Source organism: Aliivibrio finisterrensis (genome assembly GCF_008933155.1).
Classification (GTDB): Bacteria; Pseudomonadota; Gammaproteobacteria; order Enterobacterales; family Vibrionaceae; genus Aliivibrio; species Aliivibrio finisterrensis.
In genome coordinates this window covers 57672-114198 of sequence record NZ_WBVP01000008.1, presented here as the reverse complement: position 1 = coordinate 114198, position 56527 = coordinate 57672, and the positions used below count along the sequence as shown (strand labels likewise).

The window sequence follows — 56527 nt, the reverse complement described above, 5'->3', positions numbered from 1 at the left end:
TTATAATATAAATAGAGAAAAAGAATCCGGTTTTATTGGTTATCGAATTGGAGAGGAATTTGTTTCTCAAGGACTCGCTACTTATGCAACTAAATTGTTGATTGATGTCGCCAGAGAGACATTAGCACTGAACCAATTAATTGCGACTACAGCGACAGATAATTTAGCCTCACAAAGAGTACTAAGTAAAAATGGCTTTAAGCAGGTGGGATTTAAACCTGAATTTACCATTGTAGATGGTGAGATAATTGATTGTTATGAATATCGTTATTTAATTAAGCAGTTCTTAGGCGTTATGTAGTTTGAGCGTAGCCGTAGGGAGGGGCTTGATATATACTTTCTTGTTTCAAAGGAATTTCGATAATGGAAATGATAATTGTCTCTTCTGAGCGACAAAAACGAATGATCATGATTTTTTCTCGCATGAAAGCAAAAATGTCAGATAAGGCACTGTTGACTAGTTTAGATTCACGCGCAGTGAACTCAACAGCTTATCCTGCCTTTAAAAAAGCACCAGATCTACGTGTTGAGCGCATTCAACTTCCATTCGGTGATGATAAAACAGGCTCACTAGATGGTGGTGATTTTTTATATCGTTACTTATCAAAAGGCTATATTTGTTTAGGTGATTTTGAAGGTCAACCAAAGCCTGATTTAGCGCCATGGGGCGTTCGATCTGTTCGGCGTCAACCTAAAATTGGTTTCGGGCTGTAATCAATTAAAACTATCATTACATGATAGCAATAACTGTATCGTACTATTTACGATCTAAGCAGAATAAAATTGGAATGGGAGTATTCTATAAAATTCATATAATGAGTTTTGTCGAGGACTTCCATGAATAAATCTAGATTTACACTCCTTGTGTTACCTCTGTTGTTTTCTTCAACCTTACCCGCAAAAGAATTTGATTTTTCAAGTTATTTTTCAATACAAGATAATAAAACAGTTTTTGATATCGGTTCGGTCAGCAAGCACATGACTGCATACCTTACCAAAGAAATTGTTATTGATAATGAAAATGAATGGGGTTTTCCTTCTTTACTCAGTGAGCTAGATATACGAATCAAATAACTACGTAATATTTTAAATATACGTAGAAAATCGTCTTTTTTGACGGTTTTTTTGCGTCAAAAAAATGTGATATTGGTTCAAAAATGACGTTAAGGCAACTGCTTATAAAATATTTTATAAACATCTTTCATTAACTATTCCCAAAAGTAAAACAAGGTGTAGAATACGCCTCCTTATCGGCTAACACACTATGTGTGAACTATTCCAGTGTATTGAAAATAAAGACGAATACACTTTTTAGGATATAAATGAAAAACGCATTACTTGCCCTTGTTATTTCTTTAGTCACGACTTCTTGTACTCCAATTTTTGATGGTAATTACAATCAATCAAATTCAGAATCATGCGATTGTAGTGGTGGTGTATCAAAACCAAATACATGGCAGCCCGCCTCATCAAAACCAACCCAGTCGGTCGAAGAGCAATTAGAAAATCTTGCTAATCAAGTTCATAATAAATGGGGTGACAAAGAGTTTCTTGAAGCTGGTAAGCACCGTTACGTAAAGTATCTTGATGGTTATCGTACTCGCGCACATATTGATTTTGATAAAGGTAAGATCTATGTATCGACTATTTCTCAATATCAACCTAAAGAGGTACTCAAAAAAGCCATTATAGGTACAGTTTTAATGCCTGCAGATCCATCGCATGTGGATTTATTCAGTGATAAATCGATTCCGTTGCGTGGCCGCCCATTTTTACTGGGCCAAATTAAAGATCAAGAAAATAAAGACATTGAATGGCCTTGGCGAGCAGGGCAATACGCAGATTATTTAATTGAAAATAAACTTAAAACGAAAACCATCAAAAATGGTAAAGCGTATTACGTTGAGATCTCAATGGTAGACGGCCATTTGGAACAGCGTGAATTTCAATATGCAGATTTGATCAAAAAAGCATCGAAAGACTACGGAATATCAATCGATTTAATTTACGCCATTATCCAGACCGAAAGTAGTTTTAACCCTTATGCTGTAAGCCATGCTGGGGCCTATGGTTTAATGCAGGTTATCCCAAAAACGGCAGGGGCAGATGTGTTTAAACTAGTTAAAAATAAATCAGGTATCCCAACAAAAGAGTACTTGTTCAATCCTGCGAATAACATTGATACAGGCACAGCGTATTTTTATATCCTGAAAAATAGATACTTACGAGATATCAAACACGCAACCAATAAGCATTACAGTATGATATCTGCTTATAATGGAGGTTCTGGTGGGGTATTTTCTACGTTTGATACAAGCAAAACTAAAGCTATTGGTGAAATCAACAGTTTAAAACCAGAACAGCTATATTGGGCATTAACCAATAAACACCCTAAGGCAGAAGCGCGTCGTTATCTTGAAAAAGTATTAAAGTTTCAAAAAGAATTTAATGACAAAGCGTAGAGAGAATATGTTGATTGGGAAGATGAACAAATTGAATTATACATTATCAGTACAATTTGTTAACATGTCTCCTTGTTTAAATACAATTAAAATAGTTGGTGGTAACGCTAGATTGAAGCAGATTTTCTTGTGTTTTTTGTGTTTATATTCCTCACTTTCATGGTCGCTTGAACTAACCAAAGACGAAAGTGAATGGCTTAAAAATAATAAAAACTTTACATTTTATAATGATAATTATGATTCAAGACTTTTCTTTATTGAAAATGGCGTTCAAAAAGGGTTATACAGCTATTTAGTAGCGGATATTAATAAAAAATTAAATACAAAATTTACCGTGCAAGTGGAAGATATCGATGTATTACATGACAAGTTTAGTAATTTAGATTCTGGTGTGTATTTTGATTTTGCGAATACAAAAGAGAGACGTGAAAGCTACTTTTTTGTCCCTACACTATATCGAGTTAGTACAAAAGTATTCTTTAGAGATACCTCAATTATTGAAGATCTAGTTAGTTTGAATAATAAGAAAGTAGGTCTTATTGATGATTGGTACTCTACCACTAACTTTGTAAATCAATACGCTGACGAAATAGATTATATTCCGGTTAAATTTAATACGCTAAGTGAATTAGTTGCAGCACTCAATGCAGGAGAGATTGATGCCTTTGTTGCTGATACACAGGTGATCACAGACAAAGCGTATCCGACTCTTAATTTACCTCGGTTAGAGAACTTATATACGTCATTTGCAATCTCAAAGGATTACATTGAACTCAACAGCATCTTAATCAAATATTTTACTGAACTAGAGTCAAAAGAAGTAAAAGAGATGGTTATAAAATCTCGCGAAGATTACTTCATCTATTTATTTAAAAAGAGCGAAGAGCTTAAAGGCTTAACGGTTAGTGTTGGGTATGGTGTTAATGAGTTTCCTGCCAGTTACTATGTTAATAATGAATATCATGGAATAGCCCCAACACTTTTCGACAGTATTAAATTAATATTTAAAGATGTTGTGACGTTTATTGAACCAGTAATCGGAGAGTGCAACGAGTATGATGTTTTATTGTCGGTGTATAATAATAAGTGCATAACAGACAACTACTTCTTAACTAAGCCATATTATACCTTTGAGCTATCAGTTTTTAATAAGTTAGAAGGAAACTTCATTTCAGAGATTGGGGATGTTAACTACTCAACCGTTGGGATGTTAAAAGACGCCTATTACTATGATTATGTAAAAAATAATACGTTAAATATAAAAATGGTATTTTTTGATACTTTTGATGAAATTATCAAAGCCGTAGATGATGGGATCGTCGATTACGCCTTTGGGGATCAACGATTATTGCTTAATCACACAATTAATTATGATATGTTCGATCTAAAAATAGCAGGTACATTAACAGAAAAAGCTTCTGTCTATATCGCTGTAAAAAAAGAGCATAAGGCATTGTTTAACGCGATTAATCTTATATCGATAAGTTCAGATAATGAACGGTTAATTAAAAATATCTATATTAATAAAAATGAAAAATACCAAAGAAATGATTTATGGGCATTAATCAGTATTTTGAGTGTTTGCATACTCATTATCGCTCTTTTACTTATTCGAGATTTTCTTGCGAAAAAAACACAGCACCGACTGTTAACTATGAACGAGTCCTTGATTGGTTCATTAGAGATGGCGTCTTTGTACAGTGATGAAGAGACCAGTGAGCACAATAAACGGATAAATATTTATTCTGAGCACTTATCAAACCTTTTGAAGATGCCAAAAGCATTTGTTGAGGATATCCGTATGATTGCTTCGCTGCATGATATCGGCAAAATTGGTATCCCTCATTACATATTAAAGAAACCAGGTAAACTTGATCCTGATGAATTCGATGTGATGAAGCAACACGTTAACATTGGCTATGAGATCATAAAGAATACAGAATTAAGTTCTATAACCAAAAATATCGTGCTTTACCATCATGAAAAATGGAACGGAAAAGGGTATTTAAACTTAGCTGGTGAAGATATTCCAATTGAAGCAAGAATCGTGACTATTGTTGATGTGTATGATGCACTAAGACAAAAACGGGTTTATAAAGAAGGGTTCACTCATGAGGTTGCAATAGAGATTATTGCCGAGGAAAGAGGTGTCTCTTTTGATCCTATGATTGTAGATCTGTTTTTACATAATCATGAAGAGTTTAGAACTATTTTTGAGAATAATCAGTAGGTAGAAGCAGGGGCTAGAACCTAGCCCCTAAATATTAGTCCCCAAGCGCAGCTTCGCCTTTCACGTCAAAATTGATTTTTTCATGGCCAGCAAATACTTGGAAGCGTTTACCTTTAGCGCGAGCAATAATCGTAATGCCAAATTTCTGCGCCAAATCTAAGCCCATTTGCGTTACGCCTGAGCGAGAAAGTAAAACGGGAATGCCCATTTGAGCAACTTTAATGACCATTTCTGAGGTTAAACGGCCCGTAGTGTAAAACAGTTTGTCATCACCATTTTCTTGTTTGAGCCATAACTCACCCGCTAAGGTATCTACCGCATTATGGCGACCGACATCTTCCACAAATGAAAGCACTTTATTGTCTTTGCACACCGCACAACCATGAACCGCGCCAGCCGCTTTATAGGTGTCATTGTGATAAGTCAGCGCTTCTAACGATTGATAAAGATCAGATTGGTTAATCGTCACTTGTGGTACTTGATAGTTTTCAAGCTGCTTCATTACGTTGCCATACATGGTGCCTTGACCGCAACCAGAAGTAACCGTCTTCTTCTTTAGGTTTTCTTTTACATGTTCAGTGGTTTCTTTGGTATTTACCGCCGCTGTTTTAGTTTCCCAATCAATAATGACGGATTCTAAAAGAGAAGCATCGGTAACAAAATGCTGGTTTTTTAAGTAGCCTAAAACTAACTCCGCAGGGCGAGCACCAAGCGTCATTAACGTTACCACTTCTTGCCAATTCAACATAACGGTTAAAGGTTGTTCGCAAGCGATCTCTTTTGTCAGTTTTTCGCCATATTCGTCATACACATCCACAGAGATGGTTTGGCTTGGTACAGCACCTGTTGTAATTATTGTTGGTGATGGTTGATTCACAGCAACGCTCCAAAAAATTAATAAAGACTTGATAAAATAGGCAAATACTATACCACTCTTAATAAAATGAAAGGAGTTGGTATAAGGTTTGCTTTAATTTAGGTAATTATAATCGACATAACGTAGGTGACTTGTGGGTAAAAAGACAGAAAACCAATGGCCACTTCAGTTTGAAGTGATTGAAGAAATCAAACAAGTAGGGCGTTGGAGCGCACCATCATGGCGCATTGGTGACGTTCATCTTTATGAGTCAAAAACACAAGCAGCACAAAGCAATGGCATCTTGTTTGAGCGTGAGCTAGAAATATTCTTAGATGAACGAACTGATTACCGTTTTAACTTAAGCTCTCAAGATCCAAAACTATTTTTTGCCTTTGAAAATGATAATGACGTACTCATCCCAGTGATGATTACTGCTTCACAAAGCTTGATAGGGCAATACATGGATGGTGATTACGTTGTGTTATCCATTGGAATGCCACTACCAGTACAAGCATGGTTAGAAGCTTTTATCGGCAAAAACGGTGAACTGATAGAAGTTCGTAGAAAGAAACGTAAAGGTGCGGGGCGCGCAAGTGAGCAACTTCCTAAGTAGATGGGCACTGAGAAAACAGAAGGTAAAACAAGGTGAAGAGGTCAGTGATGAGCCTATTCAAGCATCGTCAACACCTGTTATTGAAGCCTCTGTCGAGGATGTTGAAACAACATCAATCCTAGAAGAATCAGAAGTAACGCCTGAGATCGATCTGCCTACCGAGGCCGATCTGGGTGAAATTACAGGAACCAGCAATGTCAGCCAATTTATGGCAACAGGGGTAGATAAAAACCTGAAAAAAGCCGCATTGCGTAAGATGTTTTTTAATCCTGAATTTGCAATGGAAGATGAGCCAAACTACTCAACACCACCAAAGCTGGATAGTGAAACCGCAGCCAAATTAAGAGATTGGATGGTAGAGCCAGTTGAAGAAGAAGGCGAGATCGAGCAAGAGTCAGTGGCAGAGGAATTATCAGAATCATTATCAAAAGAAGCATCAGAACAACAAGAATTAACCGTTAAAAATGAAGCAATAAATAGTAATGATAATGAATATCAATACGTTACTGGCGACGAAAAAGCCTCAAGTGAGACAAAAAAGACCATTTAAACAATCGGGACATTTTGAACCAAGGTGAGACAAAATGTCCCGACAAAAAACACCGCCTGCCAAATAGTCTAAAAATACCGCATTTTACCCAATTAATATTTCTAATTATTACCCATTAAGTTGGTACGGTTATTGCGATATAGCACCTAGAAACCAGTCTTAGAACTGAATAGGCCCAAATGGGGTCAAGAATAGGTGAAGCAATGTTAACCCAATTTTTAGCACAATCTGAAACAACGAATGCCAAAGCGCGTCAGTTCGCTATTGCGCAAACCGTTGAGTTAAACAACTTAATCCCACCAACGGTGAGCTACGAAAGCCGTGGTAACTTGATCATCATTGGACCTACTAGCATTATTGTTGATGTTGCCGAGCAGTTCTCAGAGCTGAACAGCATCACACTGGTATCAACCGAATCTGATGCACACGATAAGAAGACTGAAAAAACGGTTTACCACGCTAAAGATCTAAGCATCAAAGGCTTTTTAGGCGCATTTGATGTTGAGTGTACGCTAAATGGTGAACGCGTTAATCTTGCAAAAGCAACCATTGGCGCCGCTGCATTCGATCTTGTGTTAGACATGAAACTAGACAGCGTAATGTCAGAGCAAGTGCCAGTACCGGGTTACTATCCTGTAGGTCGTGGTTACCCAACGCTTGCACAAGTGCTTGATGAATTACCAGCGCTTGTTGGTACGTTTGATAAACCAAAATACTTTCGCTTAAATCCAGAGTTATGTGCACACAGTTCACGTGGCGTAAAAGGGTGTGAGCGTTGTGTTGATGCTTGTCCTGCTGGCGCACTAACCAGTGAAGGCTCTGAGCAAACAGGCCACCACATTCAAATTAACCCATATCTGTGTCAAGGGGTTGGTACCTGTGCAACGGCTTGCCCGACTGAAGCCATCAGCTATGCATTGCCAGAAGCGGAGAAAACACAAAACTTCGCAGCCCGTCTATTAGCAAACTACAAGAAAGAGGGTGGTGAAACACCAATTATCGCTTTCTGTAGTGATCGTCATGAAAACTTTAATGTGATGGCACTAAAAACCATGCCAGATCATGTTATCCCAGTAGTTCTTGATGAGCTTCTTTCTGTCGGTATTGATACCTGGTTCTCTGCACTTGTTAATGGTGCAGCGCAAGTTCTGTTTATCGCAAGCCGTAGAATGCCAGAAACCATTCAGCGTGTATTAACTCAAGAAGTTGAAATCGCAAAGGATTTCTTATCTCAACTAGAGTTAGATCCTCAACGCATCCAAGTGGTTTACATGGAAGCGTTACACGAGATGACGCTTATCGATACGCCATTAGCAGTAATTGACCAACCATTAACGGGTAATAAACGTGCACGTTTAATGGGCGCGTTAGATCACCTTGCTGCTGATGCGACATCAAACAATATCGAAATTACTGAAATTCAATCTCTTCCTTCTCATGCGCCTTATGGCAGTGTGAGCTGTGAAACGAAAGACTGTACTTTATGTATGAGTTGTGTGGCGGTTTGTCCAACTCGTGCACTTCATAGTGATCCCGATTCACCAACATTAAAATTCATTGAGCAAGATTGTGTTCAATGTGGCCTTTGTGTCAGCGCGTGTCCAGAAAAAGTATTGAGCATGAAAGTGCAAATGAACTGGAGCCAAACACAGCGTCAAGAAACACAAATCATGCATAAAGAAGATGCCGCGTGTTGTATTACTTGTGGAACGCCTTTCGCTCCAGCATCAATGATTGAAATGCTAAGAATTAAGTTACAGGGTAACCCGCACTTTAGTGATGAAGCCTCTATTAGCCGTCTATACATGTGTGAAGATTGTCGAGTAAAAGACATCTTTACTGATCTGTCTGCAAACCCAGAAAAACAATTAAAGGTGTAATGACCATGAATGAACAACAGCAAGTAAGACAAGAAATCTATGGTTTATTAGCGCATTTGTTTCGTATTGCACCAGATCAAATGGTGATTGATTGGTTAAGTACGCTTGAAGTAGAAAGTAACGATGATCATGCAATGAGTAAAGCATGGTCTGTTATTTCAAAAGCGGCTCAAGAATCAAATCAAGAAGCCCTAACAGACGAATACCAAAATTTATTCATTGGCGTTGGCCGTGGTGAAGTGATGCCGTTTGGCTCATGGCACATAGCGGGCGCTTTAATGGAAAAACCGTTAGTTGCCCTTCGCCAAGATCTTATGCAATTAGGTTTTGAGCGAGCAGATGACGTAAAAGAGCCTGAAGATCATATATCAGCATTATGTGAAGTTATGGCGATGCTTATTGAAGCGAGTGATGCAGAAGTTCTGCAACAACGATTCTTTAATCGCCATATTCAACCTTGGTATGTCGCACTGTGTGAGCAAATCAATAACGCTGAAAATGCGGATTTCTACAAATCAGTGACACAACTAGTAGAGGCGTTTTTCATTGTAGAACAAACGCGCTTTGCAAAAAATCCAAACGCAATTGAAGTCACAGAAGTATAAAAGTTGTTGTGACTTAAAAGAATTAAAACCATAAAAACAAACGCCCATTCCAAGTACATTGGAAGCAAAGGAGCATTGAATGAGCAATAAAAATACGGACCTAAACCGCCGCACACTACTGAAGGGCCTTGCAACTGCAGCTGCCGCAGGAACAGTAGCTGCTGCCGTTTCAGGAACAGCAAGTGCAAGCACAGTAACGGATAAAAAAGACGTTGAGAAGAAAGGCGATGGATATCGCGAAACTCAACACATTCGTGACTATTACGATAGCCTATAACGGAGCTTAATAATGAAATTAACTAAACGTTCCGATTCGGTACAAAAGCAAGAGAACCAGCTGGGCATTACACGTCGTATGTTCATGCGTACTTCAACGATTGCTGCGGGTGCAGTAGCAAGTGCAAGCATGTTTGTTCCAAGCATGATGAAAAAAGCACAAGCGAAAGAAGTGCCAGTTGATGCACCAACAGAAGTGAAACGTACAATTTGTTCTCACTGTTCTGTTGGTTGTGGTATCTACGCTGAAGTACAAAATGGCGTATGGACTGGTCAAGAGCCAGCATTCGATCACCCATTTAACGCAGGCGGTCACTGTGCAAAAGGCGCAGCACTGCGTGAGCATGGTCATGGCGAGCGTCGTCTAAAATACCCAATGAAGCTAGAAAATGGCAAATGGGTAAAACTGTCTTGGGATCAAGCTATCGAAGAGATCGGCAACAAAGCACTTGAGATCCGTAAAGAATCAGGTCCAGACTCAGTGTACTGGTTAGGTTCTGCGAAGCACAACAACGAACAAGCGTATTTGTACCGTAAAATGGCGTCACTATGGGGTACAAACAACGTCGATCACCAAGCGCGTATTTGTCACTCAACCACAGTAGCCGGTGTTGCAAACACTTGGGGCTATGGTGCAATGACGAACTCATTCAATGACATGCATAACTGTAAATCCATGCTATTCATTGGTTCAAACCCTGCAGAAGCACACCCAGTAGCAATGCAACATATTCTGATCGCAAAAGAGAAGAATGGTTGTAAGATCGTTGTTGCCGACCCACGTCGTACACGTACAGCAGCAAAAGCGGATCACTATGTTTCATTGCGTCCGGGTTCAGACGTTGCCTTCATTTGGGGCGTTTTGTACCACGTTTTTGCAAACAAATGGGAAGATCAAGAATTCATTAACCAACGTGTGTTTGGTATGGATGAGATCCGCACAGAAGTAGCAAAATGGAATCCAGCAGAAGTTGAGCGCGTAACAGGCATTACAGAAGCTGAAGTGTACGAAACGGCAAAACTGCTGTCAGAAAACCGTCCAGGTTGTGTTGTTTGGTGTATGGGTGGTACTCAACATACAACAGGTAACAACAACACGCGTGCTTACTGTGTACTAGAACTTGCACTTGGTAACATGGGTAAATCAGGCGGCGGCGCAAACATCTTCCGTGGTCACGATAACGTACAAGGCGCAACGGACTTAGGTGTTCTTTCAGATACGCTTCCTGGCTACTACGGTGTTGGTGAAGGCGCATGGAAACACTGGACTAAAGTATGGGATCTAGATTACGAGTGGGTTAAAAACCGATTCGACCAAGGTAAATACAACGGCAAAACGCCAATGAATAACTTTGGTATTCCTGTATCTCGTTGGGTTGATGGTGTTTTAGAAGACAAAGCAAACATCGAACAAAACGACAATATCCGTGCAATGTTCTACTGGGGTCACGCAGTAAACTCACAAACACGTGGTACTGAGATCAGAAAAGCAATGAAACAACTGGATATGATGGTTATCGTTGATCCATACCCAACCGTTGCAGCAGTAATGAACGATCGTACCGATGGCGTATACCTTCTTCCTGCAACGACGCAGTTTGAAACGCACGGTTCAGTAACGGCATCAAACCGTTCATTCCAATGGCGTGAACAAGTCATTCAGCCGTTGTTTGAATCAAAACCTGACCACGAGATCATGTACCTACTAACTAAAAAATTAGGTTACTCAGATCAATTGTTCAAAAACATCAAAATTGATGAGAACAACCAACCTGTAATTGAAGACATTACCCGTGAATTCAACAAAGGTATGTGGACAATTGGTTACACAGGCCAAAGCCCAGAGCGTATTAAAGCGCACACAATGAACTGGCATACGTTCCACAAAACAACGCTAGAAGCAGAAGGTGGACCTGTAAACGGTGAAACCTACGGTCTTCCTTGGCCTTGTTGGGGCACGCCAGAAATGAAGCACCCAGGTACGCACATTCTTTATGATACGTCTAAACCTGTAGCGCAAGGCGGCGGTAACTTCCGTACTCGTTTTGGTGTGGAATATGAAGGTCAAAGCCTACTTGCTGAAGACAGCTACCCAGTAGGGTGTGAGATTGAAGATGGTCACCCAGAATTCACTGACAAACTGCTTAAGCAACTTGGTTGGTGGGACGATCTGACTCCAGCTGAAAAAGCAGCAGCAGAAGGTAAAAACTGGAAAACCGATCTATCTGGCGGTATTCAACGTGTTGCGATTAAACACGGTTGTATGCCTTTTGGTAATGCAAAAGCACGTGCGATTGTATGGACGTTCCCTGACCGTGTTCCACAACACCGTGAGCCGTTATACACACCACGTCGTGATTTAGTTGCTGATTACCCAACATGGGATGACCGCGCGGCTAACTTCCGTATCCCAACATTGTACAAAACAATTCAAGACCAAGATAAGTCAAAAGAATACCCGATTATTCTGACTTCAGGTCGTCTGGTTGAGTACGAAGGTGGTGGTGAAGAAACTCGTTCAAACCCATGGCTTGCAGAGCTTCAACAAGAAATGTTTGTCGAAGTTAACCCGAAAGACGCAAACGACATCGGCTTTAAAGACGGTGACATGGTTTGGGTTGAAGGTGCAGAGAAAGGTCGAATTCACGTTAAAGCAATGGTGACACGTCGTGTTAAACCTGGTTTAGCGTTCGTACCATTCCACTTTGGCGGTAAATTCCAAGGTGAAGACTTAACGACTAAGTATCCAGAAGGGACGGTTCCATACGTTATTGGCGAAGCAGCAAACACAGCAACCACTTATGGTTATGATCCTGTAACACAAATGCAGGAAACCAAAGTGACACTATGTAAAATCACGAAAGCGTAAGGGGTGATATAAAATGGCTAGAATGAAGTTCTTATGTGACACCAAGCGTTGTATTGAATGTAACGGCTGTGTCACAGCATGTAAAAACGAAAATGATGATGCACTTGAGTGGGGCATCCAACGTCGTCGCGTAGTAACACTAAACGACGGTGAGCCGGGTGAAACATCAATCTCTGTGGCATGTATGCATTGTACCGATGCGCCTTGTATGGCGGTTTGTCCTGCGGATTGTTTTGAACACACAGAAGATGGCATTGTATTGCATAACAAAGATCTTTGTATCGGTTGTGGCTACTGCCTATTTGCTTGCCCATTTGGTGCGCCGCAGTTCCCTAAACAGGGTGCGTTTGCTGAGCGTGGCAAAATGGACAAATGTACATTCTGTGCAGGTGGACCAGAAACAGAAGCAGGTTCAAAAGAAGAACGTGAAAAATACGGCGCAAACCGTATCGCAGAAGGCAAATTGCCAATGTGTGCTTCCTTATGTTCAACCAAAGCACTGCTTGCTGGTGATGCAGAGAAAGTCTCTGACATCTTCCGTCAACGTGTTGTAGAGCGTGGCGCAAAAGACGCAGGTTGGACAAACGGTGAAGACTTATCGTTCGATGCGACTAAGAGCTAATCCGGTGGAGAGAGCGATGTTGAAACAACTAAAACGTCTATCGCTTTCGTTATTGCTGCCAGTATTGGCAGCATTAACACTGACATTTACTATGCCTAGCATGGCAAATGGCAGTGTAGTCGCGAAAAGTGCAGAGAAAGAGATGACCCACCTTGGTGGTGCTGATTTTTGGCGTCAAGTGAAAGCGGGCGAAGAAGGCTATACGACGTCACAGTCACCAGAGCACGGTGTACTTATCAGTACCGCTGGCGAAACCTGGTATGTGTTAAAAGAGAAGTGGATGTCACCATTAGGTGCATTAGCGATCTTTGGTAGTTTAGCAATGGTGACACTGGCGTATTTTACCATTGGTCCCCTAAAATTAAGCAAACCAAAAACAGGACGTCGAATTCAGCGTTGGAGCAAAATGGACCGTGCATTGCACTGGAGCATGGCGTTCACGTTTTTAACGCTTGCGTTCAGTGGATTATGCTTGGTTTATGGTAAGCACTTTTTAAAGCCAGTATTACCGACTGATATTTGGGGCATGATAATTTATGCCGCGAAACAGTATCACAACTACATGGGCCCAATCTTTGGCATTTTATTAATGACTGTTTTAGTGAAATGGTGGAGAAAATCCATCGTAAACAAGACAGACATTCAATGGTTCATGAAAATGGGCGGCATGGTTGGTAAGCATAAAGGTTCGCACCCATCAGCGGGTTTCTCAAACGGTGGTGAAAAAGCGATTTTCTGGCTTTTAATCTGGTTTGGTGCCATCGCTGCGATCAGTGGTTTTGTGCTAGATTTTCCTATCTTCGGCCAATTACGCCGTGATATGGAATTATCGAACTTGATCCACATGTTCTCAGCACTGATCTTGATTTGTGGTTTCATCTTCCACATCTACATTGGTCTGTTTGGTATGGAAGCCGCACTAGAAGGCATGGTGACTGGCGATGTTGACGAAACATGGGCTAAAGAGCACCATGACTTATGGTATGAAGAAGTAAAAGACTTACCAGAGAATCAGCCAAAAGATAAAAACAGCTAATAACGAGTTAAGATTCGTATAGCGAAAATGTGTAAAACTAAAAGCCGAGCAGGGTAACTTGCTCGGCTTTTTATGTTTAAAAACAGTCTTCTCACACTTAGTCACGATGTCGATCCTATTTATCTTTGCTATATTTATTACATTCTCAAAGATTAATCTTGAATAAATAATGCTAAGAACGCTGTTGATTTGTGTAGAAGGGAGATGAAATGGAACTATTACATGAAGAAAAAATATGTTGCCCTTATTGCAATGAAGTGATTGTAATTGTCGTCGGTCCTGAAGATCTTGGCCAAGAATATATTGAAGATTGCAGCGTTTGTTGCCAACCGATTAGCGTTCAGGTTACCACCAACCTCAATGATGAATTAATGGTGATTACCAATAATGAAAATGATGCCTAATCGGTCATACTTAGATGTGATCTCTTGGTATTTATTTTGAATAAAGAGTAGTCGAACTCTTTACTAAAATAGATATGCGTTACCATTTTAATAATCCAGTAAAAATGCTCTTGATCTAAACTTAGCTTGAGGTTTTATGCTTATCCCAAATAAAAAAGAAGGGGATAGGCTATGCAAAATAACTACATAAAAGAATTAGCAATTAAGAGTTATCAGGAAGAGATAACCAGAGAATATATCAATTCAAGAAAGCGTACATTTCATTATCCAAGCTTTGTTTCTGGGCTAATTGCAGCGGTGTTTCTGGTTGGTTTTCTTTGATTTAAACGAAAAATGGAATTAAACCGAACAGGGTAACTTGCTCGGTTTTTTTGTGCCTGAAACGTAGCAAAAGCCCAATCAATACCTTTAATCTATTATTAATTATATCAATAGGTTGAGTCATAAAAAAATACAGTTCTAAAAAGGAAAAATGAAAAGAAATAGAATGAAATCCATTTATGAAAGGGTATGATGTACGAATGGAATACATACATTTTCATTAATTTTTAACGGCAAGATTCGAAATCAATAAGTTCGGTTGAGAGCTTGAGTGTATGTATAACGGTTATATTGGCAAAAGGTGAATTATGTTTACAGTGGAAGTTGATAGTGAATTGAAATTGGCACTTATTGAGCCATCTTTTGCTAAAAAGTACTTTGAAATCGTATTAAAGGAAGAAGCTTATTTATCTCAATGGCTAGCTTGGCCACTACACGCAAAATCTGAAGATTTCTTTCTACGCTTTGTGCGTAAATCGTTACTTGATTATGCCGAAGGCAAAGGAATGGTTTGTGCCATGATTTACCAAGGTGAGTTGGTTGGTAATGTCAGCTTCAATACGATTAATCATCAGTTAAAAATGGCAGAAATTGGTTATTGGCTCAGTGAGTCTTATCAAGGTAAGGGCATTATTACTCGTGCTGTGTCTAAATTAATCGAGATTGCATTCACAGATTTACAGCTTGAGAAAATTCAAATAGCAGCAGGCGAGCACAACCTACCAAGCCGTAAGGTTTGTGAGCGTTTGGGCATGACATTAGAAGGCATTATTTCTAATCGTGAAAACCTGAATGGTCGTATTATCAACCATGCTGTGTATGGTTTATCGAAGCAGCCTTTGAGTTAACCGCATAAAGCGACAGGTTGTCGTAGAAAAAGCGTTAGCTGCTCTAGAGATAAATTGTACTTTAGTAGATAATATATGCAGTTATTCAACCATTTATGAAGTAGAAGTATGACAACATCGGATATAGTCATTTCAATAGTGATAGGATTTACAGTAAATCTAATTACGCCAATGATCAGGAATTGGTTGGTTGCAGTATATTCAAATGTTCGGGTTCAAATTAAAGGTACAAGTAAGAGTTTTTTAACTAGTCAACTGAAACGCTTACAAGATAACCTTGCATGGTACGAAGAAAAGATTGGTAGTGACGCTTTTTTAAAGTGGCTTCTTCCACACCTATTTACTCAGCTAGTGTGGCTGTGTTTTACTGTTATCGCCCTGGTTTCTTCGAATGTTTTTCGTAGTAACCCAGAACTTTCATCTACTTTCACAGAATGGTTCGACATTGGGATACTGATAATGGCTACTCGCCAAGCAATAATGTTCATTCTTCTTGGTGGTGAAGTTCAGAAAGTCCTGTCTATCGATGAAACAAGGTCACGTATCTGTAAGCAAATAATCGACATCGAATCAGAATTAAAACGCAGCTGACAAAGCGTTCAAGACAGATTCGTAATGTTTGGCATTTTTTCCATGCGTTGACTTTAGTGATTAAGGTGGTGTGCGGAAACACCGCATTGCGTTGCTCACTACTTAAGCTGCGTTAGGTAAAATCAACAAAACAACTTCAACTCTGGAATATTCAGTGACTATTAAGAATGATGAAATGGCTCAGTCCTATAGGAAAAGTGTTTTTTTAACCGCTTCATTGTTGTTTGTTTATACAATTGCCGGCGGTAGTATCCAAGGTGAGTTAAGCCTATTAGGGGCAACTTTTAAATTTTCTCGGCCTGAGTATTTGGAATATTTAGGCGTCGCTTTAGTCATGTTTTTTACATGGAGTCATTGGCAAGTTTCTGATGTTGAGCGAAAGGAACTGTTTGCATTAATGTACATGTGTAAAAACTCAGATGAGATCAAAAAGTTCAGCTTATGGAACTGGCTTGCTTTGAGTGTAGGAGTTAGCGAAGTTGAAAATTATTCAATAAGTATAATTAATTGGCAAGACACGCAAATTTTCAAAATCGACCCTGTCACAGGTTTGCCTGAGATACTGACAAAAAAACGTGATGCAAAAATTATTGTGCTTACTCTGAGTGCAATGAATTTTATTAGTATTTGCATTACTAACCCGGCCTTTCGAAATGCTGTCTTACCCGAGATACTAGCTTTGATTTCCTTGGTTACTTACATTAACAGTAATTACCAAAACTGGGTGTTAAATTTTACCTAACAAATAAGGATTAAGCGCTGCGCACCCAGCGTTAAACCCCGGGTGTTGAACAAGCCCGTAGCTACTTCTTTATAGTAAATTGTACGATCTAGTTTGGTGGGCGCATCGTCTTGACTCTTTTCTCAAGGCGAGTGAGGCCCAGATAAGATTACGATAATAATTTTATCAATGGGTTAGCTATTTTTAAAATCGTCTTATATGTTGTTTCTCCTCTGGTTTAACCTCAGCCATTATCCTTATTATGTTTGCCTTTCGGCTATCTTTGCCGCGAAGCGACTTCGTTCAACAAAGCAATCAACACGATACTTATTACACTCGGCATTCGTGGTTTAGAGTATAATTGGATTGGTAATTAAGGCGTTCGCACGTGTTATTGCGGCGTTATAATTTTTCTTAGTATTGCTGAATATTTATACTTGCACTATAATTGGTACAAAATTAAGTACAACTAAGGTGCTATTATGACTCGACTAAGATTAGACCAAGATATTCAACCACTTTCAGAATTCAGAGCTGGCGTAGCGTCGTTTATTCGTCAAATTAACGAAACTCGTAGACCTTTAGTTATCACTCAGCGTGGTAAAGGCGTCGCTGTTGTTTTAGACGTTACTGAGTATGAAGCTATGCAAGAGAAAATAGAGTTACTGGAAGAGATGCAACAAGCTGAAGCACAAATCGCTAGTGGTTTCGGTTTATCAAATGACGATGCTCGTTCTAAAATCTTAGGGCGCTTACGTTAATGAATGTTATTTGGTCGCCGCTTGCTTTAGACAAAATAGGGCAGACAGCAGAATACATAGCATTAGACAATCCATCAGCGGCAGAAAAATGGGTTAACGATATATTCGATAAAGCTGAGAATTTAGGTTCATTTCCAGAGTTGGGTCGTCTTGTCCCTGAGCTGAATAAAGCGAATTATCGTGAAATCATTTTTGGTAATTACCGCATTATTTATAGCGTAACGTTAAGCATAAATATTTTAACGGTTCGTAACTGTAGTCAATTGCTGGCTATGGCTGATATATAAAACTATAACAAATAAGGATTAAGCGCTGCGCTGCCAGTGTTAAATCCCGGGTGTAGAACAAGCCCGTAGCCACTTCTTTATAGTAAATTGTGCGATCTTTTTGAAATCTAACTTATAAGTCATGGATGTTTACCGAAATCGTTTCTTCATTCTCTCGTTCTGCGGCAAGAGATAATAGTTCAAGGTCTTCAGGGCGTTATAATTCTTTAAGGTAACAATATGATTAATAAATCAAAGTTGAAATCTATAGCATTTACGACAACGAGACTTGAGGTTGAAAATGTTGACTCTTATTTGGCGTCAGAATTGCTGAAATCACAGTTATTGTCTGAAATTGTTAGCTTACTTTCTCCCTCAGTTGTTGAATCATTACCTCCATATTTTCATGATATTAATACTGAATCGGATGCTGAAGTTTGGCTTTTGAAAATGGTATCAGAAAGCCATTTGTTTTCAGTTAAACGTAAAGGTTTTGACCCGATTATTGGTTTCGTTTTCCTTTATGAATCAGATAATGCTACAGCTCATTTAGGTTATCTATTAGCTGAACCTAGTTGGCATCAAGGTTACGGTAGTGAGTTATTGTTTGGTTTACTTAAAAGCTGTCGTGATAACCAATTAGTAGAAAAACTTATTGGTGGTGTAGATATTGGAAATGTAGTTTCGGCAAAGTTACTTGAAAAAGTTGGTTTTGTTGCAACTCAAGAAGGTGGCAATGACATCATTTTCTACGAATGTGTGTTGTCTTAACCACAAATTATAACCAATGTATTAAGATAGATTTCCAACGCATGGCTTTTTTCATTCTATCGTTGGGTTTTGTGTTTAACGTGGCGTTAGCTGCTTTGAGGCCAACAATGAGTAAGGTGTCGTAAATGAGAATTTTGGTAACAGGCTCTGCGGGTAGAGTTGGGCGTGCAATCTATATTAAATTAATGCGAACACATGACGTAGTAGGCATTGATAAAACGCCTTGCTCAACAGCTGATTACGTGGGTGATATTCGTGATAGTACTATGATGGATGGGGTTCTTGAAAATATCGATGTCATCATTCATACAGCGGCTCTTCATGCTCCTCATGTTGGATTGGTACCTGATTCAGAGTTTCAATCTATCAACGTAGATGCAACTGAAAAACTGGCTTTGGCTGGTGTAAAAGCAGGTATTAAGCATTTTATTTTTACCAGTACAACTGCATTATACGGCTATGCTTCGACGCCTAAAAGTATTGCAGGTTGGGTTGATGAGAAAGTTATCCCGCAACCTAAGTCTATTTATCATAAAAGTAAAATTGCGGCTGAGACTAAGCTAGAAGAAATTTCAAATCTGTTTCAGCTTCCAGTGACTGTGCTCCAAATGTCGAGATGCTTTCCTGAGCCTGCGGATTTAATGGCAGTATTTCGTTTGACCCGTGGTATTGATGCTCGCGATGTAGCAAATGCTCATTTATGTGCAGTGGAAAAACGGCTAAGTGGTTTTAATCGTTTTATCATCTCAGGGGCAACACCTTTTCACCTTTCTGATTGCGAAGCTCTATATACTGATGCCGAAGCTGTCATCAAGCGTAAGTCCCCTGAAATCGTGCTAGCATTTAAACAAAGAAATTGGCAGTTACCTCAACGTTTAGATCGCGTATATGATTCATTGTCCGCACGTGAGAAATTAGGTTGGTTACCTATACATGGTTTTGAAAGTGTTTTGGAAATGCTAGATACTGAAACAGCAGAAGTATTACCAATTTTGAAACGCAGCTAACAAACGACTATGGTGTCAATAACTCAGTTTTGGAGTTTCCCCTCAAGCTGAGGCTTTTTTATTACTAATACTTCCAAGCTCAGGGTGATTACTTATTGGTGTGTTCAAGCTTCTATTATGATGAAAGGTGGATAGGATCTTGGTTGAGAAAGGGCGAGGGAGAAATCCTACAGTCTCGTTAACTAGTTCTCGGTTTAAATTAATTCACCGATACTGGCTCTAATGTCTGCAATTGTAATAAAAAGTTTGTTATCAGCGTCTTTGAACGCGGTAAAACCGTATTTTTCATAGAAAGATTCAGCCCCATCTTTTGCGTCAACTATGACAACAGGGAAGGCAACGGTTTCACTTGCCATTAATAGCTTTCTAAGCGCATCAATCAAAAGCCATTCACCGAACCCTTGACCTTTGTATCTATGGTCAACGGCTAAGCGAGCAATTAAACCACCAGAAGTTACATTGTAATGTTTCTTCTGTAATTTAGGAGGTAAATCCTGAATATCAATTGGTGTCATTGTTAATGTGTAATAACCAATAATGTGCTCAGGACATTGTTTATCTTCAAGAACAAAGGTGCGAGTATTGTCTTTCTTAGCTTGTTGGCTTGCCATAACTTTCAAGTAATTGTTGAGTGGGGTAATACCACAATCAAAACGGTTTCGGTCATGTTTAGCTTTTTCTAATTGGACCGTATTCATTATTGAGTTTTATCCATGTAACGTGAAGCGGCTTTTTGTAACTTGCTATTTGGTTTGGCTGGTTGGTCTAACGCAGTCATTAAACTCATAGCATCTTGCTGACTTAGTTGTAAGGCACGTTCACGTTCCATAATAGTTTTTGCTTTTTCTACAGCCGCACTAAGCACAAAGGAGTTAATGCTAGACATACCGGCAATAGCCGCAGCTTGAGACAGTAGTTCTTGTGTATCAATATCTACACGTGCTGTAATACGAGGTAATGCAGTAGCCATAATAATCTCCATTCAGTGTCAAAGTGGCACAAGTGAATTCTAGTTTAATTATTATACGATGACAAGTTTTGTGTCACTTTGGCACGCAGTTAGCAAATGCATTAACACAACTTACCACGCTCGGGGAAATCAGAAAGGGGTACGAAATGAATCAGCATGAAAAACTAAATTATGTAGAGTTTGGTGCAAAGGACTTAGAATCAACTAAATCATTTTTCTCTTCAGTTTTTGGTTGGAATTTTGTCGATTATGGTCCGGAATATTCAGCGTTTTCCAATCAGGGGTTAGACGGTGGTTTCTTTAAGGCAGATTCTTGCAGCCAGACAAATTCTGGCGGTGCTCTTTTGGTCTTTTACAGTGCGGATATCGAATCTACATTGAGTAAAGTTGTTCAAAGTGATGGTGAAATCATTCGTCCTATATTTGAGTTTCCTGGTGGCTGTCGTTTTCACTTTCTAGAGCCAAGCGGCAATGAGTTCGCAGTCTGGTCGGAAGCTCGCATATAACAAATAAGGATTAAGCGCTACCAGCGTTAAATCTCCTCTGATTTAACTTCAGCCATTATTCTTATTATGTTTGCCTTTCGGCTATCTCGGTCGCGTTATGCCCACGCACTCCATGTTATGCAGACAACGAAGGCAGCTTCGAATTGCTTTGGCTCGGATGGGTATAGTGGTTGGCGTTTTTAGTTCAAGGTTGGATGTCGTGCTTACGGTGGTATGTTTGAGTTTTTTGGTAGCGTTGCTCACACCTTAATGCCACGTTAGGTGAGTGAGTCACATTGTTTCCACATTTCTTGCGGTATACTGTTTTATTTGTTATTGGAGCAACGTTATGACAGCGAAAGGGTTTACGCTTATCGAGTTAGTTGTTGTTATCGTTATTCTCAGTATTTTGGCTGTTGCAGCCACATCTCGATTCATAAATCTACGTGAAGATGCAACAACTGCTTCTTGGAGTGGGGTTGTTGGTAGCTTCAGGTCTGGATTGGGATTAGTACTTAGTCAGCATAAGGTAGAAGGTGAGCCGGAAATATTAGAAGTAAACGGCTTTGATCTCAGTTTCCATGATACTCATGTATCTCCACCTGAAGTAAGAGACTACCCTGTCGCTTTAACAAACGGTCATTGCACAATAGTGTGGAATGCTCTTGTATCAGGCGTCGTTGCGAAAGAACCGGGGGCAGATGTGATCTTGGGTGAGAATGAGGTCATTGCAGAGGCAAATGGTCAAGTTGCAGGTCAATGTATTTACGAAAGTCTGCTAGGCTCTGTTACTTATCAGTCAGGAAGTGGTGAAGTTGAGGTGCAGTAAAAAATCACCTAACAAATAAGGATAAGTGCTGCGTAGCTAGCGTTAAATCCAGGCTATCTCGGTCGCGTAGAACATTACTCTAACGCGGCGTTATGTAAAAGAGGAATTGAATGAGTCAGCGAATCAAATTTTATTTGTTGTTTTTCCTATTAAACGGGCTAGCTTATTTACACATATACTTAGTCGAATACCCTAATCCGTTTATTGTATTGGGTGTGATTATGCCAATTCCATTACTTTCAGCCTGGATTAGCTGGAAGGTGAGCCGTTTTAGTCGTGCTCATACACCTTGTCAATCAGGAGACAGAGAGTTGAAATTCGAACTATGCCCTCACAATATAGATTTTAATAAGCCACTAATTTATATGTGGCAAATTTATGACTTGAACGGAGAAGTTGTAGGACGCTATATTGGCAAAGCTAAAAATGGCGCTAAAAGACCGTTAAAACATTACAAACGAAATGTTGAGCGGTTATTGTCGGGAAAACCATATCGGAAGTCTAAGCCCGAAGGTTTTCGTAGAGTACATATAGCTTTAGCTAATGCGGTAGAGTCAGGACATAATATCCAGCTATCTTTTCTTGTAAATATTGGCGATGGACAAGACATAAATGAAGTGGAAAGTTCATTGATAAAAGCTAATGATTGTAAAGGAAATTTAGATTGGCAACTAAATGGGTGAGTTTTCACATAACAAATAATTCAAGAAAACTGTCAATGTTTAGCGTTTTCAACTAGGTTTAGCTTCAGCCATTATCCTTATTATGTTTGCCCAAAGAATAGATAGACGTTCGTAGTAACTGGGATACGCAAGACACAAGCAAACCTACCTACTCATCCTATGTTCGTTACGCCATTAGGCATTCAAGGGAGAATCGACTTTGATAATAATAGGTTTACCCTTGAAGAGAGGAGGGTATTAGAAAAAATAGGAGATTAAATTGCTAGAAATCAAAACTATCGGGCTTTTCTTTGTAACCGCTATTGCAGAAATATTGGACTGCTACTTGCCATACCTTTGGTTAAAAGAAGATAAATCTATCTGGTTATTAGTGCCTGCGGCTTTCTGTCTTGCTCTCTTTGCATGGTTATTGTCTTTACATCCGACAGCTGCTGGTAGAGTTTATGCCGCTTACGGTGGTGTCTATATTTTTGTCGCAATTTTATGGTTGTGGGTTGTAGATGGCATCCGTCCCAGCTTATGGGATATTGTAGGTGCTTCATCGCGATACTAGGAATGGCAATCATAATGTTTGCCCCAAGAACGACATAACAACACTTTAAGAGGTTAATTATGATCCCATTAAATACATCAATTGTGTCAGGCGTGGCATTATCTAAAATTGATGGCGAAGTGAAAATGCTACTCATGAAAAGAGTAAAAGGTGGCTTTTGGTGTCATGTCGCTGGCTCAATTGAAGAAGATGAAACCGGCATTGATGCTATCGTTCGTGAGTTTAAGGAAGAGACTCAAATTGAAGTCTCAAATCTATACAATGCTCAGTTTTTAGAGCAGTTTTATGAAGCTAGTGTGAATGTAATTCAACTTATCCCTGTTTTCGTTGTGCTGTGCGCACCAGAGCAAGAGGTGGTGCTAAATGAAGAGCACACAGAATATAAGTGGTGTAGTTTAGAAGACGCACTAGAGTTGGCCCCATTTCCAAATCAACACGCAGTGTTTAAGCACGTGTGGTCGTATTTTGTAGAAAAGCCAGCAAATGCGCTTTATCGGGTGGATGCTGACTAGTAAACAATTAAAATCTTTTATGGTGGCATGGCGTAATGAGCTAAATGTATCACCAGAGGAAATCGTCAGTATTCGGGAGCAATTCAATTCAAATATGGTAGTTATGAGTTAATTATAGCAATTGAAACAGGTTAGTGCTTAGAAGGTTATTTGCCAAATAAGCAACGAAAACGAGCAGAAGCTCATATTCACAGTAATCGAGTAAAATTGATGGCAATGTGAGAACAAGCTGTTGCTGGTATTACTTAACGCGGCGTTAAGCAGATAGGAAAATCATGACTTTTAGAGTTCGAAAGGCATTACCAAGCGGTGTCGAAAAAATTGCAAATATACACGTCAACTTATGGACATATGCGTACACTTGGCATCAATAACTTTCAAGTAATTATTGAGTGGGGTAATGTCACAGTCAAAACGGTTTCGGTCATATTTAGTGTTTACGGCGCAATGGTTTAGGGGCGTGGTAGCGTTGCTTGAACCTTAATTTGAGATAATGGAGGATTCTTAATGGGAACTATAATTGGTTTTGTTGTTTTAGCTGCTATAGATTGGTTTATTGTTCGTAAAACTGGGCTTCATATTCATCAATGGGTCTCTAGAAAGTACGAAGAGTATTTACAGGGTAAAGAAAACGATAAATAGTATTTTCTTAGCCTGCGAATTAAAAGGCATAATAAGGTGCTTAATTTAACGCCTAACGCATATAAGGAGAGCTGACACATGTCAGGTATTACAGATTTAGATGAATTATTGCGTTCGATGAGCCCAAAGTTACTTGCTGCTGAATTCGTGTTTTGTACAGTCTCAGGCGGACTCAAAGAGTATATTGGGTTAAACCCAATCGCGACATTTTTTGAACCTGAAGGGTTAACTCTCGTTCTTGAAAAGTCAGTGGCAGAGACCAATGGGTTATCGTTTGAAGGTTCCTACAGTCAAATCACATTAACTGTTCACTCAAGTTTGGAAGCCGTTGGTCTGACCGCCGCCGTCGCAAGTAAGTTAGCATCAAAGGGTATTAGTGCGAATGTCATTGCAGCTTATTATCACGATCATATTTTTGTTCAAACTAGCAAAGCAGAAGAGGCTGTATCAGCGTTAGAAGAATTCAGTGCTTAAGCTGGATTCACAACGCATGATGTTTTCGACTTATTTCAGTTTAAGTATTATGTAACAATGGCTTAGGTCAGAGGTGGGTATTCCACACTACTTAATGCAGTACTATGTGTGTTCAGCAGAATTTATTCGCTTGGTTAACGATTAACCATCGTTTTCGTATTTTTTACTTTTCTACCCTTATGTTACTGTTATCTTTGATGCTGAAAGTAACGGTGAAGCGATTTACACAGCGCACCGCCAAGCAGAAGAAGATTTTGTACCAGCTACATAATGTATGATTTAAAGCCTGTGTAATTACAGGCTTTAAATATCATAAAAGTGGGTGTTTTGACTTCTGCCATTGTTCTTCGAATAGTACAATGCCTTATCTGCTTTGATGATCGCCTTTTCATTATTTGCATTATCTTCTTTATTAACAGTGTAGGTTGTCATCCCCATACTTAAGGTAATAAAAGATGACACATTAGAGTCATTATGAGGAATAGATAAAGACGCAATGCTGGCTTGAATGTTTTCGGCCATCTTTATTGATTCTGCTTTATTGGTATCTTTCATTATAATAATAAACTCTTCACCGCCAAATCGAGCGAGAAAATCATTTTCTCTACAGCTTTCTTTTAACGCTTTAGCGACAGCGATTAATGCTTCATCCCCTTTTTTATGACCATGGGTGTCGTTGTAATTTTTAAAGTAATCTATATCTATCATCATGACAGACCGAATTGTTACATCTTGCTTGTTCTCTAAGAGGTGCAATTCTAATGCTCTTCTATTTGGTACTGCTGTTAAACCGTCGGTTAAGCTAAGCTCATGTAATTTAATATTAAGGGCATTGATCTTTCTGTTTTTGCTGAATAAAACTCGAACAAAAGCAGCGATGACGACAATAATACACAGTAGCAAGCTAGAAAAGAACATTATCTTATTGGCGTTTTTTTCAAGTTCTAAAATTCTACTTTCTTTCTTTTTATTATCAAAAGAGTGAAGTAAAAATTGAGTTTGTGCTTGGTTATTATCATTCAACTGCTTCGCCTTTACCGCGTGGCTTTTTTCTAAATAGAAAACGGCTTTTTGGTAGTCTTTTTGTTTCAGGTAGGCATCATATAAATAGCCGTATGTTTCATCTTCTAAGTAAAACAGATTACGCTTTTGAATCGCCTCTTTTGCTAAGGTGTGGTGATGAATAGAATCATCATACAAACCTAAATGATTGTAAACCTTACCGTAAGCATTATATAAGGTGACATCAAAGTGATAAAAGCTGTTTGAAAGCCCATTTTCGTGACGCTCACTGGCTTGTGTTAGTAGCATAAGTGCTTCTTCTGCTTTTCCGGTAATCGAAAGGTACTCAGCTTCTAGTAATAATTGGTTTGTTTGAAAGTTTTCTTTAACAATCGAGTCACTCTGCGCTCTAAGAAGTCTTTCTGCCTCATCTAAGTAATGCTTTGCATTTTCTATATCATTGATTTGAAGGTAAGCACTATATAGTTTATATACAATGTAATAAGCTTCATCAGGCTCTGTGCTGTTATTTTTTATCTGATATTCAAGCGCTTGTGTTAATTGGCGAATTGCTTCGTCATAGTTTTTTAAAAAAAGATAATCGATGCCAATGTCCGTTAAGGTATAAACGATATCGCTATATTGCTCTTTCTCTATGTAAATATTTAGCGCTTTTAATTTAAAATCAATACCTAGAATGGTTTGATTATTGTTCCAATAGGAAAGGCCAAGAATGAAATAGACATGCTCCATTTCTGAGTATTTGATTTTTTGTGCGAATTCGAGTGTTTTTTGAGCTTGTTGAATGCTGAGTAAGCTTCCTTTTTCAACATGAGCAAGATCATAAGTTCGACCTAATGAGATTGAGATAAAGGTCTCGCTATTATCTTGGTTTGAATTAAATAAACTTTCCGCATTTTGGTAGCTAAGTTTCGATCTTTCGTACTGTTTTTGCTCTATTTCAATATAACTTCTTTCATAATAAAAACGAGAGAGTACATGTGCAGGAAGATCGGTATATATGTATTGCTTAGCATAATTAAAATGCTTTTCAGCCAGTTCAAATTGATTGCTCGCTGAGGCTATATAACCTTTAATAAATTCAATATAGAAGATATCTGATTTTTTTGTTTGTAATGTTGGGGACTGAGAGATAACAGAGACTAAAAAATCAAGATGTTCCCCGCGGCGGGCTGACTGAATGTTAAGGATTAACTCAATGGCTTCTTTGATTGAAGGCGATTCTTTAGATGAATTTACAGGTGTATATTTCGATAAAAGGCTAATAGAAAGAACAATAATCAAGATTATAGAAATCAGCGTAGCGGTTAAAAGCCTTAGTTTCATGCAGGAATATCAAATAGAAAACGTGATTTCTATTTTATCAATAGAATAAGAATAAATACACATTAAAAGCTTATTATTGAGAGGTTATTTTTATTGTTATGCGACATTCAACAAAAAATGAGAATAGTCAGTTCTAGTGGATTTCTTTCATAATTACTGCTCTTTTTTTATTCTTCTGCACCAGCTGATTATTAAATTTATTTCAGGTATAAATATTAGTGTTCAAACTAAATTTTCGTTCAGCGGCTATCTTTGATACAATCTCGCGCCTGTTTTAGAGGAGAGCTAAATGAAATTACTGTATTGGTTAGATGAGTGGTTAACCAACTCACGTTCAGAGCAACAAGCAAGACTTCCAATGACTGGAAGCGATTTACTTGACGATGTTTTTGTTAAGTATGAGTTTATTGACTTGGATAAGCCACTACTGTTTACATTTTCTCCTGCTGGAACTAACCTAAAAGAACAAGATCTTCATGATGATTTTGCACCGTGGGGCTATCACTTGGCGCAAAAGCAAGAAGTGAATATCATTGCCTTTCAACATTTAGGTCAAAGTAATTGGTTCCGTAGTCGTAATTTAATCTTCTTCCTCGAACAATTATCAACATTACTTGAACCGTTTAAAAACCGATTGGGTTATGGGTTAAGCCGTGGTGGTTTTGCTGTTGGTGCTTTTGCCGATGTGTTGAAACTTGATCAAGTATTGCTGTTTCACCCTGTGAGCACTAAAAACCAGAACAAAGCGCCGTGGGATGACAGGTCAAGCACAGGTATAGCACAACAGTTTGATTGGGAAGGGGATTATCACGATCTTAATTTAGGTAAAGCGAAAGGTTATATCATTTATGATCCGACTAACCGCATTGACCGCTTGCACGCAAAACGTTATCCAGAATTGACACATTTACGTGTGTTTGGCATGGGGCACGGTACTCATGCAACGTACTTGAATAAGTTTGGCTTTTATAAGCAAGTGGCGGTTGATTTTATGCGTCACCAACAAATCGATATTGCTCAGTTCCGTCAGCAGACTAAAACATTGCGTTTTAAAGAAGATTATTACAAGCGCCTTAATAAAGCCAATTCAAGCTCTGAGCATCGTCTAGGCTTATTGAGTAAAGCACACAACATTGTCCTTGGTGAGAAAGAAGCGCATGTACAAGAGCATCAAGCTCAAATCGATGTTCAACCTTTAATTGATATTGCAATGAAGCATCAAGATGAGCACCCACAAGATGCGATTCAACTATTAGAGATGGCTCAGTTATTAGTGCCTGATGACCCAATGGTTGAGCATAAATTAAGACAGTTAGCCTAGCGCTTGTTGCTGATAATTAGTGCTTCTTACCGATAACTGAATAAAAACGCCTCATCTTGAATGGGGCTTTTTTGTATGTGGATTTTAATGATATTTCACTAAGGCATTTCATTCTTAATATAGACCTATTACTATAAAGGTTAAGTCAATTAAATAAGAAGTAATCCAGTATGTCTCTTCCTCCTTGCCCAGCATGTCATTCAGAATTTGTTTATCCAGATCAAAACCATCTTATTTGTCCTGAGTGCGCCCATGAGTGGAACCCTAAAGAAGTCCTTATGGAAGAGATGGTCGTCGTAAAAGACGCTAATGGGACCTTGTTAGAAGAAGGCGACAAAGTTACGGTGGCTAAAGATCTCAAAGTAAAAGGCAGCTCTTTAGTAATTAAAGTCGGCACAAAAGCGGTTATTAAGCGTATCGTTGATGGAAAAGATCATCAGTTAGATTGTAAAGTAGATGGTGTCGGTGAAATGATGGTCACTGCTCAATTTGTTAAAAAAGCTTAACTATTATGAATAATGATCGAGAAGTCATTGATATTTTACGACAGCGTATTCCATCGTTCGAATGCACAAGAGGGTGTCACGATTGTTGTGGGCCAGTCACGGCCTCGGCAGAAGAAATTCGACGTTTGCCTGTTAAAACAGACGCTGAACATGAAACCGCACTAGAAGCGTATAATTGTGTGTACTTAGGTCCACATGGCTGCACTGTATATGAAGAGCGCCCACTGATCTGCCGCTTGTTTGGCACAACACCACGTATGGCCTGTCCAAATGGATGTAAACCTGAGCAAATGGTAGATGAGAACATCGAAAAATTAGTGCATCACTTTAATAGAAGTACGCGCCAAGTGTTGGTGTAATTAGTGTGACGCCACCAATAATTAAATTGAGTAAAGTAATCTATAATAGAGGTAATAAAGGATTAGGAGGTAAGTTGTTATGTCTCTATTAAATGGCCCTTTAGATAATCATGAAAATTACTTAAATTACATTACATTAGAAAACTGTTTTGATTATTTTGGTTTGGTTGAGTCACAAAGAAAACAAAAGAGCTTAGATTTGGCTGAAAATTACCATCGACTTCGTTTATTTCTTAATGCAATGGAGTCGATGAATATAGTTTTAGATTATTTCTTCCATGAACAAAAAGAGCAGCAAGGGTGGAATGATAGCCAACGTGATCTTATTCTAGACAGGATTAAAAGAAAGCATCCTGCTTTGTACGATTTAGATAAGTTATTGAATACTTATAAGCGTGTTGAGCATCGTGATATGAAAGCACTTGTTGCAACAGACTTACAAGAAACCGTGGTATCTATCTGCGCGATTAAACAAAAGATAGAGATTGATTTTAATTCAACTAAGGATGAACGCATTATTAGTGAGGCGTTTGATTTTTGGTTTGAATACAATAAAGATCCAGATATTAATACCTTACTGCCATAGTATAATTGTCACAATTTGAGTCGCATAAATTATGTGCGATTTTTTATAAATTAAAGTGACAAACCCTGAAATCTTGAGCAAAATGCGCCACGATAATTTATAACTGAGTGCTATTGAATAATGGATATCCAACGTATTAATCCAAGTGAAAAATGGTCTGATGTAACTGTGTTTAATAAGATGGCGCATTTTGTAGAAGTGCCAGCTGATGAAACCGCAGATATGCTAGGTCAGGTAAAACAAGTGTTTGCTCAAGCAGAAGCGATGCTAGCAAGCGTGAACAGTGATAAATCACGTCTTGTTTCAGTCACTATCTATGTTACTGATTTTGAAAATCTAAGCATTTTAAATGAAGCATGGATTAAGTGGTTACCTGAAGGCTGCGCACCAAGCCGAGCTTGTTTAAAAGTAGAGTTAGCTGATCCTGATTATTTAGTTGAAATTGCTTTTGTCGCTGCGGTGAAATAACAAGACGATTTGTATTAAAATAAAGCTCGATAGACAATGGTTTATCGGGCTTTTTTATTTTTAATGCTATGCAAGGAGAGCTGCAGATGAATAATTTATTTGAAGACATTCCAACCTCAGTCCCTTCTGAGATATTTGAAGAGATAGTGACAACTCAGAACCTTCGTATTGAGCGTATTATATCCCATGGACAGAGTTCGCCAGAGCAAGGGTGGTATGATCAGGATGAAAATGAGTGGGTTGTGGTGTTATCTGGTTTTGGTGTTATAGAATTTGAAGATGGTCGAGAGGTAATTTTATCTAAAGGAGAATATCTTCATATTAACTCACATGAAAAACACAAAGTGACAGCAACGTCATTGGAAGAAGTAACGGTTTGGTTAGCTATTTTTTATGTTTGAGGAATAGGTATGGATAAAGCACGAGTTTTTGGTGTATTGGCTTCATTTTTTACATTAATAGGGCTTATTGCTCTGTTATCCTCAGGTTCACATTTTCCTGTTTATCAATGGCCTTATGAGGCTTTTCAGGGATTGGTTTTTGCGTTAGCTTGGGGATTTGGTTTTTCTGTAGAGTTCAGTTATCTGGTGTCTACCGTATTGGTTTTATTGTTGCTTATTATCGCTTTTATTACAGGAGCTAAGGCATCTCGATGTGTATTAAAATGACTGAAAAAGAAAAAATGCTTGCAGGTTTACCTTACGATGCTTGGGATGACGTTTTGCTCAGTGAAAGGATGAGAGCGAAGGCAATATGCCATCAATTTAACTTGGCTGATCCAACCAAGTTAGATCAAAGGGCTGAGATTTTAAAAGGTCTGCTTGTATAAAAGATCACGTAAATATAGAACCAAATTTCTTTTGTGATTATGGCTATAACATTGAGCTAGGTAGTAATTTTTATTCTAACCATAATTTGACAATATTAGATGTGTGTAAGGTGACGATTGGTGATAATGTTCTGTTTGGTCCGAATGTTATGATATCTACGGCAACGCATCCGTTAGATCCTATTGAACGTCTAAGTACAGAGTATGGTTCTCCAATCACTATTGGCAATAATGTGTGGCTTGGAGGTAATGTGTCAATCTTTCCTGGGGTTACGATTGGAGATAACTGCGTGATTGGAGCGGGCAGTGTGGTTACGCGTGATATTCCAGAGAGCAGTGTTGCCGTTGGGAATCCATGTCGCGTAACAAAATCAATATAAGTGAATTTACGTATTAAAAATAGCAAGTTGAGTTAACAGTACACATCACTTTTTACTTATAGTTATGTGTACTTTTGTATAAATGTAGATAAATACTCAATGCCGGATTCTCCGTTTTGTTCTGCTTTCCAACATTGGTAAATAGCAGTCTCGTGGTCTGCGATTAGCTGGAAGACTTCAATATGGTCTTCTGCTTCTAGAGCCCACTCACGGTATTTTTTTTCGTATGGCTCGACCCAATCGGTGAGAGAATCTACAAGTTCTTTCCACGGCAGAGTAAGCCAGCGTTTTGCATCAATAATGCCTTTATCGATCATTAAAGGGTCGTGGCGTTCAAACGGTATTTGAAGCTTGTGTAGGCTGATCTCAAGTAGTTCTGCCGTTACTATCTCAACTTGAGTCAAGGCTAACCACAGTGGGTGCGCTGTTTTATCAGTATAGTTGTTTGCAAAATAAGTAAAAAATGAAATACCATAGATTTCACCTTTGTATGCACTATGTATACGTTTTTTCATCAAGAGCCTTCTTTTTTATCCAAAGAGTTTACGTAATCAAAAGAGTGTAAATAAGCCGTTATGGACAGTTTTTTTAGTAGTGAGATTATACTCTCCAATTCAACGTTTTTCTTCTTTATGACCTTACTTCTTACTGGAGTTTTACATATCCCTTTGTGGTGTGGCAAAAACCTATCTAAAGTGCAATGGAAAAAAGTCGATTATCTTTGGCCGCTTGTTGCTGGCATAGGATTGATGGGAACCGTCTCTGAAGTCAGATCAAGAGTAGCCAGTGATTGGGCTGAGACAGAGCATACTCGTGCAGTGTTAAGCCTTGAATCCATTAATAAGTATACCTCCAATCAGCTAGAGAGTTTCTTATGTACGAATGAGAAAGGCGTCGATGAGGAGGTTGAGTCGCAACAATCTTGTGCTTGGTTCTTAGAATCAACAATGTATTTACGTTCGATAAATTTTAATGAACTTCCTAATATTACGTTTGATAGCTTACCAAGAATCACTTTTAGCTCGGGGCTAATTGAATCTAATATCATGTACTTAGAAGGTATGTTTGATAACTATCAGAGTCAAAAACATGTGTATGAAACTACGATGCTAGAAACCAAAAAACATCCACTGGAAGAAGCTTTTTGGTATTTAAGCCCTTATTTGATTTGTATTGCGATTTCAGTTCGCGTAACTAAAGTCTCTGCAGAATTAAAAATGGAAAAGCAAAATAGTTAGCAGTTGTTAAGCTGCTCTGGTCTGTCCAGTTGTTACTTGGTTCACACTATGACGAATGGATAATGGCATTCCCTTAATTAAGCAGTATTTTTACTAGATGTAGATAATAATTCTAATTAAATATACATAGGGAAATGCAATGCTTAATGAAAAAACAACAGGTTTAGAACTTTTGTCTGGCTTAGAACTGATGCAAGCAATGGTGACTGGTGACTTTCCACATCCATCAATGTCGGAAGTTGTGCCAATGAAAATCACTGTTGCTGAATATGGAAAAGTCATTTTTGAAGCGATGGCGGATGAGCGTCATTTAAATCCTCTTGGTGGTGTGCATGGCGGTTTCTTTGCAACAGTAATGGACTTAGTAACAGGCTGTGCCGTTCATACCACCTTAGAACCTAATGTAGGTTATGGGACGATCGACTTGCATGTGAAAATGTTGAAGGCAATACCCCAAAACATACTATTGATCGCCGAAAGCCGTGTCATACAGTCAGGTTACTCTTTGGGTATATCAGAAGGAAGCTTGAAAGATCAGCAAGGTAACTTGTATGCGCATGCTACAGCTACCTGTATGATCTATCGAGATAAATAATTTTTCCGCTAGTTGAAAATGTGCCACTTATCAAATTCCATAATGACAATTCAACGTATTATAGATTAAGAACTTAGATAACTGATTTGTTTTTAAAATATTGTCGTAGTAAATGGAGTTTATGATGATTCACACGATTAAGGAAACGGTATTACATTACCCTCAAACGTTGTTAGATAGCTGGAATCAAGGGAGAGTGGATTGGGTCTCCTCCGATTTATTTGTTCCTGCTGAGGTTTATGAAGAGCCCTCATTATATTTTTCTAAGTATTATACGCTAGCTCAATATAACGATAAGGGGTGGTTAGGTACGGCATTTTATGCTCTAGGTAATTGGGAGGTTGAAAACCCAAATTATCACTCAGGACGAGTATTAATAGCTCAATATATAGATCCAATTAAGCTTTCTCTTTTTAAAGGATTACGAACAGGGATTACCTCTGGTGAGCCAGATCTATTTTTATATAAGCCAGATGGAACATTGTTATTCGTTGTAGTTAAACAGGCTGATGAGAGCTTAATCGATGCGCAATTGATCTGTTTATCAAACATTAAATCTGTTTTGGAATGCGATGTGGAAATCGTATCTTTAGTCGAAGAAAGTCATCAATACGCGGCGAAAAGCTATGAGATTAAAGTGGTTCAATTTCCTAAGCCTCTTGGGGTCTGATATCAATGAATGGAAAATGATCAATAAATAGACCACACTTATTGATTATAAAAAGTAAAATAAAGGATAGCTGATGAACTTAAGGATGAGGCATTGGTGTATAGGGATGATTTTTACTGGCTATTGCTCAGAGGCTGTGTCGGTTTCTGAATTATGGTTAGATCGCTATGCGTATGACGCCATTCAGCAAGGTTTTAATAAGAAAGACATTTCTGTTTATGATAAGAAACGTGCCAGTATCAATGGCTACCCATTAGCAGCATATACTGACTATCGTGCATTTTTATTTGATATCAGTTATAAAACACCGACTCAAGTGAACCAATTCTCAACAGAGTATTCTGACTATCCTTTTTCTGTTTCCATCCGTGCTGATTACCTTAATGCGTTAATCACATCTGAAAATTGGAAAGCGTTAACGGAGTATCAAATCACGTTACCTCGAGATCAAGATTACCAATGTTGGTATTACACCGCTCATTATCACCAAGGAAATACAGCGTTTGCATTTAAAGGTGCAGAATCACTTTGGTTAAATGGCGAGAGTGTCTCTAGTGCTTGTAATGAGTTGTTTTCATATTGGACACAGGTAGGAGAAAAAACAGATGTAGAGATTCTTCAACGTGCGTTATTAGCGGTAAATAGTCGAAATCCTCGTTTAATTACTTATTTACGTAAATTGGTATCCAATGAACAGAGTCAGGATGTGTTGACTGAAATGCTAGAGCTATATCAAAAGCCAAACAAAATGATAATGCGCTTTGAAACCAAAAAAGATAACTCGTTTAATCGTGCCTATGCTCAAACAATGTTTATGCATGTAGTACGTCACGATGTCGCTAGAGCCTATCCTACGTTTCAGTTTTTAATGGATCATTTTAAGTTTGAAGAGGGAGAGTTTCAACCGGGGTTAGAATTTGCTGCTGTACGATTATTAGAAGCAAAAGATCAAAATGTAATTGAATGGCGAGATCAGGTATTTAAAAACTCACGCAATAAAACAGCATTAGAGCAACGAATCCGATTGGCGATTAGAAAGGCTGACTGGAAAGGTATTCAACATTGGGTCTTGAAGTTACCAGAAGAGAATATAACGTCGTATCGCTGGCAATATTGGTTAGGACGAAGTGAAATTGAATTGGGCGATAAGGCAACGGGAGAGGCGAGATTAAAACGTATATCAGGGGAGCGTCACTTTTATAGTGTGGCAGCAGCAATCAGTCTTAATAGGCAAGTTAAATATCCTATAGCACGGGCTGAAGTAAACAGTGGAAAGTTGTCTATGTATGAATCTGATATAGCTAGAGTACATGAATTGTTAGCACTTGGAAAAGAGGGGGCAGCAAAGAGTCAATGGCGCCATCTAATTAGTCGAACACCAATGAAAGACAAAGCTTTACTGACTGCTTATGCAAAACAACAGAAATGGCAGGCTTTTGTCCATGATGCGACATTGGTTGGCCAACTATGGGATTACATTTATTTACGTTTCCCTGTTCATTATTATGATGCATTTGAGCGCTATGGTAAGAAACATAAAGTAGATGTTATTTCGTTATTGTCATTAACACGGCAAGAGAGTGGCTTTTCTCCGTTCGCTCATTCTCCTGTGGGCGCTTTGGGCTTAATGCAGGTTTTACCAAGTACAGCAGCATACATCACAGATAAATATGATATCAGTTATAAGCAAAGAACTGAGCTGTTTAACGTTGAAAAGAACATTGAAATTGGCAGTCGCTATCTTGGTCATTTATTGAATCACTATGATCAAAATAGGATTTTTGCTTACGCTGCGTATAACGCGGGGCCAACGATGGTGTCTGTATGGCGACGACAGTCTAACCCGAATATTGATATCTTTGCGTATATTGAGGGCATTTCATTTAAAGAGACTAGAGTTTATGTGAAAAATATTTTAATGTTTGAAATGTATTATCGAGAAATCATGGGTCGGAAAGGTCATTTTCTAACACAAGCAGAATCAAACTGGCATCCATAGCGCAGCAGTTAAACTCTAGAGGTGACAGTCTCACTCGTTGGTGAAGGTATCCGAAAAGGAGATGGTTTCTAACTTTATCTGGTCATTATTATTTATATAATGGCGCCAACATTAACCTTTGGAGTTTTTATTATGAGAAGTCGTTTTGACCGAATTCGCCACGCTATTATGTTTGAATTGATAGGTCTTATTCTTATTGTCGGTGTTTTGAGTCAATTTGGTTTTGAAATGGGTCATGTTGGGATTATGGGGGTCGTATTTTCTCTTGTCGCAACTGGATGGAATTATGTTTACAACATCCTATTTGATAAGTACATGATGAGGAAAACAGGCAGCACGGTTAAATCAACATTAAACCGTGTTGTTCATAGCCTAGGATTTGAAGGTGGGTTATTGTTTTTAACTATTCCTGCTATGGCATGGTTCTTAAATATTAGTCTCCTAGAAGCGTTTATTCTTGATATTGGTCTCGTGGTTTTCTATCTGTTTTATGCGTATGTTTATAATTTAGCTTATGATAAAGCTTTCCCTATTAATGAGGCCTATTAAAATTGGTGCGAATGTTTGGATTGGATTAAATGCTGTGATTCTTGATGGCGTAGCAATAGGAGATAGAAGTGGTATTGGTGCTGGCAGTGCAGTAACTAAAGATACCCCACCAGACTGCGTAGCTGTTGGTCACCCTTGTAGAGTTATTAAAACCATCACGCATTCAGAAATGCCAGCAGATGAAGAGCTTGACGAAATGTGGGCAGATTTACATGACTTCTACTATCAACAAAACACACAATTGAATAATTTGTGAACAATAATATTTATTCGTGATCATAACGTCACATTGTTTTTAAAAAATCTCCTAGAATATATTTATAACTATAAGGAGGTAATTATGGACAGTGTCACTGTTGCACTACATCAATTAAATAGAGCAATTGACCTTTATTTTAATGACCGTGATTTTATTAGTACGCTTACTTTAAGTAATTCAGCACAAAGTATTCTAAGAAAAAAACTGATTTCACAAAGTCAGGTAAAAGCTTGTGAAGATGTGATTTTCAATAAATCCGTGACTACTTTTCAGCAAAACTCAAAGACAGAACCATGTGTATCTTTTCACTGTTTAGAAAATGAACGTGAGTGGGAAGAGAAAGCAACAGAAGTTTTAATGACTTGCTGTGATAGTGTAATTAAGCTGAGTTTACCACGCAGTATGCAAGTATCGGCATTTGTGAGAGCAAAAAGCAAAATGTTTGTCTGTTTGTAGATAGTAGAAAATACATTAATCTATCATGCTGTAAGCTTGAAGTGGCGTAAACCCCTTTTATGCTCGTTCTAGGTGGTGAAAATAGCGAATTCAAGTCATTGATATTAGTAATTTTGTTTTTATTGAGTTTATTGTACTTGCTGGTAGTCTTCTTCTTAATAAACTTAAGGAGTATTTATGGCTGTATATAATGAAACATTTAATGCTGTTGATTTTTCATATCAAGATTTGAGTCATGCTTACTATGAAGGGTGTAAGTTTTACCTGTGTGATTTTTCTAGATCAAATTTAAGGGATGCTCAATTTATCGATTGCAGTTTTATTGAACAAGGTGCAATTGAAGGCTGTCATTTTGAATATGCAGATTTACGAGATGCGTCCTTTAAACGTTGCAAGATAGCAATGGCCAATTTTAAAGGCGCAAACGCTTTTGGTGTTGAGTTTAGAGAATGTGACTTAAAAGGGGCAAACTTTGCTCAGGCTAGCTTTTCAAATCAAATTAATCACCAAATGTATTTTTGTTCAGCTTACATTACACGCTGTAATTTATCCTATGTAAACTTTGAACGCTTATGCATTGAAAAGTGTGATTTATTTGAAAATAAATGGAATGGGGCGAATTTACAAGGTGCGTCCTTTAAAGGCTCTGACTTATCTCGAGGATCGTTTTCTGAAGACGCCTGGGAACAGTTTAAAATGCAAGAGGCCAACTTATGCCATTGTGAATTAGAAGGCTTAGACCCGCGTAAAATAGACGTGACAGGGGTTAAAATTTGTAGTTGGCAACAAGAGCAATTGCTAGAGTCATTAGGATTAGTTGTACTCCCCGAGTAAAAAGAGTCTAATAGAAAATCATGAGCTTATTCAGTAGAGCGGAAGCATTAAATGACACAGATATTAACGATTGTTGCCAGAATTGAAGCCCAAGAAGGGAAAGCGGACTTTGTTAAGGCAGAAATGCTTAAATTGCTTGAACCTACACGCAAAGAAGTTGGTTGCATTCAGTATGATTTACATCAAGACAACGATAACCCACATGTATTTGTATTTCATGAACAATGGGAAAGCGAAGTGCTTTTACAAGATCATTTAAATACGGCTCATATTGCTGAGTATGTAAAAGCGGTCGACGGCTCAATCGCTTCATTTTTAATTAATCGTATGACGAAACTTTAATAGACGTTAAGTGATTAGCCATTATTAGGTTACTCAGCCCATTTATAAACACAAAGCCACTCACGTATTACCATGAGTGGCTTTTTTATGCCTTATGTTATCAGGACTGACTTCTTTAGAAAGAAAGGAAGATACCTGCAACGGTTGCACTCATTAAGTTTGCTAATGTTGCTGCAAAGATAGCTTTCATGCCTAAGCGTGCAATGTCTGGGCGACGACTTGGTACAACGCCACCTAATCCACCCATTAACATAGCAATAGAGGTTAAGTTTGCGAAGCCACATAAAGCGAAAGTTACAATCGCTTGAGAATGCTCACTTAATTGATCTTTTACAGCCATTAAGTCAGCAAAGGCTACGAATTCATTAATTGCGATTTTTTTACCAATTAAACTTGCTGCGATGGTTGCTTCTGACCATGGAACCCCAATTAGCCATGCAATAGGTGCAAATAGGTAACCAAAGATCAGATCTAGGCTTAAGTTATCAAAACCAACTAATAAACCCACTTTATGTAATCCACCATTAACCAGTGCAATTAAACTGATAATAGCTAATAAGCTTGCGCCAACCGCAAATACAATTTGTAAGCCATTTAATGCACCTTGTGATGCGGCATCTATAATGTTTACTGGCGCATCATCAACGATATCGTCTTCATATTGCTCGGCTTCGTTAATCTCTTCGGTTTGTGGGACCAAAAGTTTTGCCATCATTAAACCAGCAGGGGCAGACATAAAGCTTGCCGCAATTAAGTATCGTAATTCAACACCTAACCCGGCGTAACCTACCATTGTGCCACCAGCAACAGAAGCTAGACCACCAACCATTACAGCAAACAGTTCTGAACGAGACATTTTAGCAAGGAAAGGACGTACAACTAATGGCGCTTCAACCGATCCAACAAAGATATTTGCGGTTGCTGACATTGATTCGGTGCGAGTTGTACCAAGAAAGCGTTGTAATCCGCCACCAATAATTTTAATTACCCAACCCATAATACCTAAGTAATATAAAACAGAGATTAGGGCTGAGAAAAATACAATGGTAGGTAAAACGTTAACGGCAAAAATAAAGCCTAACTTGTATTGAGCAAGATCACCAAAAAGGAATTCGGTACCAACTCGGCCATAAGCGATAATGTCTGAAACAGCCATAGAGATACTATTTAGGATAGTTTGGCCAATTGGTACGTAGAGGATGAACCCGGCGAACAATAACTGAATTAAGAACGCGCCTAATACAGTGCGCCATTTGATGGCTTGTCGGTTTTCTGAAAAAAGAAACGCAATCGCGAATAGGCAAACAATGCCTAAAATACTGACCAAAAAGTTCAAGGTCAAACTCCAATAGTATTTAGTTGATGATTGCGGGGGTATTCTAGTCAAAAATAAAAGTGTGACAAGGATCAAAATGTTATTGAAACCACATAGCAATAACAAAAATAAGGTCATTTGTTTATAGATGCATCAATAAGTGGCTATTTGAGAGGTTTATCACATATAAAAGAGTCAGTTGTTACTATATGGGATAATAAAGCGATTTATTAGGCCGAACTATCCCTAAATTATAGTGGTGGTTATGTGATTAGGTGCTATCAATTTTGTCTGAGTTAATGTGCTCTCGAACAAACTCCATAAAAATGTGCACTTTTTTGGCTAAGAATTTGCGACGTGGATAAACGGCATAAAGCGGCATGGATTGATTTAATTCCCAATCAGGAAGAAGTTGAACTAGTTTACCATTACGCAGTTCATCAGAGAGAAGATAAGTCGCAATGTAGCCTATACCATTGCCTGATACGGTCGCGTTACGAATCGCATCGGCTGAATCAATACGATAATTCCCCGATACTTTTATTTGTAGATTCTCATCACCTTTGTGGAAACCCCAGACATTGTCTTTACGTTCACGACTCATATAGGTTAGACAATTGTGCTTTTTAAGATCGTAAGGGTGATAAGGGATCCCATGCTTGGCAAGATAAGAGGGATTTGCAACGAGCACAAAGTGACAATCAATCAGATGCCTTGCGACAAATCCTTCTGGAGGGGAATCCATCACACCTATCCATAAGTCTAATTGCTCTGCAATCACATCGATCTTATGATCAAATAACGTTATCTCTATATTAAGCTGTGGATAGCGCTGATGCAGCTCTGATAAATAAGGCAGAATGTGGTTGGTTGCAAAAGACTGTGCGATACCAACACGCAATTTACCATTTAGCGTGTCGATATTAGAAAGCAGTTCATTTTCAGCTTCGTTAATTTCATCGGTAATATTGGCACAATGCACCGCGAATGACTGCCCAGCTTCGGTAAGCGAAAAAGATCGAGTCGTGCGTTGTACTAACTGAACACCTAAGCGCTCTTCAAGAAGTTGAATTTGTAAGCTTACTTGTGTTCTAGATATATCGAGAAGCTGAGCGGCCTTAGTAAAGCTTTTTTGTTGTGTGAGCGCATTAAACACGATCATTTGTTTGGCTTGCTTTAACATAGGCTTCTCTATTGGTAACTTTAACAGGAAAAAGAACGCTTCTATTGTAATAGAGCGATGGAATTGAATAAAGTGAGTTGTGTCTTTGTTTTTAGCTATCTATTGAAGAGGCATCGCTTTTTCGTGATAGAGTTTAGAAACAAAGACGGCGGGTAAGGACATTAAAATGCTATTTCCATATAAGAATATTGTAATTTTAACGGGAGCTGGGATCTCTGCAGAGTCAGGGATTCAAACGTTTCGTGCCAGTGATGGTTTATGGGAAAATCATCGAATTGAAGATGTTGCGACTCCAGAAGGCTTTTTAAAAGATCCTGACCTAGTTCAAAGTTTCTATAATAAACGTCGTGCTCTGTTAAAAAGTGATGAGATTCAGCCTAATGCGGCTCATAAGGCGTTAGCTAAGCTTGAGAATGAACTTGATGGTACGGTGACGATTGTGACTCAAAACATCGATAATTTACACGAACGTGGTGGCAGTTCAAATGTGATCCACATGCATGGTGAGTTAAATAAAATTCGTTGTGAAGAATCAAATCAAGTGATTGTATGCACCGATGGTATACATACTGGCGATTTATGCCATTGTTGTCAGATCCCTGCGCAGCTGCGTCCTCATGTGGTTTGGTTCGGTGAGATGCCATTAGAGATGGGACGAATTCATGACGCATTAAATCGCGCTGATTTGTTTATTTCTATTGGTACTTCTGGCTCAGTGTACCCAGCTGCGGGTTTTGTTCATGAAGCAAGATTACATGGAGCTCATACCATTGAGATTAACTTAGAGCCAAGCGCTGTTGACGATGAATTTGAAGAGAAACGTTATGGAAAGGCTGGTGTGTTAGTTCCTGAGTTAGTCTCAGAGTTGTTAGAAAGTGACATTAATAAAACTTAATAATTAAAAAAGCCAATGAATAGTACAATTCACTGGCTTTTTATTCGATTACTTCAATCTTGATGAAGCTAAGTAGAGTTATATTACATATCTACTTTTAGACGTTGGAAGTATTCGTCGTATAGCGCGCTTGCTTCACCGACTTCATCTTGCCATTCGCCTGAATCCATAACTTCTTGTGGTGGGAAGATATTTGGATCATTCGCAAACTCTTTTGGAAGAAGAGGATATGCTGATTTAACAGGTGTTGGGTAACCAATTTCTAGTGCGATTTTAGCTGCATTCTCAGGACGTAGTAAGAAATCCATCATTTCATACGCTGCGTCTATATTTTTTGCGCCAGCAGGAATCGCTAGGCTGTCCATCCAGAAAATTGCACCTTTATCTGGCCATACGATTTGAATGTTGGCACCTTCTTCACGCGCCATATAAGCTGAACCGTTCCAAAGCATACCAACACTTGTTTCGCCGGCTAAGTACGGGTTTGCAGGGAAGTCTGAGTTAAATACCAAGATGTTTGGCAGTAATTTTTTCAACTCTTCATAAGCGGCTTTGATTTCATCAGGATTAGTTGTATTTGCTGAGTAGCCAAGCTTTGTTAATGCAATATGGAAAACTTCGCGTGAATCATCCATCATCATTAACTGGCCTTGCCATTTTTCATCCCAGAAGTCATTCCAAGAGTGAAGTTCATTCGGATTCATCATATCGGCATTAATACCAATACCTGTTGCGCCCCAGATGTATGGGATAGAGTAGTTGTTGTTTGGATCAAAAGGCTTATTGAGGTAGTTTGGATCTAAATCTTTAAAATGAGGAAGTTTAGATTTATCAATCTTTTGTAGCATGCCTTCTTTGCGCATTTTAGATACAAAGTAGGTAGAAGGAACAACTAGGTCGTATCCAGAACCTTGAGTTTTTAACTTAGCGTACATGCTTTCGTTAGACTCATAAGTTGAGTAATAAACTTTGATGCCGGTTTCTTTTGTGAAGTCTTCAAGCACTTCATTAGGAATATATTCTGACCAGTTATAAAAATAGAGCTCTTTATCTGCAGCTTGTGCATTACCAGCGATTAAGGCTGCAGCGCACAGTCCTGTAGAGACGAGAGTTGTCCACTTTTTCATTTCCTTCTCCTATTAAGATGAAAGGTGTTCCATTAATTAGTTGTACAGTATAACCATTTTTAAGAATTACTTCATTGCTTTATAAAACAATATCTTGGCTTTAATCAATTAATATTGATAAATCAGTTAGTTGAAAACCTATAGCGCAGATACAAAAATGGCAGCGATAAACGCTGCCATTAATTAAGGTCAGTAAAGGGTTAGGTTACTGTCCGGCTTTTAGTTTTAAGAAGTACTCTTCATATTTCACTGTCATGTCGCCAACAGCTGATTGCCATTCAACACGGTCAAGATCTTCTTGAGACGGGAATAGTGGAGCAATATCTTTAAATTTGTCATTTGATGCTTTAACAGCAGTCAAGTAGCCTGTATCTTTAGAAATACGCTCTGCAATGTCAGGACGAAGTAAGAAGTCGATCATTTTATGAGATGCTTCTACGTTTTTAGCGCCAGATGGAATTGCAAAGTTATCAACCCAACCGATACCGCCTTCTTTAGGGAAGATCAGTTTAATTGGTAAACCTTCAGCTTGTGCAGCAGCTGCAGAACCATTCCAAAGCATACCAAGGCCCACTTCGCCAGCCATGTATGGTGCTGCAGGGTTATCTGAGTTAAATACTAATACGTTTGGCATTAGTTTTTGTAGCTCAGCGTAAGCTTCGTCGATTTCTTTTGGATTTGTTGAGTTACCTGAGTAACCTAATTTGCGTAATGCAATGTGGAATACTTCACGAGTATCATCCATTAACATTAACTGACCTTCAAACTCTGGGTTCCACAGATCAGCCCAGCTATTGAAGTCATCTGGGTTGTACATTTCTGTGTTTACAGCAAGACCTGTGATCGCCACCACGTGTGGAATAGAGTATTCATTTTTAGGATCAAATGGCTTGTCTAAGTAGTTTGTGTCCAATTGAGCAAAGTTTGATAGCTTTGACTTATCAATTGGTTGAAGCATTTTTTCGTCGCGCATTTTTGCAACGAAATAAGTCGAAGGAACAACAAGATCGTAGCCTTTGTTGTGCGCCTTCATTTTTGCGTATAACGTTTCGTTCGACTCATACGTCGAGTAGATAACCTTAATACCAGTCTCTTTAGTAAATTCTTCTAAAATATCACTGTTGATGTATGGTCCCCAGTTCATGAATACCAATTCATCATTTTCTTTTGCGTTAGCAACATTCATTGTTAGTGCTAAAGCACAGGCGGTTCCAGTAAAAAACGCAGCCATTTTGTTCATTGATTGACTCTCCATTAGAGTGATAAAAAAGAAGACATGTCGAACAAAAGGCATGTCTTCCAGATTCTATTGTTTATCTAAACAATTGATTTTTTGAATTTGAAACTTACTTTATTTTTTCTCTTGCTAACAGTTGTGATAGCACAACCAAGGCAAGTGAAACAATTAACATAACAGTAGCTAGGGCATTAACCTCAGGTGAAATACCCACTTTAACCATTGAGTAAATCTTCAGTGGTAAAATTTCGTAAGTCGGTCCTGTCACAAATGAACTGATGATCACATCGTCCAGTGATAGGGTAAAGCTTAATAGCCAGCCGGCTGCTACAGCAGGTTTTGCTAGTGGAAGAATAATTTGCTTCAAAATTACCCATTCACTTGCACCTAAATCTCGTGCTGCTTCTAACATTTTCACATCAAAGCCTTTTAAGCGGCTATAAACTGTGACTACCACGAATGGTAAACAGAAAGTGATGTGAGCAATTAATAGTGTTAAAAAGCCAAGTTCAAAACCTATTACTAAGAAAATAGCCAGTAATGAAATTGCCATTACGATATCAGGTGACATCATTACTACAAATAATAGTCCATTAACGAATTTTTTGCCTTTAAACTGATAACGAAAAAGGGCAACCGCCGTTAAACTGCCAATAATGGTGGCAGCGGTACCTGAAATTACTGCGATAGTAATTGAGTGCCAAGCTGCTTGCATTAAACTGTCATTACTGACTAGAGCTTCATACCATTTTGTAGTGAAGCCGCCCCATTTCATACCAAATTTACTTGCGTTGAATGAGTTTGCAATCAGAACAATGATTGGAAGGTATAAGAAAAGATATACCAAACTCATAAAACTAAATCTAATTGTGCGTCCCATTAGTCTAGATCCGCCTTTTTATTTAATAACTTGCCTGCACGGTAGTAAGCGTAGAGCATTAACGCCATTGCTAAGGTGAGGGCGATACTGGTTGCTGCACCAAATGGCCAATCACGAGCGTTTAATACTTGGCTCTTAATTACGTTACCGATTAGTAGGTTTTTCGCACCGCCTAAGAGGTCAGAAATATAGAACATGCCAAGTGCTGGAAGTAATACTAATAAACAACCACCAATGATACCTGGCATCGTTAATGGCAATACAATCTTCCATAGTGTTTGAAGTTTGTTTGCACCTAGATCACGAGCCGCTTCTAAGTAAGTACCGTCAAGTTTTTCAATCGCTGAATACAGTGGCAAAATCATGAAAGGCAATAGGATGTATACCAAACCAATCATTACTGCGCTTTCTGTGTACATAATACGTAATGGTTTATCTATGATATCCATAGCGATTAAGCTTTTATTTAAAATACCTTGAGTACCTAACACAATTTTTAAGCCATAAGTACGGATTAATGAGTTAGTCCAAAAAGGAACAATAATTAAAAACAGCATAAATGGACGCCATCTTTCAGGCATTTTAGCAACGATGTAGGCGAATGGATAACCCACAACCAAACAAATTAACGTTGCAACAATGGCCATATAAAATGAATGCCAAAGCACTTTTGCGTATAGCGGATCAAAAAGACGCAGATAGTTATCCATCGTAAACGTCATTTCGATTAAATTTGCTTCATCACGAGTTAAGAAGCTCGTACCGATGATCATTACATTTGGAATGAAAACGAACAGCAGTAACCAACTAACAATAACCGTGATGATGATATTTTGGAGATTAAACTTCTTGTTCATCTGCTAACACCACTTCCCAGCTTTCAACCCAAGTAATTGCTACTTTTTGACCTAAAGAGTGATCAACATCTGGATCATCTTCATTAAAGAACTCACTGATCATTACACGCATACCTGAATCTAATTCAAGTACAGAGTCTAAAGTCATGCCTTTATATGTGCGCTCACGAACATATCCAGTAATGCCTTTGTTATCAGACTCTTTGATTTCTTCTAGGCGTAAATCTTCAGGACGAAGTAATACCTTCACTTTATCGCCAGGTGCAACATCAAGGTCACAGTAAACGACAGCGGATGTATCTTCGATCTCTGCTCTAATACGTTTTTCATCAAGGCGCTCTAGCACGGTTGCAGCGAACACGTTGATTTCACCAATAAAGCGAGCAACAAATAAGTTCTTTGGTTCTTCGTAAATTTCACGAGGAGTGCCGTCTTGTTCAATAACACCATCACGCATTACGATAATACGGTCAGACATTGAAAGAGCTTCTTCTTGGTCGTGAGTTACAAAGATAAAAGTAATGCCCAATTGACGTTGTAATTGTTTAAGCTCAATTTGCATTTGTTTACGTAATTTGTAATCAAGTGCAGACAAAGATTCATCTAAAAGAAGAACTTTAGGCTTATTAACCACTGCGCGAGCAATAGCGATACGTTGTTGTTGGCCACCAGATAACTGATGAGGTTTACGATTTGCCATTTGTGCTAAACGAACCATTTGCAACGCTTCTGTTACGCGAGGTTCAATTTCATTATTTGGCACATTTTGCATGCGTAAACCAAAAGCAACGTTTTCAAATACCGTCATGTGTGGGAATAGGGCGTAGCTTTGGAATACGGTATTCACATGCCTCTGTTCAGCGGGTATTGACGTTACATCTGTCGAATCCAGTAAAATTGTTCCAGCATCAGCAGTTTCAAAACCTGCGATCATGCGTAACACTGTGGTCTTACCACAACCTGATGGGCCAAGAATGGTTAAAAACTCGCCGTGATTAACATCTAAATCGAAATTAGAGATCACTTCTTTGCCATCAAAACTTTTTGAAATGCCTGTTAATTTAATAACGGCTTCTTTTTCGGATTGTTGTGTAACGTTCAATGTCTTTTTATCTCCGCCTTGGGTAGTGATACCGCGCTTAGTATTATGGATGTAAGATGGGATTTCGGGCGCATGATAGACCCCAAGTTACGATATGAAAAGTGTTTTTTATTTGATTGCCCTATTTTTTTTCTAATAAGCTACTTTTTATCCATTGTGTGCTCATTCATTGAGCTTCATTATAGACAATTATCAGCCACTTGATTGGTTTTATTACAAATAAATCTCCTTTTTTTTGAAGATTTGTAAAATTCTTTTTTATGAATACTGCACTAGCTTAATGAAAACCGTATAATCGACTCATGTTTTATAGTGGTAGACAAAAATGAGTGACCAACCAAAAGAAAAAAAGTTTATTCTTGGTGGGAGTATTGAAAAAGCGATGGCAGGGGATTTTGAATTAAGCCCTGTTAGCGTACTTCAAGAAGCTTGGCAAAATACAATTAAACATTTTTTCACGTTTTCTCCAGCAATTTTGTTGCTTACATCTTCGTATATGGCCGTCTTTTTTGTGGCTTTACAAATACAGCTGGGTGATCCTGCGGTGTTATTTCATGCATTTCTTGGTGAGACGGAACTAACAACTAAGATATCTTATGCTGCTTTTGTTGCAGGGTTAAGCGCACAAGTAATTATTTCGCCATTAACGGCAGGCGCCAGTTTGATGGGAATGAGTCATGCCGCTGGTTTTAAATGTCGTACTAATTATATTTTTAAAGGATTAGCGTCTGCTGGAATGGTCGCATTAGTGACGATTTTATCGGAAGTGCTGCAAGGCTTAGTGAATATCTATTTGCCAATGGTTGCACTGTACTTATCAATGGCTTTTGGCTTCGCTGTACTTTTAGTATGTGAGAAAAAAGTACCACCGCTAAAAGCCCTGCTATATTCATTTAGAGCAACAAATAAAAAATTAACATCAATGCTGCTGATTCATGTTGTGATTATGCTAGCGTTAGTCTTTGGCATTGCATTATATGGTGTTGGTTTAATTGTGGTAATGCCGTTTATTTTCAATGTGAAAGGAATTATTTATCGCAATATGTTTGGTGTTACTTTAAAAGTAATGGTGAAGGATGATAAAGGTAATTCTGATAATCCGAACCAAGATGTTAACAATGATATTTTCAACGCGTGAGTTTATTATGATTAAAAAGACGATTGTTTTGTTCGCTGTTTTATTGATGGCAGCGTGTACACCAAAAGAAAAAGTGCCTGACTTTAAAGCATTCACAGATGTAAAAGAGAAAAAAGCGGCGTTTTTCAATTTTATGTATCCTGCAGTAATCGCTGAAAATGCTCGTGTACAGAAAGAGCGTGAATTTATAGAGTCATTAGTTATGAAGTTGGATAATGATTCTGGCATTACCTCTAAAGAATTGGATAAGGCAACTAAGTTAGGTGAACTTTATAAAGAAAAGCTAACGGATGCTGGCGTGAATGCAGATTGGGTTAACGCGATGCTAGTCAAAGTAGATTACATTCCTGCGCCTTTAGTATTAAGCCAAGGGGCAAATGAATCGGCATGGGGGACCTCTCGTTTTGCTCGCGAAGCCAATAACTACTTTGGTCAATGGTGTTACACTAAAGGTTGTGGTGTGATTCCTAGTAAGCGTAATGAAGGTGCAGCGCATGAAGTTGCAAAGTTTAATTCATCACAAGAGGCGGTTCACGCTTATTTTATGAACGTTAACCGCAACAATGCCTATGCTGAACTTCGTGTTATTAGAGAAAAACTACATAGCTCTCCAGAAGCATTGACACCAGAACAAGAAGCAAATGCATTAGCGCATGGGTTAATTCGTTATTCTGAGCGTGGTGAAGCTTACGTAGAAGAGATCCAAGCGATGATCCGTCATAATAGACAGTATTGGAGATAAAATGAAAAAATGGATTGGTGCGACAACGTTGTCACTGTTGTGTTTGGCGTTACCAGTTAAAGCTGAGCAGTATCGTTTTACTTATTCGAAACTGTATTACCAGTTAAAAGTGAATCAAAAAGAAGGGCATGATGATGTTCGCATGGCATTGTTCTTCAATGATTCTCAGACAGGTAAAGCATGTCAAATAACCAAAGCATGGATGGAAAAAGAAGAGCATTACGAAGAATTTACGATTCCAAGTAATCAGGAATTGACTCTTCCTATTGATGACAATTTAAAATCAGCCAATCCATTAGTTTATATTCAAACTGAAGAGGGAAAACAGTGTGATATTTCGATGGAAGTTATTGCAAATCAGCGCTTTGATGGCTCAGTTTCGATTAAAGAGTTAAAAGAACTCGCTATTCAAATGGATGCAATGCTTGCTGATATCGGTGGCATGTTCTCAAGCTACTTTATGCCTGATGTTGAAGGCATTACATTTGTTTTTGGTGACACTGTCACTGAAGCTGTCAAACTGTCAAACGGTAAGGATCTTTCTTTAAAAAATGGAAGAACTACAGTTAGTCTTGAAAAATATGTTGATGATGTGCGTATTTTATTGCCTGCTGAACCGTTGAAAGTAACTCCCTGGCTAGCCAAATAAATCTATTTATATCCGTATATAATACCAATCTACATAAGTATTTGATCATTCTTGCTTGTTAAAATCGATTATATCTGCGTTATACCTTTCTATTGCAAAAATCAGGTGTAATTAGACCCACTAGTTACTGTAATTTATGCCTTGCTCTAATCGATTTTTCCTACGCAATTATCTGAACAACTACTTATCCAGAATGGTATAAGCATAATAAAAAAGGCGCTAACTTTAAAAGTTAACGCCTTTTTGTGCATACATGAAATATTACTCTACAGTAATAACATCAAGTTTTAGTGATGGGTCAAACTCTGTAACAGCGTCATCAGCATTAATATGCTGTACAGGCATTTCTTCTTTATCAAAGCCGATATCACCACCATTAATAACACCAGAGTCGCGGTTAATACTTTTGAAATCAAACGTATTAAAATCGGCTAAATGGCTAGGTACTACGTTTTGCATTGCTGTGAACATTGTTTCAATGCGTCCTGGGAATTGCTTATCCCATGTGTTTAGCATTTGTTTAACGTTCTGACGTTGCATGTTTGGTTGTGAGCCACATAGATTACACGGAATAATCGGGTAGTTACGCATATCAGCGTACTTGATAATGTCTTTTTCACGACAGTAAGCCAGTGGGCGAATAACAACGTGCTCACCATTATCAGAAACTAATTTTGGTGGCATACCCTTTAATTTACCGCCATAGAACATATTTAAGAACATAGTTTCTAAAATATCATCACGATGATGCCCTAATGCAATCTTAGTTGCACCAAGTTCTTTTGCGGTACGGTAGAGAATACCACGGCGTAAACGTGAACATAATGAACAAGTCGTTTTGCCTTCAGGAATTTTATCTTGAACGATAGAGTAGGTATCTTCTTCTACGATCTTGTATTCAACGCCCAGTTCTTCTAGATATTCAGGAAGAATATGAGAAGGGAAACCAGGTTGCTTTTGATCAAGATTCACAGCAATTAAGTCAAATGAGATTGGCGCATTTTTCTTTAAGCTCATTAAGATATCAAGCATAGTAAAGCTATCTTTACCGCCAGAAAGACATACCATGATACGATCGCCATCTTCAATCATGTTGTAATCAACAATGGCATTACCTGTATTACGGCGGATCTTCTTTTGAAGCTTATTAAAATTATATTGCTGCGCTTTGGTTAATTCGCTCATTTACTTACTCTAACCTAATGATGGAACTGATAAGGCGGGTATTATACCCAATCAAATTCAATAAGCGAGTTTCCACAAAGATTATTTTGGAATGCTAAACAAGGGCTACTTAAGTAACCCTTATTTCTTACGTTATTAATGAAGATAATATTAGATATGATTAGGGTCTAATGGACTAATATATCCCTCAGGTTTTAGCGCTAATATATCACTATTGAGTAAGTCTAATGTGTTCTCAGCAGTATTTCCTATAAAGATAGCAGATAGACCGGTTCTTCCTGTTGTACCAAGAATAACAAGCGCTGCGTGTAATTCATCTTCTACTTCAGAGATAATTTCTTCTGTATGCCCTTCATATACGTGTGTTTGTTCTTCAGGGATACCATGCTTTTGTCTTAGTGCTTTCATTTCTGTTAAATGATGACCACGAATTGCGTCTTTGTATTGTATTGCATCAAACTCAGGCAGTTCGGCATGAATTGAAGGTGGGGTTGAAGGATAAGCATTGACTAGGTGTGGTGTTGAGTTAAGAACCTCTGCAAAATATTTAGCTTCATCGACCATTTTATCATTGAGCGTTAAGTGTGTTGGATTTTCGGAACCTACGTGTACTGAAGCTAATATATTACCATTTTCTGGCCATGTTCTCTCTTTTACAAGAAGCACAGGAATAGGGGACTTACGTAATAAATGCCAGTCAGTTGGAGTAAAAAAAACGGTTTCTAATTTTGCGTGCTGGCGAGTAGATTTCACTAATAAATTATAGCTGCCATTAAAGATTTCATTGACGATGGCTTCATATGGCCGATTATGCCAAACCATTTTCACTTTGATAGTAACATGTTCTGGAATAAGATAATTATTGATAATCTCATCAAACATTTTCACTTTTTGAGAGACAACACCATTTCTCATAGCTGTACGCTCATCAGCAGATAGCATAGATGTCATTTCATAAGAAAAATCATACGTTGTGCAAAATAACGTTATTTCAGAAGATTTTGTGCTGCGCTTTGCTATATCTAGCGCACGGTCTAAAGCGGGTTGTTCATCCTGATCAATTATCCCAACAACAAGTATTTTACGGTAGCGGTTCATATTAACCTCCTTGGTAAAAACCAATTCATAAAATCATTTTCTTTTCTTTACTTTAGCAGTTTGAAGGGGAATATGGAGAAATTAGATATAAAAAAGTGAGGTACATCAGAAGATATACCTCACTTTTTAAATGTTTCTATTTATATAATTTACTTAATTTCTTTTGCTGATCCAGCAAGTTGAGCTAAAGCATCATGATCATTGATTGTGATGTATTTACCTTTAACTGCTAACATTTCACTTTTTTGGAAACGACCTAATAAACGGCTGATTGTTTCAACAGTTAACCCAAGGTAATTACCAATATCACCACGAGTCATTGTTAAACGAAACTCTCTTGGTGAGAAACCACGCTGATGGAAACGTGTCGATAAGTTATATAAGAATGCCGCTAAACGTTCTTCTGCATTTTTCTTAGACAGCAGCAAAATCATCTCTTGATCGCCTTTGATTTCGTTACTCATCAAACGCATGATTTGTTGACGAAGTTTTGGCATTTTACCCGATAGATCATCAAGGATTTCATAAGGTATTTCACATACCATAGATGTTTCAAGAGCTTGAGCAAAGCTTGGGTGCTCAGCATCAGTGATAGCATCAAAGCCAACAAGGTCACCCGCTAAGTGGAATGCAGTGATCTGCTCGTCACCTTGTTCAGTAATTGTGTAGCTTTTGATTGTGCCTGAACGAATAGCGTATAAAGATTTCAATTCATCGCCAGCTTTAAACAGTTCCTGACCTTTTTGAATCGGTTTTTTACGTTCAATGATTTCATCAAGCTGATCAAGCTCAGACTCATTTAAAGTAAAAGGAATACATAATTGACTGATACTGCAATCTTGGCAGTGAATAGCACATCCGCCTGATTGGATTCGTTTGTTTGCTGAGTTATCTGACATCATCTCATTCAATGCTCTTATAATTGATATATGTCAATTTTAGCATTAACCAGTGCCAAAGTGGTAGCATAAATACAAAACTATGCAAAAATTTATAATTATATTAGTTGATGTAACGCAATATAAACAGTATGAGTACCATACGTTAATAATAACAATGCACTTATGTTTCTGGTGATTAAATTATTGATGAATGACTGAAGGGCATGAGCACCAACACCTACTAGAAACATGGCGGGAAGTGTGCCAATACCAAAAGCAAGCATGATTAATGAACCGTTAATCGCACCACCAGAAACGGCTGCCCAACTTAAAGTTGAATAAACTAAACCACAAGGAAGCCATCCCCATAAGAATCCAAAGGGAATCGCATGGAAAGGGGTTTTAAGCGGTAACAGTGGTTTTGTTAATGGAGATATATATTTCCATAATTGTTTACCAATGACTTCTAGATACACCAATCCTTTCCACCAATTTGCGATATACAAAGCAAGTAAGCACATAAGGATGCCAGCAAAGATCCTTAAATACACTAGCGCACTATAACTACCAGATGTAGAAGCAATAGAAACAAACACACCACCAATAATAAAACCGAACATTGAATAAGATAAAATTCGGCCACAATTATAGAGTAAAATAAACAGCCAACGAGGGTGCTTTGAATTAGTGGTGTTCATTGATATTACAGCAGAAATACCACCGCACATGCCTATGCAGTGGCCAGTACCCATCATGCCAACAAAAAAGGCTCCTAATAAATCAATGTTCATTTATCTTTTTCATTTACCGGAGGTTGTTCATCGAATAGTATTTCGGTACCTTGGCGATCGAGATCTTCAAATTGGTCGCTTTTAACAGCCCAAATAAAAATTGCTACGGCAACGCACACTAACATAATCGCTATTGGGATTAACAAATATAAACTAGCCATTTTCTTTTAATAACCTAAGAGAGTTAGAGACAACAATAATTGAGCTTCCCGACATTCCTACAACAGCAATGTAAGGTGCAACTAAACCCATGACAGCAAGTGGTAATATAACGGCATTATAACCTAAAGCCCACGCTAAGTTTTCGCGGATAATTTTACGAGTTTTCATCGCTAGTTCTCGAGCTTCAATAAGTCGAGTAAGGTTATCACCCAGAAGGATCATATCTGCAGAAGCTTTAGCAACATCAGTTCCAGATCCCATTGCTATGGAGAGGTGAGCTCCTGCAAGTGTTGGCGCATCATTGATACCATCACCAACCATCAAGCTGACTTCGTTTTTTGGTAATGATTTCAAGTAATCTAATTTCCCTTGCGGTGTTGCTCCGGAAATTACCTCATCAATATCCAAAGCATTAGCCACTTTCTCAACCGATGAGCTACTGTCACCAGTTAGCATAGTCACTTTAATGCCTAAATGATGCAATGATTGAATGAATGTTTTGCTTTCTTGACGAATTGGGTCATCTAAAGAAAAAGCGGCGACCGCTTGTCCATTTTTAGATAACCACACTTGGTAATCTTGATGATTTTTTAAGTGGCATTCTTGTGCAGCAAAGGCTTTATGGCCAATTTTCCATTCATCATTACCAATATATCCTTGCAAGCCAGAACCTATAATATTTTTTACGCTATCAAAATGAGTTTGAGTTGAATCTCTGTATTGTGAGAAAGCACGAGCAATAGGGTGATTAGCAAAAGATTCCATTTCAGCCGCTATTGTTTTTGCGGTTTCCTCTGACATATCAGTAAAGGAATGAACTTGAGTTAATCGAATATTTCCTTCGGTTAATGTTCCTGTTTTATCGATAACTAAGCGATTAACTTTGCACAGTGTTTCTAAAACATGGCCACGGCGAAGCATTAAACCAAGCTGTGCTAATCGAGAGGTTGAACAGGTAATGGCTGTTGGTGTTGCTAGTGATAAGGCGCAAGGACAAGTTGCAACGAGCACTGATAACATGATCCAAAAAGCATCATCTGGTTTTGTTTCATGCCAATAGAACCAAGTAAAGGCAGAGATAATTAAGATACCTGCTACAAAGTAACGAGCGACCAGATCTGCAATTTCAGCAACTTTAGGTTTCGACATTTGTGCTTCATCTTGAAGTTTAACAATGTTTGATATTAAAGAATCTGCTTTGGTTTTGGTTACCTTAATTGTTAAGTTACCATCACCATTAATGGTGCCAGCATAAACCGGATCAGTTTCTTTTTTAGCAATAGGCATCGACTCACCCGTAAACATTGATTCGTCAATAGCGCTGTAACCTGCGATAACAATACCATCTGCCGGTAGATGTTCACCTGGAGGAACAATAACAGTGTCATCAACATCAAGTATGCGCGCAGGCACTTTTTTCCCTGAGGTTAATGTTGCCATTACGGGGATAAGTTTGAGCAAGTTTCCTGTAATTGCGGCTGCTTTTCGACGTGCGCGCATTTCAAGGAATCGACCGAGCAATAAAAAGAAGGTAAACATGGCGACAGATTCAAAGAAAACTTCACCAGACTCTGTGACGGTTGCTACGACACTCGCGAAATAAGCAAATAACATCGCGATAGAGACGGGAACATCCATTCCTAGAGTTTTAGCTTTTAAGCTTCTCCATGCATTAATATAAAATGGCAGAGCAGAGTAAAGCATTACAGGTGTAGCAAAAACTAAGCTTACGTATCGAAGATAGTTTCTGAATTCCGAATCGAGATCACCAAAGACTTCTAAATATAATGCAACAGCAAGCATCATTACTTGCATGGTTGCTAGTCCTGCAATACCTAAACGATATAAGTATTGCTTCATTGAGCGGTGATATTCTTGTTCTTGTTTATCGGCTTCAAAAGGGGCTGCTTTGTAACCAAGTTGATGAATAAGAGTAAGCAGGGTACTTAATTTAGTTTCTTCTGGGTTCCAACTTAATAATGCTCTATGAGTAGAGGTATTTACTTTTATTTGATATATACCTTGTGCGTTGGCAAGTTTTTGTTCAATGAGCCAAGCACAGGCAGCACAAGAGACACCATCTAGTGACAATGTCACTTCTTTGTGGTTATCATTAGTTCGAATAAACTCTTTTTGAATTTCACTATGATCATAATGAGCTAATGCTTTTAACTGCTCAGGGATTAAATCCGCTTTATCGGCAGGGGCCGTACGATATTGATAATAAGAAGAAAGGCCATTTTCAACGATAGTTTGCGCTACTGATTCACAGCCTGGGCAACACATATCACGAGTTTCACCTAAAATATCAACTTGAAAATGTGAGCCTGATGGGACAGGCTCACTGCAGTGGTAACAATCCTTCGACATATGGTTTATTTACCTAATCTACTTACCTAAAGGAAAAAATTCTTCACTCGGGAAATTTGTGCGGCCTTGGACTATCCATGCGCTGTCATGTGGGAGTAATTCGATAAACCAAGGACCTTTTAATGGTTCATCTAATTGAAGACGATAAATACCCCTCGCATCTGATGTTAATACTTGCGAAAAATCGTGATTGGGAAGCGTTCTGTGAGTGAAGATAGCTTTTATTGCTGGATTATGTTCCAGTTTTCCTTTACCAAGTTGGATTTCAATTGTCTTATCTACGCTACGTACTTTGGCAAAAATAGATAACTCTTGAGCCACTTTGATTTTTGAAA

General features: G+C 38.4%; 66 protein-coding genes and 4 pseudogenes (2 of these 70 only partly in view). 51 read left to right on the top strand and 19 right to left on the bottom strand.

Annotation, left to right across the window (positions count from 1 at the left end; genetic code table 11):
• The 5 genes from F8B77_RS09265 to F8B77_RS09245 all read left to right on the top strand — a co-directional run.
• Positions 1 to 301, top strand: partial view of a GNAT family N-acetyltransferase gene (locus F8B77_RS09265; protein ID WP_151655112.1) — the 3' portion only. It extends 230 nt beyond the left edge of the window; 301 of the gene's 531 nt are visible here — the last part of the coding sequence; its start codon lies beyond the left edge, outside the window; its stop codon occupies positions 299 to 301.
• A gap of 62 nt (positions 302 to 363) precedes the next feature.
• Positions 364 to 714 carry a hypothetical protein gene (locus F8B77_RS09260; protein ID WP_151655111.1) on the top strand — a complete coding sequence of 117 codons (351 nt, stop codon included), beginning with the start codon at positions 364 to 366 and terminating at the stop codon, positions 712 to 714.
• 123 nt (positions 715 to 837) lie between these two features.
• Positions 838 to 1074 (top strand): hypothetical protein, encoded by a 237-nt coding sequence (locus tag F8B77_RS09255; protein ID WP_151655110.1) that lies wholly within the window; start codon positions 838 to 840, stop codon positions 1072 to 1074.
• A gap of 248 nt (positions 1075 to 1322) precedes the next feature.
• A complete protein-coding gene (gene mltC / locus F8B77_RS09250; protein WP_151655109.1) occupies positions 1323 to 2462 on the top strand; it encodes a membrane-bound lytic murein transglycosylase MltC in 1140 nt (379 codons plus the stop codon).
• Positions 2449 to 4692: an HD domain-containing phosphohydrolase gene (locus F8B77_RS09245; RefSeq protein WP_244298240.1), complete on the top strand. Its 2244-nt coding sequence runs from the start codon at positions 2449 to 2451 to the stop codon at positions 4690 to 4692. The genes mltC and F8B77_RS09245 overlap by 14 nt, the downstream gene beginning before the upstream one ends.
• 34 nt (positions 4693 to 4726) lie before the next feature.
• Here the strand turns inward: F8B77_RS09245 and F8B77_RS09240 are convergent, their stop codons facing one another.
• On the bottom strand, positions 4727 to 5569 hold the full coding sequence (locus tag F8B77_RS09240; protein WP_151655108.1) for a formate dehydrogenase accessory sulfurtransferase FdhD: 843 nt from the start codon (positions 5567 to 5569) through the stop codon (positions 4727 to 4729).
• Between the two features lie 133 nt (positions 5570 to 5702).
• Here F8B77_RS09240 and F8B77_RS09235 point away from each other — a divergent pair, with 133 nt between their 5' ends.
• The 16 genes from F8B77_RS09235 to F8B77_RS09150 all read left to right on the top strand — a co-directional run bounded on the left by F8B77_RS09235 (position 5703) and on the right by F8B77_RS09150 (position 19692).
• Complete coding sequence (locus F8B77_RS09235) at positions 5703 to 6164, top strand: DUF3305 domain-containing protein (protein WP_151655107.1); 462 nt, start codon at positions 5703 to 5705, stop codon at positions 6162 to 6164.
• Complete coding sequence (locus F8B77_RS09230; RefSeq protein WP_151655106.1) at positions 6145 to 6714, top strand: DUF3306 domain-containing protein; 570 nt, start codon at positions 6145 to 6147, stop codon at positions 6712 to 6714. Before F8B77_RS09235 ends, F8B77_RS09230 begins: the two co-directional genes overlap by 20 nt.
• 203 nt (positions 6715 to 6917) lie before the next feature.
• A complete protein-coding gene (locus F8B77_RS09225; protein WP_167512793.1) occupies positions 6918 to 8594 on the top strand; it encodes a 4Fe-4S dicluster domain-containing protein in 1677 nt (558 codons plus the stop codon).
• A gap of 5 nt (positions 8595 to 8599) precedes the next feature.
• Positions 8600 to 9199: a TorD/DmsD family molecular chaperone gene (locus F8B77_RS09220; protein WP_151655104.1), complete on the top strand. Its 600-nt coding sequence runs from the start codon at positions 8600 to 8602 to the stop codon at positions 9197 to 9199.
• Positions 9200 to 9278: 79 nt separating this feature from the next.
• Positions 9279 to 9476 carry a twin-arginine translocation signal domain-containing protein gene (locus tag F8B77_RS09215; RefSeq protein ID WP_045101998.1) on the top strand — a complete coding sequence of 66 codons (198 nt, stop codon included), beginning with the start codon at positions 9279 to 9281 and terminating at the stop codon, positions 9474 to 9476.
• Between the two features lie 12 nt (positions 9477 to 9488).
• Entirely contained in the window at positions 9489 to 12344 is a 2856-nt protein-coding gene (locus F8B77_RS09210) for a formate dehydrogenase subunit alpha (protein WP_151655103.1), read from the top strand.
• A 13-nt stretch (positions 12345 to 12357) separates the two neighbouring features.
• Positions 12358 to 12966 (top strand): formate dehydrogenase FDH3 subunit beta, encoded by a 609-nt coding sequence (gene fdh3B / locus F8B77_RS09205; RefSeq protein ID WP_045102000.1) that lies wholly within the window; start codon positions 12358 to 12360, stop codon positions 12964 to 12966.
• Positions 12967 to 12982: 16 nt separating this feature from the next.
• Positions 12983 to 14002 carry a formate dehydrogenase subunit gamma gene (locus F8B77_RS09200; RefSeq protein ID WP_151655102.1) on the top strand — a complete coding sequence of 340 codons (1020 nt, stop codon included), beginning with the start codon at positions 12983 to 12985 and terminating at the stop codon, positions 14000 to 14002.
• Positions 14003 to 14211: 209 nt separating this feature from the next.
• On the top strand, positions 14212 to 14406 hold the full coding sequence (locus tag F8B77_RS09195; RefSeq protein WP_151655101.1) for a zinc ribbon domain-containing protein: 195 nt from the start codon (positions 14212 to 14214) through the stop codon (positions 14404 to 14406).
• A 629-nt stretch (positions 14407 to 15035) separates the two neighbouring features.
• Positions 15036 to 15575 (top strand): GNAT family N-acetyltransferase, encoded by a 540-nt coding sequence (locus F8B77_RS09190; RefSeq protein WP_151655100.1) that lies wholly within the window; start codon positions 15036 to 15038, stop codon positions 15573 to 15575.
• A 108-nt stretch (positions 15576 to 15683) separates the two neighbouring features.
• Complete coding sequence (locus tag F8B77_RS09185; RefSeq protein ID WP_151655099.1) at positions 15684 to 16166, top strand: hypothetical protein; 483 nt, start codon at positions 15684 to 15686, stop codon at positions 16164 to 16166.
• A 154-nt stretch (positions 16167 to 16320) separates the two neighbouring features.
• Positions 16321 to 16908, top strand: a complete 588-nt coding sequence (locus tag F8B77_RS09175) for a hypothetical protein (RefSeq protein WP_151655098.1) — start codon at positions 16321 to 16323, stop codon at positions 16906 to 16908.
• A 461-nt stretch (positions 16909 to 17369) separates the two neighbouring features.
• Positions 17370 to 17648 (top strand): type II toxin-antitoxin system Phd/YefM family antitoxin, encoded by a 279-nt coding sequence (locus F8B77_RS09170; protein WP_151655097.1) that lies wholly within the window; start codon positions 17370 to 17372, stop codon positions 17646 to 17648.
• Positions 17648 to 17935, top strand: coding sequence for a type II toxin-antitoxin system RelE/ParE family toxin (locus F8B77_RS09165; RefSeq protein WP_151655096.1), 288 nt, complete (start codon positions 17648 to 17650; stop codon positions 17933 to 17935). The genes F8B77_RS09170 and F8B77_RS09165 overlap by 1 nt, the downstream gene beginning before the upstream one ends.
• 219 nt (positions 17936 to 18154) lie before the next feature.
• Positions 18155 to 18685: a GNAT family N-acetyltransferase gene (locus F8B77_RS09155; RefSeq protein ID WP_151655095.1), complete on the top strand. Its 531-nt coding sequence runs from the start codon at positions 18155 to 18157 to the stop codon at positions 18683 to 18685.
• A gap of 125 nt (positions 18686 to 18810) precedes the next feature.
• Complete coding sequence (locus F8B77_RS09150; protein ID WP_151655094.1) at positions 18811 to 19692, top strand: NAD-dependent epimerase/dehydratase family protein; 882 nt, start codon at positions 18811 to 18813, stop codon at positions 19690 to 19692.
• A gap of 194 nt (positions 19693 to 19886) precedes the next feature.
• Here the strand turns inward: F8B77_RS09150 and F8B77_RS09145 are convergent, their stop codons facing one another.
• Positions 19887 to 20393: a GNAT family N-acetyltransferase gene (locus tag F8B77_RS09145; RefSeq protein ID WP_208846120.1), complete on the bottom strand. Its 507-nt coding sequence runs from the start codon at positions 20391 to 20393 to the stop codon at positions 19887 to 19889.
• Positions 20390 to 20662 (bottom strand): type II toxin-antitoxin system TacA family antitoxin, encoded by a 273-nt coding sequence (locus F8B77_RS09140; RefSeq protein ID WP_065610351.1) that lies wholly within the window; start codon positions 20660 to 20662, stop codon positions 20390 to 20392. The genes F8B77_RS09145 and F8B77_RS09140 overlap by 4 nt, the downstream gene beginning before the upstream one ends.
• Before the next feature lie 146 nt (positions 20663 to 20808).
• On the opposite strand from F8B77_RS09140, the gene F8B77_RS09135 reads away from it, so the two are divergent.
• From F8B77_RS09135 to F8B77_RS09105, 8 genes and pseudogenes are all read left to right on the top strand, one after another.
• Positions 20809 to 21168, top strand: a complete 360-nt coding sequence (locus tag F8B77_RS09135; protein WP_045102016.1) for a VOC family protein — start codon at positions 20809 to 20811, stop codon at positions 21166 to 21168.
• A 328-nt stretch (positions 21169 to 21496) separates the two neighbouring features.
• On the top strand, positions 21497 to 21976 hold the full coding sequence (locus tag F8B77_RS18040; protein WP_151655092.1) for a type II secretion system protein: 480 nt from the start codon (positions 21497 to 21499) through the stop codon (positions 21974 to 21976).
• Positions 21977 to 22086: 110 nt separating this feature from the next.
• Positions 22087 to 22659, top strand: a complete 573-nt coding sequence (locus F8B77_RS17945) for a hypothetical protein (RefSeq protein WP_244298239.1) — start codon at positions 22087 to 22089, stop codon at positions 22657 to 22659.
• 259 nt (positions 22660 to 22918) lie between these two features.
• A pseudogene (locus tag F8B77_RS09120) lies at positions 22919 to 23250 on the top strand (YnfA family protein).
• Positions 23251 to 23271: 21 nt separating this feature from the next.
• Positions 23272 to 23724 (top strand): NUDIX hydrolase, encoded by a 453-nt coding sequence (locus F8B77_RS09115; protein ID WP_151655091.1) that lies wholly within the window; start codon positions 23272 to 23274, stop codon positions 23722 to 23724.
• Between the two features lie 81 nt (positions 23725 to 23805).
• Positions 23806 to 23946, top strand: a pseudogene (locus F8B77_RS09110) (DUF4160 domain-containing protein); the annotation flags it as partial.
• Between the two features lie 285 nt (positions 23947 to 24231).
• Entirely contained in the window at positions 24232 to 24366 is a 135-nt protein-coding gene (locus F8B77_RS18035; RefSeq protein WP_274439833.1) for a hypothetical protein, read from the top strand.
• 78 nt (positions 24367 to 24444) lie between these two features.
• Complete coding sequence (locus F8B77_RS09105; RefSeq protein ID WP_151655090.1) at positions 24445 to 24840, top strand: ACT domain-containing protein; 396 nt, start codon at positions 24445 to 24447, stop codon at positions 24838 to 24840.
• Positions 24841 to 25143: 303 nt separating this feature from the next.
• Here the strand turns inward: F8B77_RS09105 and F8B77_RS09100 are convergent, their stop codons facing one another.
• A complete protein-coding gene (locus F8B77_RS09100) occupies positions 25144 to 27189 on the bottom strand; it encodes a tetratricopeptide repeat-containing diguanylate cyclase (RefSeq protein WP_151655089.1) in 2046 nt (681 codons plus the stop codon).
• 289 nt (positions 27190 to 27478) lie between these two features.
• On the opposite strand from F8B77_RS09100, the gene F8B77_RS09095 reads away from it, so the two are divergent.
• The 8 genes and pseudogenes from F8B77_RS09095 (at position 27479) to F8B77_RS09060 (ending at position 31638) form a co-directional block, all read left to right on the top strand.
• Positions 27479 to 28510 (top strand): cytosolic protein, encoded by a 1032-nt coding sequence (locus tag F8B77_RS09095; protein ID WP_151655088.1) that lies wholly within the window; start codon positions 27479 to 27481, stop codon positions 28508 to 28510.
• A 170-nt stretch (positions 28511 to 28680) separates the two neighbouring features.
• Positions 28681 to 29016 (top strand): zinc ribbon domain-containing protein YjdM, encoded by a 336-nt coding sequence (locus F8B77_RS09090; RefSeq protein ID WP_151655087.1) that lies wholly within the window; start codon positions 28681 to 28683, stop codon positions 29014 to 29016.
• Positions 29017 to 29021: 5 nt separating this feature from the next.
• Positions 29022 to 29375: a YkgJ family cysteine cluster protein gene (locus F8B77_RS09085; protein ID WP_151655086.1), complete on the top strand. Its 354-nt coding sequence runs from the start codon at positions 29022 to 29024 to the stop codon at positions 29373 to 29375.
• Positions 29376 to 29454: 79 nt separating this feature from the next.
• On the top strand, positions 29455 to 29961 hold the full coding sequence (locus tag F8B77_RS09080) for a hypothetical protein (protein ID WP_151655085.1): 507 nt from the start codon (positions 29455 to 29457) through the stop codon (positions 29959 to 29961).
• A gap of 120 nt (positions 29962 to 30081) precedes the next feature.
• Complete coding sequence (locus tag F8B77_RS09075; protein WP_151655084.1) at positions 30082 to 30429, top strand: RidA family protein; 348 nt, start codon at positions 30082 to 30084, stop codon at positions 30427 to 30429.
• A gap of 86 nt (positions 30430 to 30515) precedes the next feature.
• Positions 30516 to 30830, top strand: a complete 315-nt coding sequence (locus tag F8B77_RS09070; protein ID WP_151655083.1) for a cupin domain-containing protein — start codon at positions 30516 to 30518, stop codon at positions 30828 to 30830.
• A gap of 9 nt (positions 30831 to 30839) precedes the next feature.
• Positions 30840 to 31097 (top strand): hypothetical protein, encoded by a 258-nt coding sequence (locus F8B77_RS09065; protein WP_151655082.1) that lies wholly within the window; start codon positions 30840 to 30842, stop codon positions 31095 to 31097.
• Positions 31094 to 31638: pseudogene (locus F8B77_RS09060) on the top strand (sugar O-acetyltransferase). Before F8B77_RS09065 ends, F8B77_RS09060 begins: the two are co-directional and overlap by 4 nt.
• Before the next feature lie 62 nt (positions 31639 to 31700).
• Here the strand turns inward: F8B77_RS09060 and F8B77_RS09055 are convergent.
• Complete coding sequence (locus F8B77_RS09055; RefSeq protein ID WP_151655081.1) at positions 31701 to 32153, bottom strand: hypothetical protein; 453 nt, start codon at positions 32151 to 32153, stop codon at positions 31701 to 31703.
• 60 nt (positions 32154 to 32213) lie between these two features.
• Between F8B77_RS09055 and F8B77_RS09050 the strand changes: the two genes are divergently transcribed.
• From F8B77_RS09050 to F8B77_RS09010, 9 genes and pseudogenes are all read left to right on the top strand, one after another.
• A complete protein-coding gene (locus tag F8B77_RS09050; protein WP_167512792.1) occupies positions 32214 to 32876 on the top strand; it encodes a hypothetical protein in 663 nt (220 codons plus the stop codon).
• A 172-nt stretch (positions 32877 to 33048) separates the two neighbouring features.
• Entirely contained in the window at positions 33049 to 33471 is a 423-nt protein-coding gene (locus F8B77_RS09045) for a PaaI family thioesterase (protein ID WP_244298238.1), read from the top strand.
• 124 nt (positions 33472 to 33595) lie between these two features.
• Positions 33596 to 34141: a VRR-NUC domain-containing protein gene (locus F8B77_RS09040; protein ID WP_151655079.1), complete on the top strand. Its 546-nt coding sequence runs from the start codon at positions 33596 to 33598 to the stop codon at positions 34139 to 34141.
• Positions 34142 to 34214: 73 nt separating this feature from the next.
• Complete coding sequence (locus F8B77_RS09035) at positions 34215 to 36140, top strand: transglycosylase SLT domain-containing protein (protein WP_151655078.1); 1926 nt, start codon at positions 34215 to 34217, stop codon at positions 36138 to 36140.
• A 132-nt stretch (positions 36141 to 36272) separates the two neighbouring features.
• Entirely contained in the window at positions 36273 to 36689 is a 417-nt protein-coding gene (locus F8B77_RS09030; protein ID WP_151655077.1) for a PACE efflux transporter, read from the top strand.
• A pseudogene (locus F8B77_RS09025) lies at positions 36682 to 36945 on the top strand (DapH/DapD/GlmU-related protein); the annotation flags it as partial. The gene F8B77_RS09030 and the pseudogene F8B77_RS09025, both read left to right, overlap by 8 nt.
• An 84-nt stretch (positions 36946 to 37029) precedes the next feature.
• Entirely contained in the window at positions 37030 to 37404 is a 375-nt protein-coding gene (locus F8B77_RS09020) for a hypothetical protein (RefSeq protein WP_151655075.1), read from the top strand.
• Between the two features lie 177 nt (positions 37405 to 37581).
• A complete protein-coding gene (locus tag F8B77_RS09015; protein WP_151655074.1) occupies positions 37582 to 38238 on the top strand; it encodes a Qnr family pentapeptide repeat protein in 657 nt (218 codons plus the stop codon).
• A 51-nt stretch (positions 38239 to 38289) separates the two neighbouring features.
• Positions 38290 to 38580 carry a putative quinol monooxygenase gene (locus F8B77_RS09010; RefSeq protein WP_151655073.1) on the top strand — a complete coding sequence of 97 codons (291 nt, stop codon included), beginning with the start codon at positions 38290 to 38292 and terminating at the stop codon, positions 38578 to 38580.
• Between the two features lie 115 nt (positions 38581 to 38695).
• Here F8B77_RS09010 and F8B77_RS09005 read toward each other — a convergent pair whose 3' ends face one another.
• On the bottom strand, positions 38696 to 39916 hold the full coding sequence (locus F8B77_RS09005; protein ID WP_130047371.1) for a NupC/NupG family nucleoside CNT transporter: 1221 nt from the start codon (positions 39914 to 39916) through the stop codon (positions 38696 to 38698).
• A 250-nt stretch (positions 39917 to 40166) separates the two neighbouring features.
• Complete coding sequence (locus F8B77_RS09000; protein WP_151655072.1) at positions 40167 to 41078, bottom strand: LysR family transcriptional regulator; 912 nt, start codon at positions 41076 to 41078, stop codon at positions 40167 to 40169.
• On the opposite strand from F8B77_RS09000, the gene F8B77_RS18095 reads away from it, so the two are divergent.
• Positions 41035 to 41145 carry a DUF3894 domain-containing protein gene (locus F8B77_RS18095; protein WP_165366849.1) on the top strand — a complete coding sequence of 37 codons (111 nt, stop codon included), beginning with the start codon at positions 41035 to 41037 and terminating at the stop codon, positions 41143 to 41145. The two genes, F8B77_RS09000 and F8B77_RS18095, sit on opposite strands and share 44 nt — an antisense overlap.
• A 99-nt stretch (positions 41146 to 41244) precedes the next feature.
• Positions 41245 to 41973: a Sir2 family NAD+-dependent deacetylase gene (gene cobB / locus F8B77_RS08995; protein WP_151655071.1), complete on the top strand. Its 729-nt coding sequence runs from the start codon at positions 41245 to 41247 to the stop codon at positions 41971 to 41973.
• Positions 41974 to 42056: 83 nt separating this feature from the next.
• Here the strand turns inward: cobB and F8B77_RS08990 are convergent, their stop codons facing one another.
• The 5 genes from F8B77_RS08990 to potA form a co-directional block, all read right to left on the bottom strand.
• The gene (locus tag F8B77_RS08990; protein ID WP_151655070.1) at positions 42057 to 43100 is read right to left on the bottom strand and encodes an extracellular solute-binding protein; all 1044 of its coding nucleotides are present in this window, start codon (positions 43098 to 43100) and stop codon (positions 42057 to 42059) included.
• Between the two features lie 205 nt (positions 43101 to 43305).
• The gene (locus tag F8B77_RS08985; RefSeq protein WP_151655069.1) at positions 43306 to 44340 is read right to left on the bottom strand and encodes an extracellular solute-binding protein; all 1035 of its coding nucleotides are present in this window, start codon (positions 44338 to 44340) and stop codon (positions 43306 to 43308) included.
• Between the two features lie 106 nt (positions 44341 to 44446).
• Positions 44447 to 45217, bottom strand: coding sequence for a spermidine/putrescine ABC transporter permease PotC (gene potC, locus F8B77_RS08980; protein ID WP_130047366.1), 771 nt, complete (start codon positions 45215 to 45217; stop codon positions 44447 to 44449).
• On the bottom strand, positions 45217 to 46074 hold the full coding sequence (potB, locus tag F8B77_RS08975) for a spermidine/putrescine ABC transporter permease PotB (RefSeq protein WP_130047365.1): 858 nt from the start codon (positions 46072 to 46074) through the stop codon (positions 45217 to 45219). Before potB ends, potC begins: the two co-directional genes overlap by 1 nt.
• Positions 46058 to 47176, bottom strand: a complete 1119-nt coding sequence (gene potA, locus F8B77_RS08970) for a spermidine/putrescine ABC transporter ATP-binding protein PotA (RefSeq protein ID WP_130047364.1) — start codon at positions 47174 to 47176, stop codon at positions 46058 to 46060. The genes potB and potA overlap by 17 nt, the downstream gene beginning before the upstream one ends.
• Before the next feature lie 325 nt (positions 47177 to 47501).
• Between potA and F8B77_RS08965 the strand changes: the two genes are divergently transcribed.
• The 3 genes from F8B77_RS08965 to F8B77_RS08955 are packed head-to-tail and all read left to right on the top strand — an operon-like array spanning position 47502 to position 49705.
• Positions 47502 to 48314, top strand: a complete 813-nt coding sequence (locus tag F8B77_RS08965) for a DUF2189 domain-containing protein (protein ID WP_130047363.1) — start codon at positions 47502 to 47504, stop codon at positions 48312 to 48314.
• Positions 48315 to 48321: 7 nt separating this feature from the next.
• On the top strand, positions 48322 to 49056 hold the full coding sequence (locus F8B77_RS08960; RefSeq protein ID WP_151655068.1) for a glucosaminidase domain-containing protein: 735 nt from the start codon (positions 48322 to 48324) through the stop codon (positions 49054 to 49056).
• Between the two features lies 1 nt (position 49057).
• The gene (locus tag F8B77_RS08955) at positions 49058 to 49705 is read left to right on the top strand and encodes a DUF2987 domain-containing protein (protein ID WP_151655067.1); all 648 of its coding nucleotides are present in this window, start codon (positions 49058 to 49060) and stop codon (positions 49703 to 49705) included.
• Between the two features lie 261 nt (positions 49706 to 49966).
• Here F8B77_RS08955 and ttcA read toward each other — a convergent pair whose 3' ends face one another.
• The 7 genes from ttcA to F8B77_RS08920 form a co-directional block, all read right to left on the bottom strand.
• A complete protein-coding gene (ttcA, locus tag F8B77_RS08950; RefSeq protein WP_151655066.1) occupies positions 49967 to 50890 on the bottom strand; it encodes a tRNA 2-thiocytidine(32) synthetase TtcA in 924 nt (307 codons plus the stop codon).
• Positions 50891 to 51040: 150 nt separating this feature from the next.
• Entirely contained in the window at positions 51041 to 51988 is a 948-nt protein-coding gene (uspE, locus tag F8B77_RS08945; protein ID WP_151655065.1) for a universal stress protein UspE, read from the bottom strand.
• A 149-nt stretch (positions 51989 to 52137) separates the two neighbouring features.
• On the bottom strand, positions 52138 to 52890 hold the full coding sequence (locus F8B77_RS08940) for an FNR family transcription factor (protein WP_151655064.1): 753 nt from the start codon (positions 52888 to 52890) through the stop codon (positions 52138 to 52140).
• A 95-nt stretch (positions 52891 to 52985) separates the two neighbouring features.
• A complete protein-coding gene (locus F8B77_RS08935; protein WP_151655063.1) occupies positions 52986 to 53660 on the bottom strand; it encodes a sulfite exporter TauE/SafE family protein in 675 nt (224 codons plus the stop codon).
• Positions 53657 to 53821 carry a cbb3-type cytochrome oxidase assembly protein CcoS gene (gene ccoS / locus F8B77_RS08930; RefSeq protein ID WP_151655062.1) on the bottom strand — a complete coding sequence of 55 codons (165 nt, stop codon included), beginning with the start codon at positions 53819 to 53821 and terminating at the stop codon, positions 53657 to 53659. Before ccoS ends, F8B77_RS08935 begins: the two co-directional genes overlap by 4 nt.
• Positions 53814 to 56192 (bottom strand): heavy metal translocating P-type ATPase, encoded by a 2379-nt coding sequence (locus tag F8B77_RS08925; RefSeq protein ID WP_151655061.1) that lies wholly within the window; start codon positions 56190 to 56192, stop codon positions 53814 to 53816. The genes ccoS and F8B77_RS08925 overlap by 8 nt, the downstream gene beginning before the upstream one ends.
• A gap of 18 nt (positions 56193 to 56210) precedes the next feature.
• Positions 56211 to 56527, bottom strand: the 3' portion of a protein-coding gene (locus tag F8B77_RS08920) for a FixH family protein (RefSeq protein WP_151655060.1). The gene runs 163 nt beyond the window's last position; the window shows 317 of its 480 coding nt (coding positions 164-480); its start codon lies off the right edge, out of view; its stop codon occupies positions 56211 to 56213.

Coding starts and splice junctions, on each gene's coding strand:
- F8B77_RS18040 (WP_151655092.1), top strand. CDS start 21,497: ATGACAGCGAAAGGGTTTACGCTTATCGAGTTAGTTGTTGTTATCGTT.
- F8B77_RS09010 (WP_151655073.1), top strand. CDS start 38,290: ATGACACAGATATTAACGATTGTTGCCAGAATTGAAGCCCAAGAAGGG.
- F8B77_RS09215 (WP_045101998.1), top strand. CDS start 9,279: ATGAGCAATAAAAATACGGACCTAAACCGCCGCACACTACTGAAGGGC.
- F8B77_RS09155 (WP_151655095.1), top strand. CDS start 18,155: ATGATTAATAAATCAAAGTTGAAATCTATAGCATTTACGACAACGAGA.
- F8B77_RS09220 (WP_151655104.1), top strand. CDS start 8,600: ATGAATGAACAACAGCAAGTAAGACAAGAAATCTATGGTTTATTAGCG.
- F8B77_RS09135 (WP_045102016.1), top strand. CDS start 20,809: ATGAATCAGCATGAAAAACTAAATTATGTAGAGTTTGGTGCAAAGGAC.
- F8B77_RS09225 (WP_167512793.1), top strand. CDS start 6,918: ATGTTAACCCAATTTTTAGCACAATCTGAAACAACGAATGCCAAAGCG.
- mltC (WP_151655109.1), top strand. CDS start 1,323: ATGAAAAACGCATTACTTGCCCTTGTTATTTCTTTAGTCACGACTTCT.
- F8B77_RS09165 (WP_151655096.1), top strand. CDS start 17,648: ATGAATGTTATTTGGTCGCCGCTTGCTTTAGACAAAATAGGGCAGACA.
- F8B77_RS09105 (WP_151655090.1), top strand. CDS start 24,445: ATGTCAGGTATTACAGATTTAGATGAATTATTGCGTTCGATGAGCCCA.
- F8B77_RS09085 (WP_151655086.1), top strand. CDS start 29,022: ATGAATAATGATCGAGAAGTCATTGATATTTTACGACAGCGTATTCCA.
- F8B77_RS09065 (WP_151655082.1), top strand. CDS start 30,840: ATGGATAAAGCACGAGTTTTTGGTGTATTGGCTTCATTTTTTACATTA.
- F8B77_RS09185 (WP_151655099.1), top strand. CDS start 15,684: ATGACAACATCGGATATAGTCATTTCAATAGTGATAGGATTTACAGTA.
- F8B77_RS09245 (WP_244298240.1), top strand. CDS start 2,449: ATGACAAAGCGTAGAGAGAATATGTTGATTGGGAAGATGAACAAATTG.
- F8B77_RS09080 (WP_151655085.1), top strand. CDS start 29,455: ATGTCTCTATTAAATGGCCCTTTAGATAATCATGAAAATTACTTAAAT.
- F8B77_RS09035 (WP_151655078.1), top strand. CDS start 34,215: ATGAACTTAAGGATGAGGCATTGGTGTATAGGGATGATTTTTACTGGC.
- F8B77_RS09150 (WP_151655094.1), top strand. CDS start 18,811: ATGAGAATTTTGGTAACAGGCTCTGCGGGTAGAGTTGGGCGTGCAATC.
- F8B77_RS09190 (WP_151655100.1), top strand. CDS start 15,036: ATGTTTACAGTGGAAGTTGATAGTGAATTGAAATTGGCACTTATTGAG.
- F8B77_RS09020 (WP_151655075.1), top strand. CDS start 37,030: ATGGACAGTGTCACTGTTGCACTACATCAATTAAATAGAGCAATTGAC.
- F8B77_RS09095 (WP_151655088.1), top strand. CDS start 27,479: ATGAAATTACTGTATTGGTTAGATGAGTGGTTAACCAACTCACGTTCA.
- F8B77_RS09040 (WP_151655079.1), top strand. CDS start 33,596: ATGATTCACACGATTAAGGAAACGGTATTACATTACCCTCAAACGTTG.
- F8B77_RS08985 (WP_151655069.1), bottom strand. CDS start 44,340: ATGAACAAAATGGCTGCGTTTTTTACTGGAACCGCCTGTGCTTTAGCA.
- F8B77_RS09070 (WP_151655083.1), top strand. CDS start 30,516: ATGAATAATTTATTTGAAGACATTCCAACCTCAGTCCCTTCTGAGATA.
- fdh3B (WP_045102000.1), top strand. CDS start 12,358: ATGGCTAGAATGAAGTTCTTATGTGACACCAAGCGTTGTATTGAATGT.
- F8B77_RS09210 (WP_151655103.1), top strand. CDS start 9,489: ATGAAATTAACTAAACGTTCCGATTCGGTACAAAAGCAAGAGAACCAG.
- F8B77_RS08990 (WP_151655070.1), bottom strand. CDS start 43,100: ATGAAAAAGTGGACAACTCTCGTCTCTACAGGACTGTGCGCTGCAGCC.
- F8B77_RS09055 (WP_151655081.1), bottom strand. CDS start 32,153: ATGAAAAAACGTATACATAGTGCATACAAAGGTGAAATCTATGGTATT.
- F8B77_RS08965 (WP_130047363.1), top strand. CDS start 47,502: ATGAGTGACCAACCAAAAGAAAAAAAGTTTATTCTTGGTGGGAGTATT.
- ttcA (WP_151655066.1), bottom strand. CDS start 50,890: ATGAGCGAATTAACCAAAGCGCAGCAATATAATTTTAATAAGCTTCAA.
- F8B77_RS09030 (WP_151655077.1), top strand. CDS start 36,273: ATGAGAAGTCGTTTTGACCGAATTCGCCACGCTATTATGTTTGAATTG.
- F8B77_RS09115 (WP_151655091.1), top strand. CDS start 23,272: ATGATCCCATTAAATACATCAATTGTGTCAGGCGTGGCATTATCTAAA.
- F8B77_RS09015 (WP_151655074.1), top strand. CDS start 37,582: ATGGCTGTATATAATGAAACATTTAATGCTGTTGATTTTTCATATCAA.
- F8B77_RS09260 (WP_151655111.1), top strand. CDS start 364: ATGGAAATGATAATTGTCTCTTCTGAGCGACAAAAACGAATGATCATG.
- cobB (WP_151655071.1), top strand. CDS start 41,245: ATGCTATTTCCATATAAGAATATTGTAATTTTAACGGGAGCTGGGATC.
- F8B77_RS08955 (WP_151655067.1), top strand. CDS start 49,058: ATGAAAAAATGGATTGGTGCGACAACGTTGTCACTGTTGTGTTTGGCG.
- F8B77_RS09075 (WP_151655084.1), top strand. CDS start 30,082: ATGGATATCCAACGTATTAATCCAAGTGAAAAATGGTCTGATGTAACT.
- F8B77_RS09170 (WP_151655097.1), top strand. CDS start 17,370: ATGACTCGACTAAGATTAGACCAAGATATTCAACCACTTTCAGAATTC.
- F8B77_RS09000 (WP_151655072.1), bottom strand. CDS start 41,078: ATGTTAAAGCAAGCCAAACAAATGATCGTGTTTAATGCGCTCACACAA.
- F8B77_RS09255 (WP_151655110.1), top strand. CDS start 838: ATGAATAAATCTAGATTTACACTCCTTGTGTTACCTCTGTTGTTTTCT.
- F8B77_RS08925 (WP_151655061.1), bottom strand. CDS start 56,192: ATGTCGAAGGATTGTTACCACTGCAGTGAGCCTGTCCCATCAGGCTCA.
- F8B77_RS09100 (WP_151655089.1), bottom strand. CDS start 27,189: ATGAAACTAAGGCTTTTAACCGCTACGCTGATTTCTATAATCTTGATT.
- potC (WP_130047366.1), bottom strand. CDS start 45,217: ATGGGACGCACAATTAGATTTAGTTTTATGAGTTTGGTATATCTTTTC.
- ccoS (WP_151655062.1), bottom strand. CDS start 53,821: ATGGCTAGTTTATATTTGTTAATCCCAATAGCGATTATGTTAGTGTGC.
- F8B77_RS08940 (WP_151655064.1), bottom strand. CDS start 52,890: ATGATGTCAGATAACTCAGCAAACAAACGAATCCAATCAGGCGGATGT.
- F8B77_RS08935 (WP_151655063.1), bottom strand. CDS start 53,660: ATGAACATTGATTTATTAGGAGCCTTTTTTGTTGGCATGATGGGTACT.
- F8B77_RS08960 (WP_151655068.1), top strand. CDS start 48,322: ATGATTAAAAAGACGATTGTTTTGTTCGCTGTTTTATTGATGGCAGCG.
- potB (WP_130047365.1), bottom strand. CDS start 46,074: ATGAACAAGAAGTTTAATCTCCAAAATATCATCATCACGGTTATTGTT.
- F8B77_RS09050 (WP_167512792.1), top strand. CDS start 32,214: ATGGACAGTTTTTTTAGTAGTGAGATTATACTCTCCAATTCAACGTTT.
- F8B77_RS17945 (WP_244298239.1), top strand. CDS start 22,087: ATGAGTCAGCGAATCAAATTTTATTTGTTGTTTTTCCTATTAAACGGG.
- F8B77_RS09140 (WP_065610351.1), bottom strand. CDS start 20,662: ATGGCTACTGCATTACCTCGTATTACAGCACGTGTAGATATTGATACA.
- F8B77_RS09200 (WP_151655102.1), top strand. CDS start 12,983: ATGTTGAAACAACTAAAACGTCTATCGCTTTCGTTATTGCTGCCAGTA.
- F8B77_RS09090 (WP_151655087.1), top strand. CDS start 28,681: ATGTCTCTTCCTCCTTGCCCAGCATGTCATTCAGAATTTGTTTATCCA.
- uspE (WP_151655065.1), bottom strand. CDS start 51,988: ATGAACCGCTACCGTAAAATACTTGTTGTTGGGATAATTGATCAGGAT.
- F8B77_RS18035 (WP_274439833.1), top strand. CDS start 24,232: ATGGGAACTATAATTGGTTTTGTTGTTTTAGCTGCTATAGATTGGTTT.
- F8B77_RS09195 (WP_151655101.1), top strand. CDS start 14,212: ATGGAACTATTACATGAAGAAAAAATATGTTGCCCTTATTGCAATGAA.